51 protein-coding genes and 2 tRNA genes (2 of these 53 only partly in view) are annotated in these 57,298 nt (G+C 62.5%); 22 read left to right on the top strand and 31 right to left on the bottom strand.

Annotation, left to right across the window (positions count from 1 at the left end):
* On the bottom strand, positions 1–825 hold the 5' portion of the coding sequence (locus AC04PH_RS01365; protein WP_483063947.1) for an NAD(P)-dependent oxidoreductase. Its footprint begins 510 nt before the window's first position; 825 of the gene's 1,335 nt are visible here — the first part of the coding sequence; it begins with the start codon at positions 823–825; the stop codon falls past the left edge of the window.
* Between the two features lie 158 nt (positions 826–983).
* Positions 984–1,895, bottom strand: coding sequence for a Gfo/Idh/MocA family protein (locus AC04PH_RS01360; protein WP_483063946.1), 912 nt, complete (start codon positions 1,893–1,895; stop codon positions 984–986).
* Positions 1,896–2,062: 167 nt separating this feature from the next.
* Between AC04PH_RS01360 and AC04PH_RS01355 the strand changes: the two genes are divergently transcribed.
* Genes AC04PH_RS01355 through AC04PH_RS01340 form a run of 4 tightly spaced genes read left to right on the top strand, consistent with a single transcriptional unit; the run spans position 2,063 to position 7,223 of the window.
* Positions 2,063–3,640, top strand: a complete 1,578-nt coding sequence (locus AC04PH_RS01355) for an ABC transporter substrate-binding protein (protein WP_483063945.1) — start codon at positions 2,063–2,065, stop codon at positions 3,638–3,640.
* 24 nt (positions 3,641–3,664) lie between these two features.
* Positions 3,665–4,639, top strand: a complete 975-nt coding sequence (locus AC04PH_RS01350; protein ID WP_483063944.1) for an ABC transporter permease — start codon at positions 3,665–3,667, stop codon at positions 4,637–4,639.
* Positions 4,639–5,544, top strand: a complete 906-nt coding sequence (locus AC04PH_RS01345; protein WP_483063943.1) for an ABC transporter permease — start codon at positions 4,639–4,641, stop codon at positions 5,542–5,544. The genes AC04PH_RS01350 and AC04PH_RS01345 overlap by 1 nt, the downstream gene beginning before the upstream one ends.
* Positions 5,544–7,223, top strand: a complete 1,680-nt coding sequence (locus tag AC04PH_RS01340) for a dipeptide ABC transporter ATP-binding protein (protein WP_483063942.1) — start codon at positions 5,544–5,546, stop codon at positions 7,221–7,223. Before AC04PH_RS01345 ends, AC04PH_RS01340 begins: the two co-directional genes overlap by 1 nt.
* On the opposite strand, the gene AC04PH_RS01335 is transcribed toward AC04PH_RS01340, so the two are convergent.
* The 4 genes from AC04PH_RS01335 to AC04PH_RS01320 all read right to left on the bottom strand — a co-directional run bounded on the left by AC04PH_RS01335 (position 7,224) and on the right by AC04PH_RS01320 (position 11,222).
* Positions 7,224–8,720 carry a TRAP transporter large permease gene (locus AC04PH_RS01335; protein ID WP_483063941.1) on the bottom strand — a complete coding sequence of 499 codons (1,497 nt, stop codon included), beginning with the start codon at positions 8,718–8,720 and terminating at the stop codon, positions 7,224–7,226. It lies immediately after the preceding gene.
* Positions 8,717–9,298, bottom strand: a complete 582-nt coding sequence (locus AC04PH_RS01330; protein WP_483063940.1) for a TRAP transporter small permease — start codon at positions 9,296–9,298, stop codon at positions 8,717–8,719. The genes AC04PH_RS01335 and AC04PH_RS01330 overlap by 4 nt, the downstream gene beginning before the upstream one ends.
* A gap of 81 nt (positions 9,299–9,379) precedes the next feature.
* On the bottom strand, positions 9,380–10,417 hold the full coding sequence (locus tag AC04PH_RS01325; protein ID WP_483063939.1) for a TRAP transporter substrate-binding protein: 1,038 nt from the start codon (positions 10,415–10,417) through the stop codon (positions 9,380–9,382).
* A 109-nt stretch (positions 10,418–10,526) separates the two neighbouring features.
* Positions 10,527–11,222 (bottom strand): fumarylacetoacetate hydrolase family protein, encoded by a 696-nt coding sequence (locus AC04PH_RS01320; RefSeq protein ID WP_483063938.1) that lies wholly within the window; start codon positions 11,220–11,222, stop codon positions 10,527–10,529.
* A 165-nt stretch (positions 11,223–11,387) separates the two neighbouring features.
* Here AC04PH_RS01320 and AC04PH_RS01315 point away from each other — a divergent pair, with 165 nt between their 5' ends.
* From AC04PH_RS01315 to AC04PH_RS01300, 4 genes are all read left to right on the top strand, one after another.
* Entirely contained in the window at positions 11,388–12,131 is a 744-nt protein-coding gene (locus tag AC04PH_RS01315) for a class II aldolase and adducin N-terminal domain-containing protein (protein ID WP_483063937.1), read from the top strand.
* A gap of 9 nt (positions 12,132–12,140) precedes the next feature.
* Positions 12,141–13,301, top strand: coding sequence for an acyl-CoA dehydrogenase family protein (locus AC04PH_RS01310; protein WP_483063936.1), 1,161 nt, complete (start codon positions 12,141–12,143; stop codon positions 13,299–13,301).
* Between the two features lie 239 nt (positions 13,302–13,540).
* Positions 13,541–15,535 carry an acetate--CoA ligase family protein gene (locus tag AC04PH_RS01305; protein ID WP_483063935.1) on the top strand — a complete coding sequence of 665 codons (1,995 nt, stop codon included), beginning with the start codon at positions 13,541–13,543 and terminating at the stop codon, positions 15,533–15,535.
* On the top strand, positions 15,529–16,320 hold the full coding sequence (locus tag AC04PH_RS01300; RefSeq protein WP_483063934.1) for a carnitinyl-CoA dehydratase: 792 nt from the start codon (positions 15,529–15,531) through the stop codon (positions 16,318–16,320). The genes AC04PH_RS01305 and AC04PH_RS01300 overlap by 7 nt, the downstream gene beginning before the upstream one ends.
* Here AC04PH_RS01300 and AC04PH_RS01295 read toward each other — a convergent pair.
* Positions 16,317–16,940 (bottom strand): class I SAM-dependent DNA methyltransferase, encoded by a 624-nt coding sequence (locus tag AC04PH_RS01295; protein WP_483063933.1) that lies wholly within the window; start codon positions 16,938–16,940, stop codon positions 16,317–16,319. The two genes, AC04PH_RS01300 and AC04PH_RS01295, sit on opposite strands and share 4 nt — an antisense overlap.
* A gap of 55 nt (positions 16,941–16,995) precedes the next feature.
* Between AC04PH_RS01295 and AC04PH_RS01290 the strand changes: the two genes are divergently transcribed.
* Entirely contained in the window at positions 16,996–17,856 is an 861-nt protein-coding gene (locus tag AC04PH_RS01290; RefSeq protein WP_483063932.1) for an SDR family oxidoreductase, read from the top strand.
* On the opposite strand, the gene AC04PH_RS01285 is transcribed toward AC04PH_RS01290, so the two are convergent.
* Positions 17,822–18,472, bottom strand: coding sequence for an androgen-induced gene 1 family protein (locus AC04PH_RS01285; protein WP_483063931.1), 651 nt, complete (start codon positions 18,470–18,472; stop codon positions 17,822–17,824). The genes AC04PH_RS01290 and AC04PH_RS01285 overlap by 35 nt on opposite strands.
* Before the next feature lie 141 nt (positions 18,473–18,613).
* Here AC04PH_RS01285 and AC04PH_RS01280 point away from each other — a divergent pair, with 141 nt between their 5' ends.
* A complete protein-coding gene (locus tag AC04PH_RS01280) occupies positions 18,614–19,417 on the top strand; it encodes an ion transporter (RefSeq protein WP_483063930.1) in 804 nt (267 codons plus the stop codon).
* Here AC04PH_RS01280 and dxs read toward each other — a convergent pair.
* The 6 genes from dxs to AC04PH_RS01250 form a co-directional block, all read right to left on the bottom strand.
* On the bottom strand, positions 19,409–21,337 hold the full coding sequence (gene dxs, locus AC04PH_RS01275) for a 1-deoxy-D-xylulose-5-phosphate synthase (RefSeq protein WP_483063929.1): 1,929 nt from the start codon (positions 21,335–21,337) through the stop codon (positions 19,409–19,411). The genes AC04PH_RS01280 and dxs overlap by 9 nt on opposite strands.
* An 11-nt stretch (positions 21,338–21,348) precedes the next feature.
* Complete coding sequence (locus AC04PH_RS01270) at positions 21,349–22,221, bottom strand: polyprenyl synthetase family protein (protein WP_483063928.1); 873 nt, start codon at positions 22,219–22,221, stop codon at positions 21,349–21,351.
* Complete coding sequence (locus AC04PH_RS01265) at positions 22,214–22,447, bottom strand: exodeoxyribonuclease VII small subunit (RefSeq protein WP_483063927.1); 234 nt, start codon at positions 22,445–22,447, stop codon at positions 22,214–22,216. Before AC04PH_RS01265 ends, AC04PH_RS01270 begins: the two co-directional genes overlap by 8 nt.
* The gene (locus tag AC04PH_RS01260) at positions 22,444–23,367 is read right to left on the bottom strand and encodes a histone deacetylase family protein (protein ID WP_483063926.1); all 924 of its coding nucleotides are present in this window, start codon (positions 23,365–23,367) and stop codon (positions 22,444–22,446) included. The genes AC04PH_RS01265 and AC04PH_RS01260 overlap by 4 nt, the downstream gene beginning before the upstream one ends.
* 158 nt (positions 23,368–23,525) lie before the next feature.
* Positions 23,526–24,233: a response regulator gene (locus tag AC04PH_RS01255; RefSeq protein ID WP_483063925.1), complete on the bottom strand. Its 708-nt coding sequence runs from the start codon at positions 24,231–24,233 to the stop codon at positions 23,526–23,528.
* A complete protein-coding gene (locus AC04PH_RS01250; protein ID WP_483063924.1) occupies positions 24,230–24,736 on the bottom strand; it encodes a MarR family winged helix-turn-helix transcriptional regulator in 507 nt (168 codons plus the stop codon). Before AC04PH_RS01250 ends, AC04PH_RS01255 begins: the two co-directional genes overlap by 4 nt.
* A 144-nt stretch (positions 24,737–24,880) precedes the next feature.
* Between AC04PH_RS01250 and AC04PH_RS01245 the strand changes: the two genes are divergently transcribed.
* Together AC04PH_RS01245 and AC04PH_RS01240 are read left to right on the top strand one after the other, a co-directional pair.
* Positions 24,881–25,747, top strand: coding sequence for a branched-chain amino acid aminotransferase (locus AC04PH_RS01245; RefSeq protein WP_483063923.1), 867 nt, complete (start codon positions 24,881–24,883; stop codon positions 25,745–25,747).
* A gap of 80 nt (positions 25,748–25,827) precedes the next feature.
* Entirely contained in the window at positions 25,828–26,082 is a 255-nt protein-coding gene (locus AC04PH_RS01240; protein ID WP_483063922.1) for a DUF1902 domain-containing protein, read from the top strand.
* A gap of 201 nt (positions 26,083–26,283) precedes the next feature.
* Here AC04PH_RS01240 and AC04PH_RS01235 read toward each other — a convergent pair whose 3' ends face one another.
* Genes AC04PH_RS01235 through AC04PH_RS01225 form a run of 3 tightly spaced genes read right to left on the bottom strand, consistent with a single transcriptional unit; the run spans position 26,284 to position 29,350 of the window.
* Positions 26,284–27,204, bottom strand: coding sequence for a DMT family transporter (locus AC04PH_RS01235; RefSeq protein WP_483063921.1), 921 nt, complete (start codon positions 27,202–27,204; stop codon positions 26,284–26,286).
* Positions 27,205–27,215: 11 nt separating this feature from the next.
* On the bottom strand, positions 27,216–28,193 hold the full coding sequence (locus AC04PH_RS01230; RefSeq protein WP_483063920.1) for an App1 family protein: 978 nt from the start codon (positions 28,191–28,193) through the stop codon (positions 27,216–27,218).
* Positions 28,190–29,350 (bottom strand): PQQ-dependent sugar dehydrogenase, encoded by a 1,161-nt coding sequence (locus AC04PH_RS01225; RefSeq protein ID WP_483063919.1) that lies wholly within the window; start codon positions 29,348–29,350, stop codon positions 28,190–28,192. The genes AC04PH_RS01230 and AC04PH_RS01225 overlap by 4 nt, the downstream gene beginning before the upstream one ends.
* A gap of 198 nt (positions 29,351–29,548) precedes the next feature.
* On the opposite strand from AC04PH_RS01225, the gene AC04PH_RS01220 reads away from it, so the two are divergent.
* Entirely contained in the window at positions 29,549–31,090 is a 1,542-nt protein-coding gene (locus tag AC04PH_RS01220; RefSeq protein WP_483063918.1) for a hypothetical protein, read from the top strand.
* Here the strand turns inward: AC04PH_RS01220 and queG are convergent.
* From queG to AC04PH_RS01185, 7 genes are all read right to left on the bottom strand, one after another.
* The gene (gene queG, locus AC04PH_RS01215; protein ID WP_483063917.1) at positions 31,080–32,105 is read right to left on the bottom strand and encodes a tRNA epoxyqueuosine(34) reductase QueG; all 1,026 of its coding nucleotides are present in this window, start codon (positions 32,103–32,105) and stop codon (positions 31,080–31,082) included. The two genes, AC04PH_RS01220 and queG, sit on opposite strands and share 11 nt — an antisense overlap.
* A 126-nt stretch (positions 32,106–32,231) precedes the next feature.
* Positions 32,232–32,897 carry an FtsZ-binding protein FzlA gene (fzlA, locus tag AC04PH_RS01210; RefSeq protein WP_483066125.1) on the bottom strand — a complete coding sequence of 222 codons (666 nt, stop codon included), beginning with the start codon at positions 32,895–32,897 and terminating at the stop codon, positions 32,232–32,234.
* Positions 32,898–32,965: 68 nt separating this feature from the next.
* Entirely contained in the window at positions 32,966–33,700 is a 735-nt protein-coding gene (gene mtgA, locus AC04PH_RS01205) for a monofunctional biosynthetic peptidoglycan transglycosylase (protein ID WP_483063916.1), read from the bottom strand.
* 134 nt (positions 33,701–33,834) lie between these two features.
* A complete protein-coding gene (gene gltB / locus AC04PH_RS01200) occupies positions 33,835–38,367 on the bottom strand; it encodes a glutamate synthase large subunit (RefSeq protein ID WP_483063915.1) in 4,533 nt (1,510 codons plus the stop codon).
* Positions 38,368–38,409: 42 nt separating this feature from the next.
* Complete coding sequence (locus AC04PH_RS01195; protein ID WP_483063914.1) at positions 38,410–38,958, bottom strand: hypothetical protein; 549 nt, start codon at positions 38,956–38,958, stop codon at positions 38,410–38,412.
* Positions 38,955–39,656 (bottom strand): hypothetical protein, encoded by a 702-nt coding sequence (locus AC04PH_RS01190; RefSeq protein WP_483063913.1) that lies wholly within the window; start codon positions 39,654–39,656, stop codon positions 38,955–38,957. The genes AC04PH_RS01195 and AC04PH_RS01190 overlap by 4 nt, the downstream gene beginning before the upstream one ends.
* A gap of 78 nt (positions 39,657–39,734) precedes the next feature.
* Positions 39,735–41,168, bottom strand: a complete 1,434-nt coding sequence (locus tag AC04PH_RS01185; protein ID WP_483063912.1) for an NAD(P)-dependent oxidoreductase — start codon at positions 41,166–41,168, stop codon at positions 39,735–39,737.
* Positions 41,169–41,384: 216 nt separating this feature from the next.
* Here AC04PH_RS01185 and AC04PH_RS01180 point away from each other — a divergent pair, with 216 nt between their 5' ends.
* The gene (locus AC04PH_RS01180) at positions 41,385–42,182 is read left to right on the top strand and encodes an undecaprenyl-diphosphate phosphatase (protein ID WP_483063911.1); all 798 of its coding nucleotides are present in this window, start codon (positions 41,385–41,387) and stop codon (positions 42,180–42,182) included.
* Here AC04PH_RS01180 and AC04PH_RS01175 read toward each other — a convergent pair.
* Positions 42,179–43,156, bottom strand: a complete 978-nt coding sequence (locus AC04PH_RS01175; protein ID WP_483063910.1) for a complex I NDUFA9 subunit family protein — start codon at positions 43,154–43,156, stop codon at positions 42,179–42,181. The two genes, AC04PH_RS01180 and AC04PH_RS01175, sit on opposite strands and share 4 nt — an antisense overlap.
* 206 nt (positions 43,157–43,362) lie before the next feature.
* Between AC04PH_RS01175 and AC04PH_RS01170 the strand changes: the two genes are divergently transcribed.
* Positions 43,363–43,449 (top strand) — tRNA-Leu (locus AC04PH_RS01170).
* Positions 43,450–43,538: 89 nt separating this feature from the next.
* On the opposite strand, the gene AC04PH_RS01165 is transcribed toward AC04PH_RS01170, so the two are convergent.
* The 3 genes from AC04PH_RS01165 to AC04PH_RS01155 are packed head-to-tail and all read right to left on the bottom strand — an operon-like array spanning position 43,539 to position 48,170.
* A complete protein-coding gene (locus AC04PH_RS01165) occupies positions 43,539–44,210 on the bottom strand; it encodes a TetR/AcrR family transcriptional regulator (protein ID WP_483063909.1) in 672 nt (223 codons plus the stop codon).
* 3 nt (positions 44,211–44,213) lie between these two features.
* On the bottom strand, positions 44,214–45,761 hold the full coding sequence (locus AC04PH_RS01160) for a trimethylamine methyltransferase family protein (RefSeq protein WP_483063908.1): 1,548 nt from the start codon (positions 45,759–45,761) through the stop codon (positions 44,214–44,216).
* A gap of 3 nt (positions 45,762–45,764) precedes the next feature.
* Positions 45,765–48,170: a GcvT family protein gene (locus AC04PH_RS01155; RefSeq protein WP_483063907.1), complete on the bottom strand. Its 2,406-nt coding sequence runs from the start codon at positions 48,168–48,170 to the stop codon at positions 45,765–45,767.
* A gap of 185 nt (positions 48,171–48,355) precedes the next feature.
* Here AC04PH_RS01155 and AC04PH_RS01150 point away from each other — a divergent pair, with 185 nt between their 5' ends.
* Positions 48,356–49,219, top strand: coding sequence for an MBL fold metallo-hydrolase (locus tag AC04PH_RS01150; protein WP_483063906.1), 864 nt, complete (start codon positions 48,356–48,358; stop codon positions 49,217–49,219).
* Between the two features lie 16 nt (positions 49,220–49,235).
* Here AC04PH_RS01150 and AC04PH_RS01145 read toward each other — a convergent pair whose 3' ends face one another.
* Positions 49,236–50,111, bottom strand: a complete 876-nt coding sequence (locus AC04PH_RS01145; protein WP_483063905.1) for a LysR family transcriptional regulator — start codon at positions 50,109–50,111, stop codon at positions 49,236–49,238.
* Between the two features lie 84 nt (positions 50,112–50,195).
* Here AC04PH_RS01145 and AC04PH_RS01140 point away from each other — a divergent pair, with 84 nt between their 5' ends.
* Genes AC04PH_RS01140 through AC04PH_RS01115 form a run of 6 tightly spaced genes read left to right on the top strand, consistent with a single transcriptional unit; the run spans position 50,196 to position 56,085 of the window.
* The gene (locus AC04PH_RS01140) at positions 50,196–51,647 is read left to right on the top strand and encodes an aldehyde dehydrogenase (RefSeq protein WP_483066124.1); all 1,452 of its coding nucleotides are present in this window, start codon (positions 50,196–50,198) and stop codon (positions 51,645–51,647) included.
* Between the two features lie 4 nt (positions 51,648–51,651).
* On the top strand, positions 51,652–52,683 hold the full coding sequence (locus tag AC04PH_RS01135; protein ID WP_483063904.1) for an LLM class flavin-dependent oxidoreductase: 1,032 nt from the start codon (positions 51,652–51,654) through the stop codon (positions 52,681–52,683).
* A complete protein-coding gene (locus AC04PH_RS01130; RefSeq protein WP_483063903.1) occupies positions 52,683–53,279 on the top strand; it encodes an amino acid synthesis family protein in 597 nt (198 codons plus the stop codon). The genes AC04PH_RS01135 and AC04PH_RS01130 overlap by 1 nt, the downstream gene beginning before the upstream one ends.
* On the top strand, positions 53,272–54,063 hold the full coding sequence (locus AC04PH_RS01125; protein ID WP_483063902.1) for an alpha/beta fold hydrolase: 792 nt from the start codon (positions 53,272–53,274) through the stop codon (positions 54,061–54,063). The genes AC04PH_RS01130 and AC04PH_RS01125 overlap by 8 nt, the downstream gene beginning before the upstream one ends.
* Positions 54,063–55,748 (top strand): thiamine pyrophosphate-binding protein, encoded by a 1,686-nt coding sequence (locus AC04PH_RS01120; RefSeq protein WP_483063901.1) that lies wholly within the window; start codon positions 54,063–54,065, stop codon positions 55,746–55,748. The genes AC04PH_RS01125 and AC04PH_RS01120 overlap by 1 nt, the downstream gene beginning before the upstream one ends.
* Before the next feature lies 1 nt (position 55,749).
* On the top strand, positions 55,750–56,085 hold the full coding sequence (locus AC04PH_RS01115) for a hypothetical protein (RefSeq protein ID WP_483063900.1): 336 nt from the start codon (positions 55,750–55,752) through the stop codon (positions 56,083–56,085).
* A gap of 87 nt (positions 56,086–56,172) precedes the next feature.
* On the opposite strand, the gene AC04PH_RS01110 is transcribed toward AC04PH_RS01115, so the two are convergent.
* A tRNA-Thr gene (locus tag AC04PH_RS01110) sits at positions 56,173–56,248 on the bottom strand.
* 43 nt (positions 56,249–56,291) lie between these two features.
* Positions 56,292–57,298, bottom strand: the 3' portion of a protein-coding gene (locus tag AC04PH_RS01105; protein ID WP_483063899.1) for a heme biosynthesis HemY N-terminal domain-containing protein. It continues 463 nt past the right edge of the window; only the last 1,007 of its 1,470 coding nucleotides appear in the window; its start codon lies beyond the right edge, outside the window; it ends in the stop codon at positions 56,292–56,294.

Here is a 57,298-nt window from a genome sequence, read left to right as displayed (position 1 = left end):
CCCGACGGGGAGAAGCGTCAGGTCGCTGGTTTGGCGCAACTCGGCAATGAACGCGACGGCGTCATCGACGCCCGCCTTATCCTCGCCCGCGCTGCGCAGGGCGTTGACGCCACCAAGACCAACACCCAGGAACACCGCATCGAAATCTGAGGCGAGCAGATCAAGCTCCAGCCCGTCGCCCAGCATCTGCCCGGTTTGCAGGGTGATCCCGCCGATCTGCATCAGCCAGTCCACCTCACGCGCCGCGAAATCATCGGTCGACTTGTAGGCCGCGATGCCGAACTCGTTCAGTCCGCCGGGTTTCGCCTTGCCCTCGAACAGCGTCACATAGTGCCCCAGCATCGCGAGCCGGTGCGCACAGGCAAGCCCGGCAGGTCCCGCACCGACGACAGCAACCGTCTTGCCCGTGCTTTCGGCGCGACTGTAGGGATGGCTCTGTTTCTCCATCAGCGTATCTGTGGCAAAGCGTTGCAGGCGGCCGATCTCGACAGGCTTGCCTTCGGCGACTTCGCGCACGCAGACCTCTTCGCACAAATCCTCCGTCGGGCAGACCCGCGCGCACATGCCGCCTAGAATATTCTGATCAAAGATGGTCCTCGCCGCTGCCTCCGGCGTTCCGGTGGCGATCTGGCGAATGAACAATGGAATGTCGATAGACGTGGGACAGGCCGTCACGCAGGGCGCATCGTGGCAAAAGTAGCAACGGTCGGCGGCGACGGCAGCCTCGTGTCGGTCCAGCGGCGCATGCAGGTCGTCGAAGTTCTCTGCGATCTCCTCGGCTGACAGGCGTCCTGCGGTGATCCCTGATGTCAAAGGCGTAGCCATGCGCGTGCGTTCTCCCCTAGCGTCGGGATCAGCTTGGCACAAAATTATTTTTTATCAAATGGTAAATTTTAGGCAGCAGGCAAATTGCAAATGCAAGTTCCGTTGCAAGCGGCGATGCCTCCGGCGGGCGTATTTTTGGCAAGGTAATACATAGGTGTTCAGAAAAAGAAGGCGTCGGTAGCAACACGTTTGCCCAGCGTCATCGCATCGGCGACATGCACCATCGGGCGCAGGTCGACATCGCTTTTTCCCACGACGACGAGTTCAATCATCCGGTTGTAGAGTGCGGGATACTCGCCCAGATCACCAGTGTCCTGCTCTGCGCCGTCGATCATCAGCCGTGTGCCGCCTTCGGTAATGTCCAGTATACCCGCATCGGTTTCCACGCGGATGTCCCAGCTTTGCGGGCCGGTCTGACGCCAGTCGAAATCGCCCGTCACATTGCCTGTCCACTGCATTTGCGCTGCAATCGGTGTGTCGCGGTTTTCAGGAAACTCCAGCGTGGCATGCTGTAGATGCATCTCGAACGGCAGGATTTCCGTGATGATCGACAGCGCGTTGATGCCCGGATCAAACACGCCCATGCCACCCGGCTCGAACACCCACTCCTGCCCCGGGTGCCATTTGCGCACGTCTTCCTTCCAGTTGATATGCGCCGCCGTCACACCCTTGTCCGCCAGCCACGCCCTGGCGGGCTTCACAGCCTTGGCCGCCCGGCTGTGCCATGTGGCGAAGAGCGTGACGCCAGCATCATCCGCCATCCGCTGCAGCGCGTACACTTCCGCCAGCGTCGCACCCGGCGGCTTTTCCAGCATCACATGGCGACCAGCCGCAATCGCCTTGGCGGCATATGCGAACCGCGGCACCGGCGGCAGGCACAGCGACACGACCGGAATATCCGCACGTTCCGCCAGCATCGCGTCGAAATTGGTGAAGGCCGGCACACCGTCGACCGTGCCCGACCGGCTGACCGTCGCTGCCAGTGTCCAGTCAGCCGATCCGTCGATCGCTGGCACATGCTGGTCCACGGCGATCTTGCCGATCCCGACGAGGGCGATGTTGGTGGCCATTCTGCGTTCCTTCCGCCTGAGGTTATCGCAGGGGATAGAAGATACGCGGCGCGACCTCAACTCCGGCGCAACACTGGCGCACAGCAGTTGTGATCGGCCATTGCTTGACGCGCCGCCTGATGACCGCCACCATCGGGGTTCAATTTACCACTTCGGGGAATAACATCATGTCGATTGCCTATCTGCGCACCACGGCATTGGCCGGGGCTGCCGTTCTTGCTGCCAGCACCGCCTTTGCCGAGACGTTCCGCTTCGCCACCACCACCGATCCGCAAACGATGGACCCGCACGCCGTCAACGCGGCCCCGGTGCTGTCCTTCCTCAACAACGTCTACGAAGGTCTGGTCCGTCGCGGGCGCGATATGTCGATCGAACCATCGCTGGCAACGTCCTGGGAACCGCTGGAAGACGAAAACGGCTGGCGCTTTCACCTGCGCGAGGGCGTGACCTTTCACGATGGATCGACCTTCGACTCAGAAGACGTGATGTTCAGCTATGACCGCGCATCTTCGGAAGCCTCCGATGTCCGCTCTTGGTTCGCGCCGGTGACCGCCGTGCGGCTGGTCGATGACTACACGATCGAATTCGTCACGGACGCGCCCAACCCGCTGTTTCCCGACAGCATCGCCAACTTCATGATCATGGACAGCGGCTGGGCCGAGACAAACGATGCGCTTCTGCCCGCCCGCGATGCAGAGAACTTTGCCACCCGCAACGTCAACGGCACAGGCCCATACGTTATTTCCGCCCGCGATCCCGGTGTCGAAACGCGCCTGACGCCGCACGAAGGCTGGTGGGGCGACGACCGCGGCAACGTGACGGAAGCCGTTCTGACACCCATCGGCAACGCCGCCACCGGACTGGCCGCACTGCTGTCCGGCGAGATCGACTTTATCGAGCCTGTGCCCCTGCAGGACGTCGCACAAGTCGAGGGCCGCGACGGTTTCAAGGTGCTGGAGGGTGAGGAAACCCGGATCATCATGTTCGGCTTCGGGCATGAACACGATACCCTGCTCTATTCCTCCGACGTGACCGACGCCAACCCGTTCAGCGACCCGCGCGTCCGCTTGGCCGCCGCTCATGCAATCAATATCGACGCCATCGACCGCGTCGTGATGCGCGGCAAGATCGAGGGCGCGTCGCAACTGGTGCCTGCCGGTATCTCCGGCTATTCGGAAGCCAACAGCGACCGGCCGGAATTCAACCCAGACCGCGCCAAGGAACTGCTGGCCGAGGCAGGCTACCCTGACGGGTTTTCCTTCGGACTGAAGTGCACCAACGACCGATACATCAACGACGAATCGCTGTGCCGGGCCGCGGCATCAATGTTTGCGGCCGTCGGTCTGAACGCGGAACTGACCACCATGCCGGTGCGCAACTACTGGGAACAACTGCGCGCCGATGACTTCGATATGTATCTGCTGGGCTGGTCGCCGGGCACATTCGACGCCGAACACCCCATCCGCTTTCTGCTACACACGCAGGACGATGAGGCAAAGCTGGGGTCGTGGAACTTCGGCAACTACTCCAACGCCCGCGTGGATGAACTGCTGCCTATGGTCCAGCAAGAACTCGACCCCGCCAAGCGGCAGGCACTGATCGACGAGATCGTCGCCATTACGCAGGAAGAAGTGGCCTACGTGCCGCTTTATACCCAGCCACTGATCTGGGCGATGAAAGACAATATCGACGTGACGCAACGCGCCGATAACTTCTTCATGCTGCGCTGGGTGACGGTGAACTAGGCACCCATAAAGAACCGCAGGGCGATGGGCTATTTCATAATCAAACGGCTGATACAGTCGGTGTTTGTGATGCTGGCCGTCGCCCTGCTCGCGTTTTCACTGTTCCGTTTCGTGGGCGATCCCGTTAGCCAGATGACGGGCGTGGAGACGACCATTGCCGATCAGGACCGCCTGCGCGACGAACTGGGACTGAACGATCCGTTCCCGCTGCAATTCTACCGCTTCGCCAGCGATATGCTGCAGGGCGATTTCGGCTATTCCTACCGCACCCGACAACCTGTGTCCGAGATGATCGTGAAGGCGATGCCGGCGACCCTTGAACTGGGTGTCGTGGCACTGGTGATATCGCTGATCGTGGGCATACCGGCCGGCGTCTATACCGCCCTCAGGCCGCGTGGTGCGATCACGCAATCCCTGCTGTTGACGACGCTGGTCGGGGTGTCGATCCCCACTTTCGTCATCGGGATCATGCTGATCTTTTTCTTCGGTGTTCAGCTTGGCTGGCTCCCCACATTCGGGCGTGGTGAAACCGTCAGGGTCGGCTGGTGGACGACATCGTTCCTGACGATCGACGGCTGGCGGTCGCTGATCCTGCCTGCGATCACGCTGGGTGTGTATCAACTGACGCTGACCATGCGCCTTGTCCGCGCCGAGATGATGGAGGTCATGCGCTCCGACTATATCCGTTTCGCCACGGCGCGCGGCATCCCCTATCGCCAGCTCCATTTCCGTCACGCCTTGGCGAACACGATGATCCCCGTCATCACTATCATCGGCCTGCAATTCGGCGGCGTCATCGCCTTTTCCATCGTCACGGAAAGCGTATTTCAGTGGCCGGGCATGGGCTTGCTGTTTTTGGAATCCATCCGCTTTGTCGATATTCCTGTAATGTCGGTTTATCTCGTCGTGATCGCATTCTTCTTCGTGCTGGTGAACATGGCGGTGGACCTGCTCTATCTCGCCATCGACCCGCGCCTGCGCGTGAAGGAGGCGGCGTGATGTTGGCCCGCATCTGGGACAATGACGGCGTCTATGCCTTTCGCCACAGCCCGGCGGCGATCATCGCGGCAATCGTCGCAATCTTGATCATCGGCGGTGCGCTGCTGGCCCCGTGGATCGCCCGCACGAACCCCTACGATCTGTCCAGCTTCGTGCTGTGGGACGGTCTTTTGCCCCCGATCTGGATAGACGGCAGCGACCCCCGCTTCCTGCTCGGCACAGACGATCAGGGCCGCGACATGGTCTCATCCATCCTCTACGGCGCGCGGCTGTCGCTGATGATCGGGCTGTCCGCCATGGCCATCGCGACCGTGCTGGGTGTCTCGCTCGGCCTTGCCGCCGGATACTACGGCGGCAAGTTCGACGCCGTCGTCATGCGCATCGCCGACGTGCAGCTTGCTTTGCCCGCGATCCTGACGGCACTTCTGATTGACGGGATCGCGCGGGGCATCCTGCCGCCCGACCAACAGGAAAACCTGCGCGTCGTCGTGCTGACCATCGCAATCGCGCTGTCGCTCTGGGTCAACTTCGCCCGCACGGCCCGCGCGTCCACTTTCGTCGAGCGGAACAAGGAATATGTGCAGGCCGCCATGATCATGGGGCAGCATCCGCTGCGCGTCATGTTCCGCCATATCCTGCCCAATATCCTTGGTCCGCTGCTCGTCATCATGACCGTCGATCTGGCCAGCGCGATCCTGCTGGAGGCGACGCTGTCGTTCCTCGGCATCGGTTTGCCCGCCGACTCGCCATCGCTCGGCACCCTGATCCGTATCGGAATGCAGTTCCTGTTCTCCGGTGAATGGTGGATTTTGTGGGTGCCGACGCTGTTCCTGATCGCGCTCGTGGTGTCGATCAACATTCTCGGCGACTTCCTGCGCGACGTCTTCAACCCGAGGCTCCGCTGATGTTGGACGTGCGCGGCCTCACCGTCAAATTTCCCTCCCGCCACGGCGATTTCACCGCGGTCGAGGGTGTCGACATCGCTGTGCGGAAAGGCGAGATTCACGGCCTTGTCGGTGAGAGCGGGGCAGGTAAATCGACCATCGGCGCCGCCATCATCGGCCTGCTGCAACCACCCGGATACGTGGCCGACGGCACCATGACGCTGGGCGATACCGATCTGCGCACCCTCACGCGCGATCAGGCGCATGACATCCGCGGCGACCGCATTTCGATGATCTTTCAGGACCCGCAGACATCACTCAATCCGCTGATGACCATCGAGGATCAGCTGATCGAAACGATCCAGGCGCATTCCGATGTCAGCACTTCCGCTGCCCGGAAACGCGCCGTGGATCTGCTGGAGGAGATCGGCATCAGGAATGCCAGCACACGCATCACCGCCTACCCGCACCAGTTTTCCGGCGGGATGCGACAACGCGTCGTGATCGCGCTTGCGCTCTGCACCGACCCCGAACTCATCATCGCGGACGAGCCGACGACCGCGCTCGATGTCGCGGTGCAATCCCAGGTCCTCGCCCTGATCCGCCGCCTCGCCGATACGCGCGGCATCGGGTTTATCCTGATCACCCACGATATAGGCGTCATCGCGCAGGTCACCGACAAAGTCACCGTACTGCGCGGCGGCAAGGTGATGGAAAGCGGTCTGACAGACAAGGTGCTGGGCGACCCGGACCACCCCTACACCAAGGAACTCATGGCCGCCGTTCCCCGTCTGGACAAAAAGCTCGATCGCTTCCGTGTGCCGGAGGAAGACTTCGACGCCGCCCCCGCCATCACCCAAGGGATCGACGCTGAAGACTGGCTGATGCGCGGCATGGAACACGACCCCATCGGGCTGGAGGTGCGCGACCTGACGGTGAAATTCGCGGGCCAGCGCACTAGTCTGTTCCAGAAGCCCGATCCATACGTCGCGCTCGACAACGTGTCGATGCACGTGCGCCCCGGCACCGTCATGGGCCTCGTCGGCGAAAGCGGTTCGGGCAAATCGACGCTCGCCAAGGCGATTACAGGTTTGGTGCAGCCATCGGCGGGCGACGTGATCCTTGGCGACCGCACCCTGCCCCCCGCCAAGCAACGTCGCCGTGATGATCCCGCCCGCCGCATCATCCAGATGGTGTTTCAGGATCCCTATTCGTCGCTCAACTCCCGCCACCGCATCGGTGATATTCTGGCCGAACCGCTGTCGCTCTATGGCTTGGAAGGTGACAAACGCAAGCGTCGCGCGCTGGCCGCCGCCATGCTGGAACTGGTCGAGATGGAACCGACCGCTATCGACCGCTACCCGCACCAGTTTTCAGGCGGACAACGCCAGCGTATCGCCGTGGCCCGCGGCCTGCTGGCCCGCCCGCGTTTCCTGATCTGCGACGAACCGACAAGCGCATTGGATGTGTCCATTCAGGCGCAGGTGCTGAACCTGCTGAAGGACCTCCAGGCAAAATTCAACCTGACGATCCTGTTCATCAGCCACAACCTCGCGGTGGTGCGGCAGATGTCGGACGATGTGACCGTGCTGCGCGCCGGCAAGATCGAGGAGGCTGGCGAGTCCGAACCGTTCTTCAACGCGCCTCAAGCACATTACTCGCAGGAGCTTTTGTCGCTCACACCCGGATTGCCATACTGATCACCACGGGATCAGGAACAACGTGACCGCGGGAAACGCCACTAAAAGCGCCACGCGCAGCAGGTCCGACGCCACGTAGAACAGCACCGCGCGGTACGTGTCACCCATTGGCGTCTCCCGATCCATCGCGTTGATGATAAACAGATTCATCCCCACAGGCGGGGTGATCAGCCCAACTTCCACCACGATCAATACCAGTATCCCGAACCAAATCGCGACCTGTTCGGCGTTGATCCGGTTCAGCGCGCCCTGCGACACGCCACGCAATTCCAGCGTACGGATTTGATCACGCGTCAGTTCCATCCCGGCAGCCAATGCACCCTGTATCTCGGCCAACATCGCCGGGGCCAGTTTCACCCCGTCGGCAATGGCCGCCAAGGCCCGATCCGCATGCAACTCTGCCAGTGTCACGAACCCGAAATCCAACGCCTGCATCACCGGCCAGAAGATCGGGATCGTCAGCAGGATCATCGAAAGACTGTCCATCAGACAGCCCAGCAACAGGTAGAAGATCAGGATAAAGGCCAGCACCAGCCACGGGCTGAAACCTTGTCCCCCGACCCACATCGCCAGTTCCTGCGGCACCTGCGTCAGTGCCAGAAACCCGTTGTAGAACGCGGCCCCCAGCACGATGAAAAAGATCATCGCGGTCGACCGGGCCGTGACAAGAAAACTCTCGCCCAGCGTCGCCCGCGTCAGCCCGCCATTGGCCCAAGCGATCAAACCGGTCCCGAATGCGCCGACCGCCGCGCCCTCCGTCGGCGTGAACCAGCCGCGATATATGCCCCCCACGACCAGCCCGAAGACCAGCAGCACCGGCCAGACTGCCGCGAGCGCGCGCATACGCGGCCCCCAGCCAACGCGCGCTTTCGTGCCCGCCGCAGCGGGGTAAAGTCGCACATAGATAGAGATCACGATGACATAGCCAAGCGCGGCCAGCAGCCCCGGCACGAAAGCTGCCAAAAACAGCTTTGCGATATTCTGCTCGGTCAAAATGGCGTAGATCACCAAGACAACCGACGGCGGGATCAGGATGCCCAATGTTCCGCCAGCCGCCAACGTCGCCGTCGAAAACCCACCCGCGTAGCCGTAACGCCGCAACTCCGGCAGAGCGACCCGGCTCATCGTGGCCGCCGTCGCCAGCGACGATCCGCAGATCGCGCCGAACCCTGCGCAGGCCCCGACCGACGCCATCGCGACACCGCCCTTCCGATGCCCCAGAAACCCCTCCGCCGCCTTGAACAGTGCCTGCGACATGCCGCCCAGCGTCGCGAAATGACCCATCAGCAGAAACATCGGCACGATGGTCAGCGAATAGCTGGAGAACGTCGTATAAGTCTCGGATTTCAACCGCCCGAACGGCACCGTCGTATCGCCCGTCACCAGCACCAGCCCGATCAGTCCGGCCACGAACATGGCCAGCCCGATCGGCACACGCAGAAAAATCAGGCCAAGAAGCGCCGGGAACGACAGCAGACCGATGGTGAAATCGCTCAATGCTCCGGCCCCATGTCCGGCAGCAGCACCCGGCCAGTCGCCGCCTCACGCAACCGTTGCAACGCAACGAAAACCGATACTACAGCGGCGACGACAGCCCCCGTCAGCGACAGCGCGTAGGCCCACCAGATCGGAAATTCGAGAAGGAACGTCGTCTGCCCCGACCGGATCTTGCTTTGCATACCTCCAAAAAGCTGCACAGCGATCAGGATCAATACAGCGGCAAACACCACATCCGTCACGAGGCGAAGGATGCGATTTGTCCGCGCGGACAGCCGCCGCGCGAAAATATCGACACGCGCGTGACCATCGGTCATGTGGCAATAGGGCAGGAAAGCGAAGATCGCAAAAGCGACACCCGCCTCGATCAATTCAAAATCACCCTTGATCGGCCCGATCCCAAGGTCCAGCGTCCATTGCGCCAGACCCGCAAATCTGTCCTGCGCGATCAGATCGAACATCCAGGCATTCAACTGTCGCCCGACAATCGACGCACAGACCATCACGACCAGAAGGGCGAGCATCGCGCCGCCCAGCCACGCCATGACGCGCGATACGGTCAGAAAAAACGGATACATCGCGACGGCCCCACGCGGTTCAACAAAAAAGGGCCACGCCAACCAACTTCGGTCAGCGTGGCCCCTGTCACCTACACCGGTCTAGTTCCCGGCGTCAAAGGCCTCCATCAGTGCCGTGGCCTCGTCGATCAGCGCCTGTCCGTCGATGCCCTGACTTTCCATGTCGGCCAGCCAGGCCTCGCGCACAGGTGCGGCGGCCTCGGCCCAAACGGCGGATTGCGCCTCGTCCAGCGTAATGATGTTGTTCCCGAAGTCGACGGCGATCTCGCGGGCGGGCGCATCCACCTCGGCCATCGTCTGACCGGCGAAGACGCTGAATTCCAGCCCGGAGTTGTCGTCGATCACCTGCTGCAGGTCGGCAGGCAGACCGTCATAGACGTCTTGGTTCATCGCCAGCACAAAGGTGACAGTATAAAGCATGTTGCCGGTGAATTCGGTGTGGTTCTCCACCAGTTCCGCGATCTTCAGCGCGCCGGTCACTTCCCACGGGATCGTGGTCGCGTCGATCACGCCTTTCGACAAGGCCTCCGGCACCGCCGGCACCGGCATCCCAACCGGTGTCGCGCCGAATTCTTCCAGCAGCGCGTTGATCTGGCGCGATGCACCTCGCGCCTTGACCCCCTGCATATCCGCAGGCGTCTCGATCGGATCGGCGGAGTGGATCACGCCGGGGCCGTGCACCCAGGTACCGAGGATCTTGATCCCCGCGAAATCCGCTTCGGCCATATGGCTTTCATACATCTGCCAGTAGGCGGATGAAGCAGCCCCGGCGTCGCTCACCAAAAACGGCAGTTCGAACACCTCCGTGCGTGGGAAACGTCCCGGGGTATAACCCACGACGGTCCAGACCACATCGGCCACGCCATCCTGCACCTGGTCGATCAGCTCTGGCGGCGCGCCACCCAGTTGCATCGCGGCATAGCGTTCGACCGCGATCCGCCCGCCCGATGCCTCTTCGACATTGTCGGCCCAGACATCGAGGATCAGCTTGGGTACATTGGCCTGTGCGGGCAGGAACTGGTGCAGCTTCAGCGTCACCTCCTGCGCAAAAGCGCCGGTCGCGGTCAGACCAAGTGCGGCTGCACCGATCAATGCCATCGTGGCTCTGCGTGTCGTCATGATATTCTCCCATGTGATTGCAACGAAGGTGCGGAATCGCGGATCAGTCTGCCTTGTCGCAAACGACAAGGCCACCGGTTTATACGCACCGAAAGTCAGAGGTCTCGCGTCACTCCGGCGGCCCGAGTGTCAATGATACCGGTGCAAGCCCGTCGATCCCGCCGGTCATCACATCGCCTGCCACAACAGGCCCGACCCCGGCTGGCGTGCCTGTCAGAATGACGTCACCGGCCCGCAGATGGTAATATTGCGACAGATGGCTGATGATCTCGGGCACCGACCAGACCATATCGTCCAGCGTCGCGTCCTGCTTCACGGCACCGTTCACCGCCAGATGAATGCGCCGCCCGGTCAACGCATCCACGTTCCGCACCGGCGTGATGGTCGCGATCACGGCGCCGTTCTCGATGTCCTTGCCCAGATCCCACGGCCGCCGATGATCCTTGCCATCCTGCTGCCGGTCCCTGCGGGTCATGTCCAGCCCGCAGGCATAACCAAAAATAGTCGCGTTGGCCTGATCCACATCGACCTGAAACGCATCGGCACCAAGGGCGACCGCAAGTTCCATTTCATAATGAAAATTCGATGTCCCCGGCGGATAGGGCACGGTGCTGCCCGACGCGCAAAGGGCGGTAGCGGACTTGGTGAAATACCACGGTGCTTCGCGGTCGACCTCGCTGCCCATCTCGGCGGCGTGGGCCGCGTAGTTGCGCCCGACACAAAAGATGCGATGCACCGGATAAACAGCCGTTTCACATTCAATCGGAAGTGTCTTCGGCGGTACCGGCGGAAATATGTGGTCCATCGCATGCGTCCTTGGTCTGCAGCAGGGTCACATGACGTTACCACAGCCCCCTGCACGCGCCAGATGTTCCTGATCCGTCCGCGACACCAAAAAATACGCAAACCGGCTTGCCGCGGGGTTTGGGGCCTGCCAGCCTGCGCCAAAGCGACAGGGACGGAGACAGGGATGGCCGCCGCAAACATGACGCATTGGGACGCGCGGGTGGATCTGGCCGCCGCATTCCGCTGGGCCGCGCGGCTGAACCTGCACGAAGGTGTCGCCAACCATTTCTCTCTTGCAGTGAATGACGACGGAACGCGGTTTCTCATGAATCCGAACCAGATGCATTTTGCCCGCATCCGCGCCAGCGACATGATTCTGGTGGATGCCAACGACCCCGATACCCTGCGCGGTCCGAACGCGCCCGACCCGACAGCCTGGGGCCTGCACGGCGGGCTGCACCGGCTGGTGCCCCATGCCCGTTGCGCGATGCATGTGCATTCCGTTTTTGCCACGGTGCTTGCATCGCTGCAGGACAGTCGTTTGCCACCGATCGACCAGAACTGCTGCACGTTCTTCAACCGCTATGTCATCGACGACGGATACGGCGGCCTCGCCTTCGAGGATGAGGGCGCGCGCTGTGCCGCCCTGTTTTCCGATCCCCGCCAGAAGGTCATGATCATGGGTAACCACGGCGTGCTTATCATCGGCGACACCGTCGCAGACACCTTCAACAGGCTCTACTATTTCGAACGCGCTGCGGAAACCTACATCCGCGCCCTGCAGACAGGACAGCCGCTGCGCGTCCTGCCCGACGACATTGCCGAAAAGACCGCGCGCGAGCTCGAGGACTACCCCGAACAGGCTGACCGCCATCTGGCGGAGCTCAGACACCTGCTCGACGCTGAAAAGAGCGACTATGCACAGTAGGACCACAACATGATCTACGGGCTGACCGACGAACACCAGATGATCGCCGATACGGTGCGCCGCTTCGTCGAAAAGGAAATCTATCCCAACGAAGACATGGTGGAGCGCACCGGCACCGTGCCCGCCGCGCTTGCGCAGGAGATCCGGCAGAAAACCATCGACCTCGGATTCTATGCCTGCAACTTCCCCGAAAGTGTCGGCGGTGCCGGGCTCAATCACCTCGAATTTGCACTGGTCGAGCGCGAACTGGGACGCGGGTCGATGGCACTCACCCATTTTTTCGGGCGGCCGCAGAACATCCTGATGGCCTGTGAAGGCGACCAGATCGACCGCTACCTGACGCCCGCCGTGCGCGGCGACAAGATGGACGCACTGGCCATGACGGAACCCGGTGCCGGGTCCGACGTGCGCGGCATGAAATGCGCCGCTGTCCGCGATGGCGGCGATTGGGTCGTCAACGGCACCAAGCACTTCATCTCCGGGGCGGAGCATGCCGATTTCGTCATCGTCTTCATCGCCACCGGCGAGGATCAGACCCCACGCGGCCCCAAGAAACGGATCACGACATTTCTGGTGGACCGCGGCACGCCTGGCTTCACGATCCGCGACGGTTACAAATCCGTCAGCCACCGCGGTTACAAGAACATGATCCTGGAATTTGATGACTGCCGCCTGTCCGACGCGCAGGTGCTGGGAGAGGTCGACGGCGGGTTCGCGGTCATGAACACCTGGCTCTACGCGACCCGCATCACCGTCGCGGCCATGTCCGTCGGCCGCGCGCGGCGCGTCTTCGACTACGCACTGGATTACGCCGCCGAACGCGAGCAGTTCGGCCAGAAAATCGGCAAATTCCAAGGTGTCAGCTTCCAGCTTGCCGATATGATCACCGAGATCGACGCCGCCGATCTGCTGACGCTGGCCAGCGCCGACCGGCTGGACAAGGGGCTGCCCGCCAACCGCGAAATCGCCTCGGCCAAGCTTTATGCTTCCGAAATGCTGTCGCGCGTGACCGATGCCGCGATCCAGATTCACGGTGGCATGGGCCTGATGGACGACTATCCGCTGGAACGGTTCTGGCGCGATGCGCGGGTCGAACGCATCTGGGACGGCACATCGGAAATCCAGCGCCACATCATCAGCCGCGATCTGCTGCGTGCGCTGGGAGCCTGAGCCGATGGTATTGCCCGTAGCGATTTCCGCCGACGCCTTTCAGGCGCCGACAGAAGCGAGAGGCCAGCCTCTCGCGCTCTCCGAGGTATTTTCGACCAGAAGAAGGGCAGGCGGTGCAGGTCAGCCCCCGTGCGGCAGAACGCCGGACGAGGGCCTTCTTCCGGTGCGGTCATCGGCGCCTCCGCCTGTACCGCGTACCGGGTCTAGCGCATTAACCTTAATAGATCGTAAGGCGCGACATGGGTGATCTGTCGCGCCTCTTGCGGCCCACCACCGTCGCTGTCGTCGGCGGTGGCGCCTGGTGCCACGCGGTCATTGCGCAACTGACAAAGGCGGGATTTAGCGGACCGGTCTGGCACGTGCATCCCAAGGGTGATTTCAGCAGCGTCGCCGATCTGCCCGGCGTGCCGGACGCCGCTTTTGTCGGGGTCAACCGCGATGCGACCATCGCTATCGTCACGGCCCTGCGCGAAAAAGGAGCGGGTGGTGCAGTCTGTTTTGCCTCGGGCTTTGCGGAGGTTTCCGACGGCCACGACCGGAATGCCGCGCTACTGACTGCGGCCGGCGACATGCCGGTGCTGGGGCCGAACTGTTATGGCTATATCAACGCCTGCGACGGTGCCTTGCTCTGGCCGGATCAGCACGGCTGCGCGCCCTGCGACAGCGGCGTGGCGATCCTGACGCAATCCTCGAACATCGCGATCAACCTGACCATGCAGATGCGCAGCCTGCCGGTGGCCTATGTGGTGACATGCGGCAACCAGGCGCAGACGTCGCAGGCCGATATCGCCCTCGCGCTCTTGGATGACCCGCGCGTCACGGCCATTGGCCTGCACATCGAAGGCTTCGGCGACTTGGCCGCCTGGCAACGGTTCGCCCGCGCGGCACTTGACCGGAACGTGCCGGTCGTCGTGCTCAAGGTCGGCCAATCGGCAGAAGCGCAGGGTGCCACGGTGTCACATACAGCCTCGCTTGCGGGCAGCGCCGCCGGGGCCGCGGCGCTGATCCGCCGTCTGGGGTTCATGCCCGTCCCCGATCCGGCGGTCTTGATCGAGGCTCTGAAAATCCTGCATCTGGGCGGGCCTGTCGTATCGGGGCGCATCGCTTCTGTCAGTTGTTCAGGGGGCGAGGCATCGCTCACCGCCGATCTCGCGCAACCGCTGGGTCTCACGTTTCCTGCCCTGACCTCAGAACAGAGTGACGCGCTTGGTGCGGTTCTTGGGCCGCGGGTCGCCCTGGCCAATCCTCTGGACTATCACACCTACATCTGGCGCGATGTTGCCGCCATGGCGTCTGTCTTCGCCGCGATGATGGACCGGTCGTTGGCGATGACGCTGCTGATCGTAGATTTCCCCCGCGCAGATCGCTGCGATCCCGCTGACTGGGAATGCGCCGTGCAGGCCGCCCTGACCGCACAGGCACAGGCGACAGGGCGGATTGCGATGGTGGCTACCCTGCCGGAACTGATGCCGGAAGATGTGGCGGCGCGACTGATGGCGGGCGGCGTGGTTCCGCTGTCGGGCCTGTCGGACGGCCTGCGCGCCCTCGCGGCGGTTCGTCGGGTCGCAGCGCCGGATCTGGCGCGGGATGTCCTGGCGGGACCGAGGGCGACAGACGGCGTGACACTTGGCGAACGTGCCGCAAAGCAGCAGCTGGCCGAACATGGTGTTCCGATCCCCCGCCAATATCCACTGCCTGATCCGACGTTTCCCGATACCCCATCGTTCACCGGTCCTTTCGTGCTGAAAGGGGACGGAATCGCACACAAGTCCGATGTCGGTGCGGTCGCGCTGCACCTGCACACAGCGGCCGATGTGACGGCTGCCGCGACAGCGATGGACAGTACAGAGTTTCTGCTGGAGGAGATGATCACCGGCGCGGCGGCCGAACTGCTGGTCGGCGTGGTCCACGATCCGGTGCATGGCTTCGTCATGACACTGGGCTGGGGCGGCGTGATGACGGAGGTTCTGCAGGACACGCAATCCCTGATCCTGCCAGTCGGCAGGGACACGGTCACAGACGCGCTGACCCGCCTGAAAATCCACACGATCCTGTCCGGATATCGCGGCAAGCCAAGTGCCGATCTGAACGCAGTCGTCGATAGCATCATGGCGATTTCCACCTACGTCGCCGCCCACGCCGATACTCTGCTCGAGGTCGAAATCAATCCGCTGATCTGCACCCCGACCGCCGCAATCGCAGCCGATGCGCTCATAAGGAAAACGCCATGTTAGACACTGAAAACCCCGTCAAGGCCCGCCGCAACGGCGCGGTGTTGGAAGTCACGCTCGACCGGCCCAAGGCCAACGCGATCGATCTTGCCACCAGCCGCGTGATGGGCGAAGTTTTTGCGACATTCCGCGACGATCCCAACCTGCGCGTCGCGATCCTGACCGGTGCCGGCGAAAAATTCTTCTGCCCGGGCTGGGATCTGAAAGCGGCAAGCGAAGGCGACGCGGTCGATGGCGACTACGGCGTAGGCGGCTTCGGCGGCCTGCAGGAGTTGCGCGGGATGGGCAAACCGGTGATCGCCGCCGTAAACGGCATCTGCTGCGGCGGGGGGCTTGAGCTGGCACTCTCCGCCGACATCATCCTCGCTGCCGATCACGCCACCTTTGCCCTGCCCGAAATCAGGTCGGGCACCGTCGCGGACGCGGCGAGCGTGAAGCTGCCAAAGCGCATCCCGTATCACATCGCGATGGAACTTCTGCTGACCGGTCGCTGGTTCGACGCCATCGAAGCACATGGCTGGGGCATCGTGAACCACGTCCATCCGGCAGCCGATCTGATGACCGAGGCCCGGGCGATGGCCGATCTCATCGCATCCGGTCCGCCGCTGGTCTATGCCGCGATCAAGGAAATCGTGCGCGATGCCGAGGACGCCAAGTTTCAGGACGCGATGAACCGGATCACCAAGCGGCAACTTGCTTCTGTCGACACGCTCTACAGCAGCGAGGACCAGATGGAAGGCGCGCGCGCCTTCGCGGAAAAGCGCGATCCGGTCTGGAAAGGGCGCTAACGCGCGCGAAAGACGATCAGTCGCGCCTTGTCGTCGCGATGTGCCGCATCCGCTCTGTCGTCATAGATACGCACGTCCTTGAGCGTCAGCGCATCGATCCGTGGCGCGATCTCGTCAAGCAATGCGGCAAAACCGGCGCTTTCGAAATGCGCCAGGTTGACGGAAATCACCATGACCGCGTCGGGGCGCGCCGCGTCCAGCAGGGCGCGCAGGCCCTCGGGACCGACATGGCCAAGCGTGAAAGTGCCCGCGCTGACGATCCCGGCATAGCGCGGCGCTCCCGGCAGGGGCCGGGTCACATCCGCTTCGATCAGCTTGTCGTAATGGCCCTTCACGCCAGCCACGGCCAGCATTTCGGCAGACAGGTCGAGCGCATGGATCGGCCCGATCTCCATTGATCGGAGGTGCTCTGCGACAAGCCCGGTGCCGGCACCGACGTCGAGCACGGGGCCGCTTCCGCCCGCCGAAACGAAAGCCAGTGCGACCTCGCGTGCAAGCTGGTATCCCTGCCGCTCGGCAAAGCCGACATCGTAACTTGGTGCCCAGACGTCATAGAGTTTCCGCGCCGCATCCGGGGATTCGATCGCATAGGCTTTGTCGAGGTCGGGGTCCGTTTTCATGCATTGACGCTAACACCGTCTTGCGTCCGTGTCTTGTGCCGCGCACAGATGGCATATGGAAAACACGTTGCTTTCATTCGGTCACGGTTACAGCGCGCGCGCACTGGCCCGTCTGCTCGCGCCCGACGCATGGCGTGTGATCGGCACGACACGGTCAGAGGACAAGGCCGTCGCCCTCATGCAGGCAGGGACAGAGCCGCGGATATGGCCGGGCGCAGACATGGGACCGGCACTCGATGCAGCCACACATCTGTTGATTTCAGCAGCGCCCGATGCAAACGGCGACCCGGTTCTGGCTGCGTTAGAGACTGAAATCGCAAAGCGTGCCGGGCAATTCACCTGGGTCGGCTATCTGTCGACCACGGGCGTTTACGGCGACCATGGCGGCGACTGGGTAGATGAAAACACGCCCCTTACCCCCGCCACGCAACGCGGTATCGCACGGGTGAAGGCCGAGGCCGCGTGGGCCGCGATCCCCGATCTTCCGCTGCATATCTTCCGCCTTGCGGGAATCTACGGGCCGGGGCGTGGTCCGTTCGCCAAGGTGCGCGCGGGCACGGCACGGCGGATCGTCAAACCCGGGCAGGTTTTCAGCCGTATCCACGTCGCCGATATCGCCCGTGTGCTGCATGCGTCGATCCGGCGCCCCGATCCCGGTGCCATCTACAACCTCTGCGACGACGATCCCGCCCCGCCCCAGGATGTCATCGCCTATGCGGCAGAGCTTCTGGGCGTGCCCGTTCCCCCGGCAGAGGATTTCGCGACCGCGGACATGACACCGATGGCCCGCAGCTTTTACGCCGAAAGCAAAATGGTCCGGAACGACCGCATCAAGACGGAACTTGGTGTGGACCTGCTTTATCCGGACTACCGCAGCGGGCTCAAGGCGCTGCTGGCGCAGGACGTGTCGTCCTGACGATCCACGCGAGGCTCGCGAAAACCAGAAGCAGTATGACCGCTACGACAAAATTCGTGCCGTAAAAGACTGCCCGACCGTCAAACGCCAGATCGTTCAGGAAAGGGTAGGGCAGGCCTGACGTGATCTCGCCAGCCGGGCTGTCGTTGAACCGCTGCACCAGCGTTTCGCACCACAGGATGTAGGCCGCGATGATCCCGAACAGCCACGCAAGCGGGCGTGTCAGTCGTCGGTAGCTGCGATGCACGAAAATCGTGTCGACAATCTGCAGCGCCGGTCCAAGGCCGTGCAAATACATCTCAAGATAGAACTGCCCCAACGCGCCGTCCCGGGTCACCGATGTCGGGTCGGCAAAATACAGCCGCCAGTACAGAAACACGACCATGGCGTTGATCACCGCGGTGGCGCAGACAAAGCCGTCCCAGCGGTTCTGACTGCGCCCTTCCTCAAGCGCCATCATCCGGCTGGCAGCGAAGAACGACATGAAAAGCGCCCAGATCGTCAGATACCGGAACGGCCCGCCGAATTCCGTAAAGTCGCCAAGGATCAGCGTTCGCAGGCAATAGAACGCGGCCAGCAGGAAGACGATCCAGCGATAAAGACGTGTCAGGGTCATGGGGCATGTTCCAATGGTCGGCGTCACTCTGCACGTCCTGCCGCCACCGCGCCACCCTGACCCGGCGTCGCAGAAGGAACTTGCGTGCACCCCGCTTCCATCCCATATGACGGGCAACCCAACCCAAGGCCGTTATCCCCCGTGTCCCTCCGACAGCGCACCGCCGACTTCCTTGCACGTCCTTTCGTGGGCCGTTTCGTGATCGGCGTGATTCTCTTCAATGCCGTGATCCTCGGGTTGGAAACCTCCGACTCGGTGATGGCGCGTTGGGGCGATCTCATTTTGCTGCTCGACACCATCTGTCTCGCGATCTTCTCCGCCGAAATCGCGCTCAAGCTCTTTGCGCATGGTGCCCGGTTCTTCCGCAATGGCTGGAACATCTTCGACTTCGTGATCGTCGGCGTCGCCCTGCTGCCCTTCACCCAAGGCATATCGGTGCTGCGGGCGCTGCGCATCCTGCGCGTTTTGCGCGTCATTTCCGTCGCTCCGTCGCTGCGTCGCGTGGTGGAAGGCTTCATCACCGCCCTGCCCGGCATGGGATCGGTGTTCGTGCTGATGGGGATCATCTTCTACATCGGTGCCGTCATCACCACGAAACTCTTTGGCGATGCCTTCCCCGACTGGTTCGGCACGCTGGCCCGCTCGGGCTATTCGCTGTTCCAGATCATGACGCTGGAAAGCTGGTCGATGGGCATCGTCCGACCCGTGATGGAGGCATATCCCTACGCCTGGGCCTTCTTCATCCCGTTCATCATGGTGACGACCTTCGCCGTGGTGAACCTGCTGGTCGGTCTCATCGTGAACTCCATGCAGGACGCCCACCACGAGGAAAACAACGCCGCCACCGATGAATACCGCGACGAGGTTCTGGCGAAACTGGAGGCGATCGAAAAACGGCTGGACGCGCGCGACCGCGAACAAGCCAAAGCGGACGAATTAAGCTGATTTAGAGCCTATTTTCGCCACACCCATCACCGCCAGGACCTTCGCCTCGATATCCGCGGCGTTCAGGCCCGCGACGGCATACATATCCTTCGGATTGGCTTGATCGATAAAGACGTCGGGCAACACCATCGACCGGAATTTCAGTCCGTGATCGAACACACCCTCGTCCGCCAGCAACTGCGCGACATGGCTGCCGAACCCGCCGACAGCACCCTCCTCGATGGTGATCAGCGCGTCATGCTCCGCCGCGAGACGCAGGATCAGTTCGCGATCCAGCGGCTTGGCAAAGCGCGCGTCGGCGACCGTCGGCGTGATCCCCTTTGCGCCCAGCGCCTCGCAGGCGGCTTCGACCTCCTGCAACCGTGTACCGAACGATAGGATCGCCACCTGCTTGCCCTCACGAACGATCCGGCCCTTGCCGATCTCCAGCGGTTCCGGGTCGACCGGCATCTCCACGCCAACACCTTCCCCGCGCGGAAACCGGAACGCAATCGGTCCTTCGTCATGCGCCGCCGCCGTCGCGACCATGCGTACCAGTTCAGCCTCGTCCGCTGCGGCCATGACGACGAAACCGGGAAGATTGCTCAGGTAGGCCACGTCGAACGCACCCGCATGTGTCGCCCCGTCGGCACCGACCAGCCCCGCCCGGTCAATGGCGAACCGAACCGGCAACCGCTGGATCGCAACGTCATGCACCACCTGATCGTACCCCCGCTGAAGGAATGTCGAATAAAGCGCGCAGAACGGCCGCATCCCGCCCGCCGCCAACCCGGCGGAAAACGTCACCGCGTGCTGCTCCGCGATCCCCACGTCGAAACACCGCGAAGCATAGCGATCCATGAATTTGCTAAGCCCGGTGCCATCGGGCATCGCCGCAGTCACAGCGCAGATTTTAGGGTCTGTCGCAGCCTGTTTCAGCAATTGTTCGGCAAAAACGGCGGTATAGGAAGGCGCATTCGACACCGCCTTTTTCTGCTCCCCCGTCAGCACGTCGAATTTGCCCGTGGCGTGCCCCCTGTCGCGGGCCTTTTCAGCAGGTGCAAAGCCCTTGCCCTTCTTCGTGATCGCATGAATCAGGATCGGACCCGTCGCGCGGGTCTTGACCGTACGCAGGACGGACAGAAGCTGTTCCATGTCATGCCCGTCAATCGGCCCGAGATAGGAAAAACCCAACTCCTCGAACAGTGTTCCGCCGACCGTCATGTGCTTGACCATGTCCTTGGCCCGGCGCGCACCCTCGCGGAACGGTTCGGGCAGCAGCGAAACCGCGCCCTTGGCAGCGGCCTTGAGTTCCTGAAACGGCTCCCCGGCATAGAGCCGTGACAGGTAAGACGACATCGCGCCGACCGGAGGTGCGATCGACATCTCGTTGTCGTTCAGCACCACGATCAACCGCTTGCCCAGCGCGCCCGCGTTGTTCATCGCCTCATAGGCCATACCCGCCGACATCGCCCCGTCACCGATCACCGCAATCGCGTCACCCAGTCCCTCGGGCGGCGCACCGCCCAGATCGCGCGCCACGGCAAAACCGAGCGCCGCCGAAATCGACGTGCTGGAATGAGCCGCGCCGAACGGATCGTAGGGGCTTTCCGACCGTTTGGTGAACCCCGACAAACCATCCTTCATCCGCAGCGTGCGGATCCGATCCCTGCGTCCCGTCAGGATCTTATGCGGGTAGCACTGGTGCGACACATCCCAGATGATCTTGTCCTTGGGGGTGTCGAAAACCGCATGCAGTGCCACGGTCAGTTCCACCACACCCAGCCCCGCCCCCAGATGCCCTCCGGTTTCCGAAACCGCCGAAATCGTCTCTGCCCGCACCTCATCCGCCAGTTGCCGCAGCCTGGTGTCCGGCATCCCCTTGAGGTCTGACGGGCTTTGCACGGTATCCAGGATCGGTGTGATCGGACGGTCGGCCATGGTCACGGCTCCTATTTGTCGCGGGTGATGACGAAATGCGCCGCTTCGCGCAGCGTGTCCGCATCCGCCCCGTATATCTCTAACGCATCGCAGGCCTCTTGCACGAGGTCGCATGCGCGTCTTTTCGCCGCGTCCAGCCCCAGAAGCGACACGAACGTGGCCTTTCCGGCGCCACTGTCCTTGCCGACAGCCTTGCCGACCGTCGCGGCGTCGCCTTCGACATCCAGCACATCGTCAGCGATCTGGAACGCCAGGCCCAGCGCATCGCCATAGCGTTTCAGCGGTACCACGTCCGCACCTGCCAGCCGCGGTCCCGCCATTGCCGACCATGTGATGAGCGCACCGGTCTTCCCCGCCTGAAGCGCCATGATACCCTCCAGATCAAGAGGAGTGGCCGCAGTCTCGGCGGCAATATCCGCCGCCTGCCCGCCGACCATACCTTGCCCACCGGCGGCCATCGCCAGTGACCACATCAGGTCCACGGTGCGGGCAGGGTCCCCCGGCGTCTCCAACACCAGCCGGAACGCCTCGGTCAGCAACGCATCACCGGCCAGTACAGCCGTCGCCTGGTCCCACTTCACATGGACCGTCGGTTGCCCGCGCCGCAGTCGGTCGTCGTCCATACAAGGCAGATCATCGTGAACCAGCGAATAGGCATGCAGGCACTCGATCGCCTCGGCACAGGGCTGCGCGCGGCCCGCGCTGACACTATGCAAGCGAGACGTTTCCATCACCAGAAATCCGCGCAGACCTTTGCCACCCGTCACCGCATAGCGCATCGCATCGGTCAGCGTCGCACTGTGCGGGCTATATAGCTTTGTCTTCAGGCTCGCCTGTACCAGCCCTGATGCCTTCTTCAGCGCCTTTTCAAACCCTTCAGTCATCCAGCGGCGCGGTTCCCGTCGGTTTGCCGTCACTAAGGGTGATCTTGGCGACCTTCTCCTCGGCCTCTTTCAGCTTGGTCTCGCAACGCGCCTTCAATGCCGCCCCGCGTTCGTAAAGCGCAATGCTTTCATCAAGCGCCACATCACCACGCTCCAGCTTGCCGACGACGCTCTCCAGCTCTTTCATCGCATCTTCGAAACTCATCTGATCGACCGCGTTACTCATACGCCTCTCTCCTTCAAAACACCGACATGGGCCGCCGCCGACGCCCCCAGCGCCGCAAGGTCATAGCCCCCTTCGAGGCTCGATACCACGCGCCCCTGACAATGGGTATCCGCCAGATCGCACAGCTTTTCTGTGACCCATGCAAAATCATCCGTCTCCAGCATCATCCCCGCCAATGGATCGGCCCGATGTGCATCGAAGCCTGCGGAAATGATCAGAAGTTGTGGAGAGAACGTATCGACGCGCGGCAGAACGTGCCGTTCGTACACATCCCGAAACGCTTTCGATCCGGTCCCGTCAGGCAGCGGCACGTTCAGCACATTGTCCACGCCGACCTCATGCGCCATCCCGGTGCCGGGAAACAGCGGTGACTGATGGGTCGAACAGAACAGGATACGCGGGTCGTCCTCCACCAGATCCTGCGTGCCGTTCCCATGATGCACGTCGAAATCCACGATCGCCACACGCTCCAGCCCGTGATGCTCCAGCGCATGCAAGGCACCGATCACAACGTTCCCGAAAAAGCAGAACCCCATCGCCGTCTCGCGCTCGGCATGGTGACCCGGCGGGCGCACGGCGGCAAAGGCGTTCGTGGCCTCTCCTCCCAACACAAGATCAACCGCCCGCACCACGCCACCTGCGGCGCGATACGCAGCCTCCAGCGTGCCGGGCGACATATGTGTATCCGCATCCAGCGACCGGAACCCCTGCGTCGGCGCGGCGCGGCGCATCGCGTCCAAGTGCGTTTGCGGATGCGCGCGCAACAGATCGTCCTCTGCCGCCATCGGTGCGGTTACGCGCAGCAGGTCCATCCCCTCCAACGCATCCAGCACCGCGCCCAGCCGCGCCACCTGCTCGGGGTGCCCCGGCGGCGTCACATGCGCCGCACAGGCCTCATGGCTTACCAAAGCTGTTACCATGGCGCGTCTCCCGCATCATTTTGCCAAAAATACTCCCGCCGAAGGCAAGAGCAGCGTTTCAACCATCACTATCAGAAATTCGGACCCGAACCGCCAGCCAAAGGCAGACAAAAAACGTCGTGCGCCCCGCAGGGGAGCTCCTTTGGATCAAACCACGCTCAGCCGTGGTCGGGGGCCAGCATGTATCCGGCGCCGCGCACGGTCTGCAGATAGCGTGGCTGCTTGGGGTCGGCCTCGATCTTGCGGCGCAACCGTGTGATCTGCACGTCCACTGCACGTTCTTGCGTCTGCCCGCCGGACCGGCTCAATTCCTCGACCAGTCGCGTGCGGGTTACCGGCTCGCCCGGCAGACCCGAGAATATGCGCATCAACTGACTTTCCGTCGCCGTCAGCCGCACCAACTCCTCGCCGCGCCACATCTCGCCGCGCTCGATGTCATAGCGAACCGGACCAAGGTTCAGCACCTTCGGCGTCACGACAAGGGGTTCGGCCTGCGGCACCCGTCGCAGGATCGCATTGATCCGGAGCAGCAGTTCTTTCGGCTCGAACGGTTTGGCCAGATAGTCGTCCGCCCCCGCCTCAAGGCCGGTGATCCGGTCCCCGGTCTCGCCCTTGGCGGTCAACAGCAGGATCGGTGTGGTGATCGCGCGGCGCAGATCGCGGCACAGCGCCATGCCATCCTCCCCCGGCATCATCACGTCCAGAACGATCAGGTCGAACTCCAGCCCCGACAGGATACGCCGGGCATGGGCGGCATCCCTGGCGGTGGTCACCAGAAATCCGCTGCGCATCAGGAATTTCTGCAAAAGCCCCCGAATGCGTTCGTCGTCGTCCACGATCAGCAGGTGCGGGTCATCGGCATTCATGGTGTCTTGTCCTTCAGCGCGTCGTAGTGGCGACGCATGTCTTCATCCATCATCGCTTCCAGCACACGCCGGAAACCGGCCACCGCCTCGGGCCCCGCGGCGCGATATGCGCTGCGCATCCGGTCACGCTGGGCATCCGACAACGCGCGTTCCAGCGCGGCACCGGCCTCCGTCAGGTACAGATGGCGCTCGCGCCGGTCCTGCGTACCGACCATATTTGCCACCAAACCGTCATCGACCAAGGTACGCAACACACGATTCAGCGATTGTTTGGTCACGCCGAGAATGTTCAGCAGGTTGTTGACGGTCGTACCGGGGCTGCGGTGGATGAAGTGGATGGCGCGGTGATGGGCACGGCCATAGGCCTTGTCCGCCAGAATCCGGTCGGGATCGGCGGTGAACCCGCGGTAGGCAAAGAACATCGCCTCGATTCCCTTGCGCAGCTGCTCGTCGGTCAGAAACAGCAGCGCCTGTCCTGTCGATGGCGATGGTCCCTCTGCCACGTCACCTGTCCTCTCGGCCTGTGATAATACGTCAGCTTTATTGACTTTGTAGCCCGCCACCGATAGCAAAATCGCAAACAACGCACAGATTTATGGCCGATGCGGACCTTTGTGCGACATTTATGCAAATGACGGGGTGGACCAATGGCTGGCTACGATGATCGCGACGGCAAAATCTGGATGGACGGACAGCTGATCGACTGGCGTGACGCGAACGTTCACATCCTGACCCACGCGATGCACTACGCGTCCTCCGTGTTCGAGGGCGAGCGATGCTACTCCGGCAAGATCTTCAAATCGACGGAACACTCCGAGCGGCTGAAATTCTCCGCCAACTGCCTCGATTTCGAAATCCCCTACACCGTCGAGGAAATCGACGCCGCCAAGATGGAAACACTGGAGGCCAACGGCCTGACCGACGCCTACGTGCGCCCCGTCGCCTGGCGCGGTGCCGGCGAGGATATGGGCGTCGCGGCAGAGCGTAATCCCGTGCGCATGGCCATCGCGGTCTGGTCCTGGGGCAACTACTATGGCGACGCCAAAACCAAAGGCGCGAAGCTCGACATCGCCAAGTGGAAACGACCCGACCCCGCGACGATCCCGCACGAGGCCAAGGCGGCCGGTCTCTATATGATCTGCACCATGTCCAAACACGCCGCCGAGGCGAAGGGCTGCTCGGACGCCATGATGTTCGATTACCGCGGCTACGTGGCCGAGGCGACGGGCGCCAACATCTTCTTTGTCAAGGACGGCGAGGTGCACACACCCAAGGCCGATTGCTTCCTCAACGGCATCACCCGCCGCACCGTGATCGGAATGCTGCAAGAGAAGGGCATCACCGTCCACGAGCGCCGGATCGAGGCGGCCGAATTGGAAGGTTTCGAGCAATGCTGGCTCACCGGCACCGCCGCCGAGGTCACCCCCGTCGGCCAGATCGGCGACTACAACTTCGAGGTCGGTCAGATGACGGTGGACATCGCGAGCGACTACGAAAAGCTGGTGCGGGCCTGAACAAGCGCGCGCTTGATGCAGGGATTCAAACGTGCGATTCTAGGATTGTCGGCGAGCCGCTGACGTCAGCGAGGTGCGCCATGTCCAATCTCAAGTTTGAAATTGCCGCTGTCTGGGACGACGATGCACAAGTCTGGATTTCGGAGAGCAACATCATCGGCCTGCACATCGAAGCGGACACACTCGAAGAATTTGAACGAGAAGTTCAAGAACATGCCGCCGACATGATTATCGAAAACCACATCGACAAGACAGATCTTGCGAACCGCCCGCTCCGCGATCTGATCCCAACGATTTTCTGGCGCGAAGGCAAACCCGGGCAATCCGCCGCCTGATCCGTGCCCGACTTGTATCGCAAAGTCACGGGCCTGCTTCGGCTGCATAATTTCGAATTGGTGAAAGGTGGCAAGGGTTCGCATGAAAAATGGCGCAATGCGCAACTCGGCCGTGTTTTGACCGTTCCGCGGAATCTCAAGAGCCGCCACACAGCCAACGCGATCCTCAGAAGCGCTAGCATCAATGAAAAGCTGTGACCCTTACTTCCCCGCCACGTTCCCCATTGCGCGCCGTTGCTTCGCCCGTTCCAGCCCCAGTTGCCGCTCGCGCCAGATGATCAGGACCCCGGCGAGGATCACCACTGCCGACCCCAGCAGCATCGGTGCCGTCGGGACCTCGGCGAACACGAAATATCCAATCAGAACCGCGAGTATCATCGACGTGTAGTCGAACGGGGCCAGCAGCGACGCATCGGCGAACCGGTAACTGGAGGTCAGGAAAATCTGCCCTATCCCGCCGATCAATCCGGCCAGCACCAGCAAACCGAACGTGCCCCACCCCGGCACGACCCAGCCAAACGGGATCGTCAGAAGCGACAGCGAGGTCGAGGTGACTGCGAACCAGAACACGATGGCCGACGTCGTCTCGGTGGCCACCAGCTTGCGGATGAACACATGCGCAAGTGCGGCACAGGCAGCACCCATCAGCACGACGACCGCGCCCAATGTCTGGCGCGTGTCCATCGCGCCGACCGACAGGCGCGGCGACAACACGATCAACACGCCGATCAGGCCAAGCGCGACAGCCGACAGGCGAAACGCGCGCACCCGTTCGTTCAGGAACATCGCCGCGAACACGACGACCAGCAGCGGTGCGGCATAGCCGATGGCCGTGACTTCGGGCAGCGGCAGCAGGCCAAGCCCTGCAAATCCGAACCCCATCCCCATCGTGCCCACGATACCGCGCCAGAAATGCCCCATCGGGCTGGCCGTTTTCATGCCGTCATGCAGGTGCCCGGTCACCGCCAGCCAGACAACGATAACCGGCAAGGCGAAGACACTCCGGAAAAACACCGCCTGCCCCGGGGGCACGTCCGCAGCCGTCGCCTTGATCAGGCTGGCCATGCAGACGAAGGTGCAGACGGATAGTACCTTGAACAGAATGCCACGCAGCGGATTCATAGGCGGGGACCTCAGGACAGGGCGGCGATGGCCTCACCGTAGTCCGCCCCGACGACAACCGGAACACCCAGTGCGTCAATTTTATCCGCCCATGCGGTGTCTTCGGCGTCGATCTTGCCCGCAGCACGCAGGATCACCTGCCGGATACGCCCGGGATGGCGGACAATGGCGTCGTGATAGACGTGTCCGTCATGCTGCCCAGTGTCCCCGATAAGGATGAACGACAGATCGGGGTTCGCGGCCAGCACGCGGTCGATCGCACTGCCCTTGTGGTCACCGTGGGTGCCGGTGATGAACTGCGTCTCGCTGATCCCGTAATCGCGCAGGAACATCGGCCCCTTCGGCAGGCCGTTGCGCGCAAAAATCCGCCCCAGAAACCCGTGAAGGTTCCATGGGCTGGAACTGACGTAGTAGACCGGATTGCGACCGCTGTCGTGCAACAGCGTCATCAGCCGGATGGCGTCTGGAAACACGTGTCGCGTGAGCGCGTTTCCTGTCAACGACGTCCAGATATTGCGCCACAGACTGTAGGCTCCGGTTTCCATCTGCGTGTCGTCGATGTCGGAGATCACGCCGAACGCCGCCCGTTCGCTGGCGATCATCACGGGGCAATCCGCCGTGCCGGTTCCGGCCGTGACAGCGATGCTCTGCCAGCCTGTCTGTCCCTCGCGTGGCAGCAGGATGGTGAAATAGCCCTCCTCGTCCGACTGCGCGCTGTAGTCACCCGCGCTGACCGTCACATCGGCCACCTCGTCGGTCATGAACAAACGCAACATCTGCCGCAGGTTGGTCCAGCGGCTTTGCCCATCCTTGACGGTATCCTCCCGCAGCTTCGACAATACGCGACCCCGCACGATCAGGTGCTCCGGCGTGGCGTATCCCACGTAGGGTTCCACGACTGACGCCTCTTGCGGCGTCCGCCAGATCAGCCGGTCGACCCGGCGTTCGATCCGGGCCGCCACGCGGGCCAGCTTCAGCTTCAGGCTCATTGCTGCGGCGTGATCCGCAACACTGCCCCGTCGGAACTGTCGACCAGCACCAGCAGGCTGCCGTCGCTATCTTGCTGCACGTCGCGCACCCGCCCGATGTCCGTGGCCAGCCGCTCCTCACCTGTGACTTGCCCGCCCTCGATCTGCAGGCGCACGACCGCCCCGGGATTCAGCGACCCGATGAACAGGTCACCCTGCCATGCCGCATGACTGCCATCATAAAACGTCATCCCGCCGGGCGCGATCACCGGGTCCCAGTAATAGACCGGCTGTTCCATGCCGTCGCGCGCAGCCTCGCCGCTGCCGACATCGCTGCCACCGTAGTTGATGCCATAGGATATCACCGGCCAGCCATAGTTCTCACCGGCCTCGGGTCTGTTCAATTCATCCCCACCGCGCGGGCCATGCTCGATCGTCCAAAACGCACCGTCTGGCCCGATCGCCGCCCCCTGCACGTTGCGATGGCCGTAAGACCAGATCGCGTCGTCACCATCCTGCCCGACAAACGGGTTGTCGCCGGGGATGGATCCGTCACGATTGACCCGGATGATCTTGCCATAGGTCACCTCCAGGTCCTGCGCAAAGACACGCTCCTGCGGTGTCGACCGTTCGCCGGTCGTGATCCAGACCGTACCGTCCGCCATCGGGATGATCCGGCTACCGTAGTGTTTGTCCGATTGCGAAGGCCGGTTCTGCAACCAGATGTCGGTCACGTTTTCAAGCGCCCCCTGCGCCGTCAGTCGCGCGGATGCCACCGCCGTGATGCTGCCGCCGTCCACAGGCTTGGCATAGGTAAAGAAAATCACACCGTCAGAAGCATAGTTCGGCGAAACCGCCACATCCAGCAGACCGCCCTGCCCCTGCGCAAAAATCTCCGGCAGTCCGCTGACCGGGCCGGATACGCTGCCGTCGGCGTTGATGACCCGCAGCCGCCCGGGCCGTTCCGTCACCAGCCATTGCCCGTTGGGCAGGGGTGCGATCCCCCAGGGATTTTCCAAACCGCTGGCGAACACCTCTATCGTCACGTCGCTGGGCTGCAGCGCATCCGCGCGGGTCTGGTTTTCGAATGCTGGGGAAAAATCGGTGTTGGGCGCACCCTGTGGCACCTGCGCAAAAGCGAGGCCGGGCAGCACGGCAAGAACGGCGGCAAATTTCATCTGAAAGGTCTCCATTGAAGGGATGTCAAAGACCGAACCCCGAACGCGCGGTCGCGGTTCCCTCACGCTGTCTTGCGATTGCCACCCCCTTGAAGGGGGGATTGCGCGGAAAACAGGGTCGGGAAACCGTGACTTTCAACCTGTCGGGGCGCAAGCCATGCTCTGGACGACCTGCAAAACCGCATGAAAGGCCCGGCCATGACTCTGCTGTCCCGCTTCCTGATCGCCCTGCTGATACTCACCACCCAAGCCGTCGCCGCCCCCGGCGACCCGTGGGAAGGCGAATGGCGCAACAACAACCATCAGGCAACGTGGCTCTTTCAGGACGGCAATCGTGTCTGGGGCGAGACCACACGCCCGCACCGGTTTGAAGGACGGGTCTCACCCGACGGGCGTACGGTGCGCGGGACATGGTACCGCAAAAGCCATTCACAGGGCCTGTTCGAATTCACGCTTGCCGCCGATGGTCAAAGCTACCGCGGGAGCGGCGCCGACAGCGGCAACGGTTTCCCGCAATCCAGCGCGGAAAGCTGGAATGCCGTACGCGAAGCGACCGATGCCGAGCGTCCGGGATTTCACGACGGCAACAACATCTTTGGCGCGCGTCTTAACATGAACGATCCGGCGCATGTCGCCTGGATCAATTTTCAAAGCCCTTATGAGCAACCCGATGCCCCCACAGCCCCGCCTGTCGGCATCGACGACCTGCCCATACCCGCACCCGGCAACGGCGGTCTGTGGCAGGTGCTGGACACCTACAACCGCCACGTCGGCACCGTCGCGATGGATCGCGCACCCGATGGCAGCTTCACCGCCAGCGGCCAAATCCGTCTGCCCGACTTTCAGGCCGGAACGCCACTGCTTGCAACCTTCATTGAAAGCGGAAGCGGCCAGGTTCTGGACGAAGCCAGTTTTCAGATCGTGCTGAGCGGCGATACGCAGTTCGAATCCGTCAACATCCGTCCGGACGGCGCAAGCAGCCATGACATCTCGTTCGATGGCGACTTCATGGGTAATGACGATTACACCATGAGACTGGTCCAGATCGCGGGCTCCGTGCCGGAACTGGACATCTCCACTCTCGACACCCCGGAACCCGGCAACCTCGGCCTGATGCGCGTCACAGCACGCGATCACGGAAAGATCGGCACCGTCGACTGGAACCAACTCCCGGCTTCGGTCACCATGACAGGCCAGATCATCATCCCCGAAGCCTTCGACGGTGACCCGATCGACATCAGCATCCTCGACAGCACCAACGACGCGGCCGACAACATTTCACTGCAGGTACCGTCGCGCAATGTCGCCTGGCTCGTCGCTGCAACTGTCCGCGAACGCGAGGGCGATCAGTATATCGTGACGATCCCGGCGGGCACCTTCGATCCCGATCCGGGTCCCTACGACCTCTATATCAACCATATCCCCGGCTCGCGCCCCGCAGCGCAACCTGCCGAAACCGACACGGAAAACCACCTGACGACTTTCCGCATCGACACGAGCCGCGTGCCACCGGGCCTGGCCGTGGCCGTCTACGCCGAACCCGATCCGACCTCCTCGGTCACCGGCATGCTCCAGCGCGACGCCACGAACCTCAGCCTGCGGGTCTGCGTGCCTGCCCTGTCCGTCCCCGACAGCAAACTGACGGGCGAGGATCTCTATGATGTAATGGCCGACCGCTTCTGCAAAATGCGCACGCCCTACCTCTTCGGCTGGGTCGCGGGCGAGTACATCACGCGCTAAGCCGCCCCACGGCCCAGCGCGCGGCGTCCGCGACCACCGGGTCCGCATCATCGACCAGTCCCTGCGCGACCTCGCGCAGGGCCGCATCGCCGGAATTCCCGATGGCGTAAAGCACGTTGCGCACGAACCTGTCCCGTCCGATCCGCTTGATCGGCGATCCCGAAAGTTTCGCGCGAAACCCGGTGTCGTCCAGCACAGCAAGTTCAGCCAGCGGTGGCGCGAGCAGATCATCGCGGGCCGCATACCGCCCATCGCGTCCCTCCTGCGCAAACTTGTTCCACGGACAAACCGCCAGACAATCGTCGCAGCCATAGATCCGGTTGCCCATCAGCGCGCGCAGGTCTTCATCCACCGGCCCCTTGTGCTCGATCGTCAGATAGGAAATGCAACGCCGCGCATCCAACTGGAATGGCGCGGGAAAGGCATCGGTCGGACACACATCCAGACAGGCCGTGCAACTGCCGCAATGCTCGGCTTCCGGCACGTCCGGTTGCAGATCGACCGTGGTGAAGATCGCCCCGAGAAAAAACCACGACCCCAGATCGCGCCCCAGCAGGTTGGTGTGCTTGCCCTGCCAGCCCAGCCCCGCCGCCCGCGCCAGCGGCTTTTCCATCACCGGGGCAGTATCGACAAACACCTTGATCTCGGCACCAGGCACCTGCTCGATCAGCCAGCGCCCAACCTTCTTGAGCCGTTTCTTGACGACATCATGGTAATCACGCCCCTGCGCATAGACCGAAATCGCCGCCCGGTCGCGCTGCTCCAGCACCGCCAGCGGATCGTGCTCCGGCGTGTAGGGCTCCGCCAGCATCACGACCGACTTCGCATCGGGCCAGAGCGCCGCCGGATCGCCGCGCCAGCCCATGCGCTCGCCCATCCATCCCATCTGGCCGTGGTATCCGGCATCGACGAATGCCGCCAACCGCGCCGCGATCTCCGGCACCGCATCGGGTCGGCATACGCCCACCTTCGCGAACCCCGCCTCACGCGCGCATGCGACCAATCGCTCCTTCACGCGCCCGCCTTCTTCCGGTTGAAAATACCTTGGGGTCCGGGGCAAAGCCCCGAAAAGGGGGTCGCCATTTTCGCGCCATTGGTCCGAGAGACAATGGCGACGGGCGGGCCCACCCACCCGGAACCATCAAAAATCAAGATCGGCATAATGGCGCGGCTGTGGAAAGCCGGGCAGTTGATCGGCCAGCAGCGACCGGAAAGAAGGCCGCGACTTGATCTTCGCATACCAATCCTTCACCACCTCCGACCGGTTCCAGTCCACGTCCGAGATATAGTCCAGACACGACAACTGCGCCGCGGCGGCAAAATCCGCCAGCGACATCTCGTTGCCCGCCAGCCAGCGCCGCTGATCCAGCAGCCCAGCCATGTAATCGAGATGGTATTTGATCGCCCGCGCGCCCGCCTTCACATTGGCGCTGTCAGGGTATCCCGTGCCCATCACCTTGCGGAACACGCGCTCGCCCACCAGCTTGGCGGTCACTTCCTTGTGGAACTTGTCGTCGAACCAGCCCACCAGCCGCCGCACTTCGTAGCGCCCCTCGGCGGTCTTCGGCAGCAACGCCGGCGTCGGGTGATTGTCTTCCAAATACTCGCAAATCGCCGTGCTGTCGGCCATCGTGCGATTGCCCAGCCGCAGCACCGGCACCTTGCCCGCCGGATTGCGCTGCAGGAAATCGCTGTCCTGCTCCCAGTACCGCTCCTCGACCAGCTCCACCTCTATCTTCTTTTCCGCCAGCGAAAGCCGGACCTTACGGGAAAAAGGCGACAGGGGATAGTGGTAAAGGCGGTTCATCGCGGGCTGCTCTGCTAGGACGTGTGTCGTCATAGATGCAGCATGTCCCTTGCGGGATCAATGCCCGATCAGTTCTCGAAACAGGCTGCGCGCCCGTCCGCCGCGATGGTCGCGGCCCCGTCCATGATCGCCGCAGCACGCCTGCGGACAAAGTTCGAAGGTTGCGACGCCGACCGTGTCTTGGGGCTAGGCAGGATCGCCGCCAGCCGTGCCGCCTGCACCGCCGTCAGATCGCGGGCATCCACGCCAAAGTAATGCCGCGCCGCCGCCTGCACACCGAACACGCCCTCGTCGAACTCCGCGATATTCAGATAGACCTCCAGAATCCGCCGCTTCGACCAGACCGCCTCTGTCAATGGCGTCCAGAGCGCCTCCATCGCCTTGCGCGCCCAGGATCGTCCGTGCCACAGAAACACGTTTTTCACGGTCTGCTGGCTGATGGTCGATGCGCCACCACTGCCGCCCCGGTCGATGGTGGCGCGGATCGCGTTCACGTCCAGCCCCCAGTGCAAGCAGAAATTCGCGTCCTCCGCCGCCACGGCGGACCGCGCCATGACCGGCGCGATCTGGTCCATCGCGACCCACTCCTGCGTCACACCGCCCAGCCTGCGGCCTTCGGAAAACATATAGGGTGTGGTCGGTGGGTTCAGCAGGCCCACGGCAAAGGTCGCGACAAGTATCAGGCTCAAAACCGCCAGTCCTCCAAAAACGATAAACCGCCTGATGCGCGCGAACAGACCCCGCCGCGGCGGGGCTTTCTTGCGGGTGGCTGGCTTTTTCTTTTTGGTGCTCGATTTCGCCATGGGTCTATGTTCATGGCCGCGCATTGGCGGTCAAGCGGGCGAAGTGGAAACAATGCGTATTGTGGCATTTGCCACGATAGCCGCACAGGAAAAAGCCCGGCGTATTTCAATGCGCCGGGCCCTGGTCTTTTCTGTCATTCCGCCGGGATCGCGGCGTCCTCCACACTCAGCGGATGCGGCAGATGAACCAGCATCTCCTTCGGGCAGACCTGCAGGAAGTTGTTCTTTTCCTGCTCCCAATGCTGCAGAATATCCGCGGCTTTGCGGCTGCCGGTCTCCTTTGCATGGGCGCTGATCAAGCCGTGCAGCTGGTCTTCCCAGTGATCGACCGTCACCGCGCAGGTCACCAGCGTTTCCATGTTGATCAGCGGCGCGGATTCACCATCGGGATCATACAGATACGCCATCCCGCCGGTCATCCCCGCGCCAAAGTTCGCACCGACCGACCCAAGGATCACGGCGACACCGCCGGTCATGTATTCACACCCGTTGGTGCCGCAGCCCTCGATCACGACCGACGCGCCGGAGTTGCGCACCGCAAACCGCTCGCCCGCACGCCCGGCGGCAAACAACCGACCAGCAGTCGCACCATAGAGCACCGTATTCCCGATGATGGTGTTCTCCGAAGCGACAAGCGGCGAGGCCATCTGCGGCCGGATCACGATGGTGCCTCCCGACAGGCCCTTGCCGACATAGTCGTTGGCGTCGCCGCTGACTTCCAGCTTCAACCCCGGTGCCGCAAAGGCCCCCAGCGATTGCCCGGCAGACCCGCGCAGCTTTACCGTGAGGTGATCCGGTTGCAGGTCGTTACGCATCCCGAAACGCTCGACGATATGGCTCGACGTGCGTGTCCCGATAGTGCGCAGCGTATTCTGCACCGCATATTCCAGCTGCATCTTCTCGCCGTCTTTCAGGAACCGTTCCGCGTCCTGCACGATCTGCGCATCCAGCGTATCGGGCACCGCATTGCGGGGCTTGTTACGGTCGTAACGAATCTGCGCGGCTCCATCGACGGTGATCAGCAGCGGGTTCAGGTCGAGATCGTCCAGATGTGCCGACCCGCGCGACACCTGCGCCAGCAGGTCGGCACGCCCGATCACGTCGTCCAGCGACCGCGCGCCGATCTCCGCAAGAATCTCGCGCACTTCGCTGGCGTAGAAGGTGATCAGGTTCACCACCTTGTCCGCATTGCCTGTGAACTTGCGGCGCAGGTCGTCGTCCTGCGTGCAGACCCCCACCGGGCAGGTGTTCGATTGGCACTGCCGCACCATGATGCAGCCCATCGCGATCAGGGCGGCGGTGCCGATGCCGTATTCCTCGGCCCCCATCATCGCGGCCATCACGATGTCGCGCCCGGTGCGCAGGCCACCATCCGTGCGCAGCGTCACGCGCTCGCGCAGGTTGTTCATCGCCAGCACCTGATGCGCTTCGGTCAGGCCCATCTCCCATGGCAGGCCGGCATATTTGATCGACGTGCCGGGTGATGCACCGGTGCCGCCATTGTGACCCGAAATCAGGATGATATCCGCCTTGGCCTTGGCGACACCGGCGGCAATTGTGCCCACGCCTGAGGACGCCACCAGTTTCACCGTGACCTTGCAGCGCGGGTTGATCTGCTTGAGGTCGTAGATCAGCTGCGCCAGATCCTCGATGGAGTAGATATCGTGGTGCGGAGGTGGCGAGATCAGCGTCACACCCTTGGTCGAATGGCGCAGCTTGGCGATCAGGTCGGTGACTTTCATGCCGGGCAACTGACCGCCCTCGCCGGGCTTGGCCCCTTGCGCGACCTTGATCTCCAACTCCTCGCAGGCCAGCAGGTATTCCGCCGTGACGCCAAAGCGCCCGGATGCCACCTGCTTGATCTTCGCACTCGCGTTGTCACCATTGGGCTCCGGCGTGAAATCGTCCGGGCTTTCGCCGCCCTCGCCGCTGTCCGACTTGGCGCCAATCCGGTTCATCGCGATGGACAGCGTGCGATGCGCCTCGGGCGATAGTGCGCCCAGCGACATGCCCGGCGTCACGAACCGCTTGCGGATCGACGTGATGCTTTCGACCTCCTCTATGGGAACCGGCTTGCCCATTGGCTTGATCGCCAGCAGATCGCGCAGGTGGATCGGCGGGTTGGATTGCATCGCCTTGGAATACTGCTGCCACAGGGCATAGGACGACCGCGTGCAGGCGGCCTGCAACATGTGCATGGTCTGCGCTTCCCAGGCGTGTTTCTCGCCCGACCGACGCGCCTTGTAGAACCCGCCGATAGGCAGAATGTCCTGCCCCCGCTTCCAGCCCATCGCATGGATTTCCTCCAGCTTGCTTTGCAAGCCGATCATCCCGATCCCGGAAATCCGCGACTGCATGCCGGGGAAATACTCCGCGCACATCGCCCGGCCCAGGCCCACAGCCTCGAAGTTCAGACCGCCACGATAGGACGACAGCACCGAGATCCCCATCTTCGACATGATCTTCAGCAGGCCCGCGTCGATGGCCGCGCGATAGCGGCGCATGGCATCCGTCAGGCTGCCGTCGATCAGGCCACGGTTCAGCCGGTCGGCAATGCTGTCCTGCGCCAGATAGGCGTTCACCGTCGTGGCACCACAGCCGATCAGCACGGCGAAATAATGCGGGTCGATACATTCGGCCGACCGCACGTTCAGCGAACAGAAGGTCCGCAGCCCCTTGCGCGTCAGCCCGCTATGGACCGCACTGGTCGCCAGGATCATCGGCATCGGGATCTTATCCGCATCCTGATGCTGGTCCGTCAGTACAAGGTGCCCGGCACCCGACCGCACCGCATCTTCCGCTTCCGACCTGATCCGCTCCAGCGCTGCGCGCAGCGCATCCGGTCCGGTCACAAAGGTGCAGTCGATGAACGCCACGCTTTCACCGAAATGCGCGACCATGCGGTCAAACTCCGCGTTCCCTACGAACGGGCTTTCCAGCATCAGGATTTCGGTCTGGCTGCCGCTTTCGTCCAGCACGTTCTTGAGGTTCCCGAACCGCGTCTTGAGCGACATCACCCGGCTTTCACGCAGGCTGTCGATCGGCGGGTTCGTCACTTGCGAAAAGTTCTGCCGGAAATAGTGCGACAATGGCCGATAGGTCTTGGACAGGACCGCACTCGGCGTGTCGTCGCCCATCGACGCGATCATCTCCTTGCCGTCCTCGGCCATCGGGGCCAGCACGCTTTCCAGCTCCTCGATGGAATAGCCCGCCGCAACCTGCCGCTTGCGCAGATCGCCGCCGTCGAACAGCGCCGTTTCCGGCACGTCGCGCAGCATCTCGTTCAGGTTCACGACCTTCTCGATCCAGTCACCGAACGGCTGCGATGCGGCCAGCTTGTCCTTGATCTCGGTATCGCGGAACAGCGTGCCTTCGTTCATGTCCACGGCGATCATCTGGCCCGGACCCAGCGCGCCCTTTTCCACCACAGTCGCCTCGTCAACGGTCACCATGCCCACCTCGGACCCGGCGATCAGCATACCGTCGCCGGTCACGACATAGCGCATCGGGCGCAGCCCGTTCCGGTCCAGCCCGCCGCAGACCCAGCGGCCATCCGTCATCGCCAGCGCGGCCGGGCCGTCCCACGGCTCCATGACGGAGTTGCAGTAGCCGTACATATTCACCCAGGCCTCGGGCATCTCCACCGCCTGTTGCGACCATGCTTCAGGCACCATCATCGTCTTGGCCATCGGCGCGTTGCGGCCTGCGCGCACCAGCACCTCGAACACCGAATCCAGCGCGCCGGAATCCGACGATCCGGCCGGAATGATCGGTTTGATATCTTCCGCCATGTCCCCGAACGCGCCAGACGCCATGCGGATTTCGTGGCTGCGCATCCAGTTCATGTTACCCTTGAGCGTGTTGATCTCACCGTTATGCGCCAGCATACGGAACGGCTGCGCCAGCGCCCACTGCGGGAAGGTGTTGGTGGAGTATCGCTGGTGATAGATCGCGAACGCGCTCTCGAACCGTTCGTCCATCAGGTCGGGATAGAACTCCGCCACCTGCTCGGCCAGCATCATGCCCTTGTAGATGATCGACCGGCACGACAGCGAACAGAAATAGAAGCTGGCGATCCCCGCAGCCGTCACCGCTTTTTCGATCCGGCGGCGGATGATGTAGAGTTCGCGCTCGAAATCCTCCTCCCCCAGACCCTTTTCGTTGCGGATCAGGATCTGCTCGATCTCGGGCCGGGTCGCGTTGGCCTTTTCACCCAGACACGTGATGTCGACCGGCACATGCCGCCAACCGTAAATGTAATGCCCCATCCGCAGCACTTCGGCCTCGACGATGGTGCGGCAGCGTTCCTGCGCGCCGAAATCCGTGCGTGGCAAGAATACCTGCCCCACGGCAATCATCTTGTCGGGTGCAGGCTCGTGCCCCGTGCGCCGGACCTGATCGTAAAAGAAATTCACCGGAATCTGCACGTGGATACCGGCACCGTCACCGGTCTTGCCATCCGCATCGACAGCCCCCCGGTGCCAGATCGCCTTCAGCGCGGCAATCCCCTTGTCCACGACCTCGCGCGACTTGGTTCCGTCGATGGCGACCACCAGCCCCACACCGCAGGACGCATGTTCATCCTCGACCTTGTAAAGCGCGTTATCGTTCATCCATTGACGCTTGGCCTCTTCGGCGGCGACCCAGTTTTCGTCATAGGTTGTCATTGGCAAATCCTTTGGTGCACCGGCCAGCGATGGGCGGCGGCTTCAGTATTCGGAATAGGGAAAGACGGGTAGCGTGACCGTGCTGCGACCATTGATCAGCGCGGGCCGATCCTTGTCGTCGCCGGTCGTCGCTTCTCCCGCAAAGCTGTAGCTGACCGTGACGATCCCGTCCGTACAACTCAGCGACTGAACCTTGGCGACACCGTCAAAACCGGAATAGCTTTTGCCGTCGCCGAACGTCCCCCCGTCCACATCGTAGTAGATGTCGGGCTGAATAGCGGCCCAACCGCCATTGCCGCGCCGTTCAAACGTGATCAGAACCTGCAGCACATAGTCGTCGTCATGGCCGACATAATGGTCGATCTCGTATTCGCGGGCGGCGTCGCAATCGACGACGGGCGACCCGGGCACCGCCTGATAGATTTCGGTCCCGTTCCAGGCGCCATCACCTCGGCCGCCGACAAACAGCTGATCGCCGCTGTCGTTGTGAAAGGCCGTGTCGCCACCCTTCACCCGCAACTGCGCCGACCAGTCCTGCGCGGCCGCCGCCGCGGGCAGCATCAGCACGGCAGCAAAGATCGCGCGAATCATGGCGTCACCTGAAAGCTGGACATCTCGACCCCGCAGCCATGCTTGGGGTTGGCCGAAAGGAAGCCCGGCTCCCCGGGAAAGATGAATTCGACTGGTGTGCCGTTCAGATCGAAACTGTCGGTCGGCGTCGTGACGCGCGTGGTGCCCGACAGGAACATCCGCCACTCGCGGCTGATGAACTCGTTGCCCTCCGACGACCACATGACCGTGCCGTCTCCGTCATAGGCGGTGATGTTGTATTGCGTCTCGTCCAGCGTCACACCGTCGATAGTCAGCTGCCGCCCGGTCAGGCTGTCCTGCCCGACATAGCGCGACGGACCGATCTCGTCGGACTCGGTGGTGAAATCATAGGTATCCACGCCGAACTCGATCAATTCGCTGATCGACGCTTCGTCCGGGTTGCCCTCGCGCAACCGCTCCGAATGGTTCGAGAAGACATGGAAGCTGTTCATCCAGCGCGCCTCGTCATCGACCGTGCCCAGATAGGTCATGCCGTTCTGGTCGAGGCTTGCGCGGCTCTTGTGACCTGTCGGATCGCCCTCGCAGGTGAAGTGGTGATCGACCGAACAGTCGGCGCTCTGGATTGTCAGGTAAGCCTCGCAACCTGCGGGCAGGCTGAAGGTTTCGGGCGTCGACTGCGCTGTCGCGGGACCTGCGGCGATCACGCCGCCCGTCAAAAAGGTCAGCGTCGCTGCCATGACGTGTGTTTTTGCGGTGCACGTCCGGTGCACGCGCGGTGCACGCATTGTGTCAGTCTTTATTTCGGTCATATCCACTCACTCCGCTGCAACTGTTTGGGCCTGCGACAGATAGCCCAGAATGGCCTGCGCAGCCTCGCGTCCATCCTTGATCGCCCAGACGACCAGCGACGCGCCGCGCACGATGTCGCCCGCCGCATAAACGCCCGGCAGGTTGGTTTCGCCGGTGTTGAACTGCGCCTTGATCGTGCCCCAGCGGGTCACTTCCAACGCCGGTTCACCCCAGAGCGTCGGCAGGTCCTCCGGCTCGAATCCCAGCGCCTTGATCACCAGATCGGCCCCTTCGACGTAGTCGGACCCCTCGATCAGTTCCGGCATCTGGCGGCCCGTCGCGTCGGGCGCACCCAGCCGCATTTTCTGCACCTTCACACCGCTGACGGCCTCGCCCTCGAATCCGTGTGGTGCAGACAGCCAGACGAACTCCACGCCTTCTTCCTCGGCGTTCTGAACCTCGCGCTGCGATCCCGGCATGTTGGCACGGTCACGACGATAAAGGCACTTCACGCTTTCCGCACCCTGCCGGATCGCGGTGCGCACACAGTCCATTGCCGTGTCACCGCCGCCGATCACGACGACCCGCTTGCCTGCCGCGTTCAACTCACCGCTTTCGAATTCCTCGACCACGTCGCCAAAGCTCTTGCGGTTGCTCGCCGTCAGGTAATCAATCGCCCGCACGATCCCCTCTGCCTCGCCACCCGGCGCGACAAGGTCCCTTGTTTTATAGACGCCGGTGGCAATCAGCACAGCGTCGTGCTTGCCCCGGATCGCATCGAAGGAAAGGTCTTCGCCCACGTTGCAATTCAGCACGAACTCGACACCGCCATCTTCAAGCTGCGCCATGCGCTGCATGACGACATCCTTCTCCAGTTTGAAACCGGGGATACCATAGGTCAGCAGCCCGCCGCCGCGGTCGTAACGGTCATAGACCGTGACCTGCACGCCATCACGGCGCAGCATATCCGCCGCCGCCAAACCACCGGGGCCAGCGCCGATGATGCCGACGCTCTCGGCGCGTTCGGTGTGCGGACGGATCGGTTTCACCCAGCCTTCTTCGAACGCGGTATCGGTGATATATTTCTCCACCGACCCGATAGTCACCGTGCCGTGGCCGGACTGCTCGATCACGCAGTTACCCTCGCACAGGCGGTCCTGCGGGCAGATGCGGCCACAAATTTCGGGAAAGGTATTGGTCGCCTGACTGATCTCATAAGCCTCTTCAAGCCGCCCCTCGGCAGTCAGCCGCAACCAGTCGGGAATATTGTTGTGCAGCGGGCAATGCGTCTGGCAATAGGGGACGCCGCATTGACTGCACCGGCTGGCCTGCTCTGCCGCCTTGTCGCGTGCGTACTCGGCATAAATCTCGTGGAAATCCTGATTGCGTAAATTGGGCGCACGCTTCTCCGGCATGTCCCGCTCCACCTTCGTGAATTTCAGCATTTTCTGCCCGGCCATCCGCCCGCCCTCCATTAACCACTCAAGCCGCCTTTTATCGCCAGCCCAGGATAATGAAAAGTCAGTGATACTGACATAATATACAGATTTCTGCACGCACGATACTCAAGTGTGTGCAAATTTTGCAAATAATAGGTCCGATATTATACCTATCTATCCGCTTCCCCCTATGTTGAAGGGCTTTATGGTGCCGGAAGCGAATCAATCAGGCAGGCCATGACAACTTTCAATCTCCTTCTCATCGCATTGATTCAAGGCATCACCGAGTTTCTTCCGGTCAGTTCGTCAGGCCATCTGATCCTTTTGCCCTCCCTGACCGGGCTCGCCGATCAGGGGCAGGTCATCGACGTCGCCGCGCACATGGGAACGCTCTGTGCGGTAATCCTGTATTTCTGGGCCGATGTGCGGCTGGCGCTGGGCGGAACGCTGCGCCTGCTGCGCGGCAAGGTCGACACCAAGGGCGCGTTCCTCGCGTTTTGCCTGCTTGTCGCGACGATCCCGGTCATCCTGTTCGGCCTGATGCTGAAACTCACCGGGCTGGACGATGCCATGCGGGGGATCGCCGTCATCGGATGGACCATGCTGATCTTCGGGGTTGTCCTCTATTGGGCCGATCAAAAAGGCCCCGTCACACGCGACGCCGACGACTGGACGTTGAAGCACGCAACGATCATGGGCCTGTGGCAGTGTCTCGCGCTGATTCCCGGCACGTCGCGGTCGGGCATCACCATCACTGGCGCACGGTTTCTTGGCTACAACCGGGGAGATGCAGCGCGACTGTCGATGCTGATGTCGATCCCGACGATCATCGCCTCGGCCGCACTTCTGTCGCTCGACGTGATCGGCACGCCGGATGTTCTGGGCGATATCGCGATTGTCGCGGTAATGTCGTTCGTCGCCGCACTGCTGGCGCTGACCCTGATGATGCGCCTGCTGCAATCGGTCAGCTATACGCCCTACGTCATTTACCGTGTGGTGCTGGGCCTGTTTCTACTGACGATCGCCTATACCTAGGATTGCAGGTTCTTCGCCGATTCCTTGATCGCGGCGTATTGCCCCGAAGGGCGGAAACGCCACAGATAATCTGGTAGAACAGCCTCCATCGCCGTCGGCTTGATGCCCAGCGCATCGAAGCCCTTGGCCGTCTCCGAAACGACGTTGTCGACCTGCAGGTTCAGGATCTGGTCCTTGGTAACAGGCGCCTTGAACAGCCCGCCGGTCAGGAACTGGGCAAACCCCATCAGCGACGCCATGATCCGCGCTGCAAAATTCGGAATATTCACGATCAGTCGCCTGCGCCGAATGGTCTCCAGCATCTGTTGCATCAGCTCGCGAAAGCTGTGCACATCCGGGCCGCCCAGCTCGAACGTGCCACCGGTGCCCTTGGTCACGCCGATTTCCGCCGCCGCCGCGACATCGTCCACATAGACCGGCTGGAACCGGGTTTCCGCACCGATGACCGGCAGCACAGGCCCAAAACGCGACATCCCGGCGAAACGGTTAAAGAACTCGTCCTCCGGGCCGAAAATCACCGATGGGCGCAGGATCATCGCCTGCGGCATGTGCTCCAGCACGCCAGCCTCGCCCGCAGCCTTGGACTGCGCATATGCGCTCTCGGCCTCGGCATCCGCGCCGATGGCGGAAATCTGCACCATCCGGGTGATACCCTGCGCCGCGGCAAGGCGCGCGACGCGTTCCGCACCTTCGGCCTGCACCGCGTCAAAGGTGTTTTTGCCGACCTCCGCGAGCACGCCGACACAGTTCACCACCGCATCCGCCCCCTGCAAGACAGCTGCGACAGAGGCATCGTCGCGTATGTTGCAGAACACGGGTTCCACCTGTCCGACATTGCCGTAGGGGCGCACGAACATCGCCTCGTTGGGGTTACGCACGGCCACCCGGATACGCCAGCCCGCCTTGGCCAACCGCCGCGCGATATAACGCCCGACGAAACCGGACCCGCCGAAAATGGTGACAAGCTGGGACATGGCAACCCTCATCAGAAATCTGGCTCTTGGTGTATCCGCCTCCCCCGTTGCGAACAAGGCGAAATGCATTCGGCTGCTTTCGCCTTCGCCGCGTCGCGCCACTCTGAATTTCCGCATTCCGGGCCGGTTGCAGATTCATACCGTAACGCGCCGGAATCGCATTGACACGCCCCGCACGTCTCTCTAAATCGCCCGTTACGTGACCTGCCCAGGTGGCGGAATTGGTAGACGCGCCAGCTTCAGGTGCTGGTGTCTGTATGGACGTGGAGGTTCGAGTCCTCTCCTGGGCACCATTTCCCGAAAATGTCATATTTTGACCCGACGGTTCGCCTGTTGATTGGTAGCAGCGATCCCCCGTGCCTTGCGCGACGCCGGGCGCTGCCTAGTCGAGCCCCAGCGCCTTGATATCTTTTTCAAACGTTTCCAGCGCCGTCTGGTCGACAGGACGACCGGTGAAACCCTCGACGTAGGGACCCACGCGCGAAAGGCGCAGGTCTATCGGTTCGCGCACACGCAGCGCATAGTAGCCAAGCTGCATGAAATACAGGATGCGCGCACGCGCGTCCGCGCTTGCCGCGTCGTATCCGTGTGCGGCAAAAAACGCGGTCACCGCGGCGATCCTGTCGGCGTCGGCCGCATCGACGGCGGCACGAACAGCATCATCCCGGCGCGCCCATTCCCGCACCGCGAAATCAAGACCGCGATCAAAGCGTGCGGGATCGACGAAGCACCGGAAAAAGTTGCAGACCGCGTCTGTGATCCCGGTAGCGGGCAGCCTGCAGTGCCGGATGATCTGTACGGTATTGCGAGCCTCCCAAACGGAGAGCAATGCCGCAAGAAGGTCGGCGCGGTCGGTGAAATACCAGTAAAAGCTGGAGCGGGATACCTCCATCCGGGCCGCCAGGCTCATGATCTTGACCTCACCCACACCTTCGGTCACCAGCACATCGCGCGCAACGTTCAGCCAGTCCTGTCGGGTTACCTTGACGTGACCGGCCAACGGGTCCTTCCCGGGGTCGTCGCGATGCAGCACGGGCTTGTTATGGTGCGACATGGATCAGCTTTCGGGCGCGGCACCACCGGCGGCGGTGCGCCGTGCGATGAAGCGATCCAGCGCCTCGCGCCGGTCGCCGTCGACGACAGGGTCGTTCGGGGCTGCAAGGATATCTTTCCACACCGCCGTAGCACGGCGCGTCGCATCCTGCGCGCCGCGCTCGCGCCAGGTGCCGAAGTTGGCGTAGTCGTGGACGATCGGGGCATAGAATTCAGTGTCGTAGCGGGCCATCGTCTGTGGCGCGGCAAAGAAATGGCCGCTCGGGTCGACATGGGTCAGCGCCGTCTCGAACCCGATTTCGTCCGGCCCCGCCTGCGCACCGGCGCAAAGCTCCGCAATCATGTTGAGTACCTCGACGTCTGTCACGATCTTTTCGTAGGATACGCTCAACCCGCCTTCGAGCCAGCCTGCGGCGTGGATGATCACCGTCGCACCCGCCATCAGGCAGCCCCACAATCCCATCTGGTTTTCGTTGGCCGCCTGAACGTCGTTGAGGTTCGACGCCGATCCCGCTGCCGAGCGCCATGGCAGGCCGGTCAGTCGCGCCAGTTGCCCGGCAGCGAGCGAGGCCTGAAAATGCGCGGGGGTGCCAAAGGCAGGCGCGCCGGATTTCATATCCACGTTACTGGTGAACGTGCCATAGCAGACCGGCGCGCCGGGTCTGACAAGCTGGGTCAACGTGATCGCGGCCAATGCCTCTGCATGGCTGAGTGTGACCGCTCCGGCGACTGTAATCGGGGCCATCGCCCCCATCAGCGTAAACGGCGTGACGATGGACATCTGTCCGTTGCGGGCGAAATCGATCAGCCCCTGCGCCATCGGGATGTCGAGCGTGCGCGGGCTGTTGGTGTTGATGATCGTGTAGCAATAGGGGTTCGCAGCGAACTCTGCATCCGAAACGCCGCGAAAGTCGCGCAGCATCTCGAAACAATCCATCGCCTGCGGTGTGCCCCGCGCGAACACGAAAGGAAACTTGTCGCTCAGGGTCAGTTGCGTCTGCGTCGTGAAATAGTGGCGCAGATGCACCGGCACGTCCTGCGGTTCGACCGAGGGGGACAGCATCTGCAGCACGTCGAAATGCTGGTTCAGGCGGGTATAGTCCTCATAATCGCGTGCCGATCCAGGGCGGCGGCCCCGCTCCAGATCGGTGGCGTGCGGCGCGCCCGCACCGGGTTGGAACAGCAATCGCCCCTGTTCAAGAACGATGTCGCGGGCGCGGGCACCCGCCCTCCCGTCAATCTGCTTCGGCGCGGTGGCGAGTGCCGCTTCGACCAAGTCCGCCCCGATATGAACCATCTGATCCTTGACGTTGGCCCCCGCCTTGCGAAACACCTCCACCGCTTCCGGCAGCAAGACCCTGATGCCAAGCTCTTCCAGCGTGCGCAGCGCCGTCGCGTGCATGTCGGCGATCTGATCGGCCGAAAAGACCGCCATCGGCGGAAACGGATTACGAAGGTTGTGATAGTCGACCTGCCGCGTAACAGGGGCGGCGGTCGCCCGCGCGCGTCCGCGTCGTTTCCGAGGGCGCGCGGATGGGTCAGCGTTGTCCATGGATCATCCGCGCATCGCTTGACCGGCAGGATCATAAGGCGACGGGGCGATGACCGTCGCCGTCCGCGACATGCCGACAATGTGCACGTCGAGCCGCTGCCCTTCGGCACAGTGATCGGCGTTCACCATCGCCATGGCGAGTGATTTGCCCACCGTGTGTCCATAGCCGCCGGAGGTCACGAAGCCGACCAGTTTGCCATCCGACCAGACAGGCTCGAACCCTGTGGCGTCGGCATCCTCCGCGTCGATCTCGAGTGTCACGACCCGACGCGCCGGGCCGTTTCCATCACGTTCGGCCAGCGCAGCGGTCTTGCCGACAAAGTCTTTCGACCAGTCGATCCAACGATCCATGCCGGTTTCGCCCGGCGTATAGCCTTGGGTGAATTCGGCGGACCAGATACCGAAACTCTTTTCCAGTCGCAGGCTGAGCAGCGCATTGAAGCCGATTTCGCAGATGCCATGATCGGCACCGGCCGCCAGCAACGCCCGGCGCAACCCCGCGTGTTCGTTCGCACCGCAATGGATTTCGTAGCCCAGCTCACCGGCCACCGATAGCCGCCCCACCCTGGCGCGGATCAGGCCGATATCGAAGGTGCCGCAGCCCATGAAGGGCAAATCACCGATGGGTCCCTCCGTCAGCTTTTCGAGCACCCTCAGGCTGTTCGGCCCGGACAGCGAAAACCCGGTCGTCGCATCGGCGATGTCGCGCACGGTCACGCCGTCACGCATATAGTCGGCGAACCAGCGCATGTGCCATTCACGCAAGTAGTAGCTGCCCATGATCCACCAGGTGCCGTCACCCCAGTTGAAGACCGTCAGGTCCCCTTTCATCCGGCCCTCGGGCGACAACATGGGCGCGAGTTTCGCCCGCCCCGGCTTGGGCAGCTTGCTCGCCATGATCCAATCCAGCCAAGACTCTGCCCCCGGGCCTGTCACCTCGAACCGGGAAAACCCCGTGATGTCGAGCAGGCCCACGGCGTCGCGTGTGGCCTTGCATTCCTGTGCCACGATATCGAAGGCGTTGGAGCGTTTCAGCGTCGGTGTTTCCACGAAATCGGGCGTTGGCGCGAAGTAAAGCGGCGTCTCCAGCCCGTAACTGGCCCCCCAACGGCATCCGGCGGCGGTCATGTCGGCATGTGCCGCGGCCATCCTGACCGGCCTGCCTGCGGGCAGTTGTTCGTTGGGGTAGGTCATCACGAACCGGCGGGTGTAGAACTGCCCGGTTGTTTCCTTGATGAACCGCTTGTTCTGGGCATAGTCGCCGTAGCGGGCTACATCCATGCCGAAGACATCCGCCTCCGGCTCTCCGTGGATCATCCATTCGGCCAGCGATTTGCCGACACCGCCGCCCTGCAGGAATCCCGCCATCACCGCACAGGCGCACCAGTAGCCGGGCTTGCCGCGCACGGGGCCGACCAGCGGGTTGCCGTCGGGCGAAAACGTGAACGCACCGTTGACCCAGGTCTTCACGCCGACCTCTTGCAATGCCGGATAGCGCTCGAAGCCCAAGATCAGTTCCTTCTCGATCCGGTCCGGGTCTTCCTGCTGCAACTCGAACCCGTATTCCCAAGGCGCGCCGTCGACCATCCAATGCTGGTGGTCGACCTCGTAGATACCCAGTAGAATGCCCTTCTGGTCCTGCCGCATATAGGTGAACCCTTCGAGGTCGACCGTCATCGGCACCTCGAAATCAAGCTGCTCCAGTTCGGGAATGGTGTCGGAGATCAGATAATGGTGGTTCAGCGGGGCCACCGGCAGTTCGATCCCCGCCATACGGCCCACCTGCTTGGCCCAAAGACCGGCGGCGTTGACCACATGCTCTGTCCGGATCGTCCCCTTCTCGGTCACCACGTCCCAACCGCCGTCGACCTGATGAAGTTCCAGAACGCGGTTGTGTTCGATCACCTCCGCCCCGCGCTTTTTCGCGGCCCCTGCGTAGGCATGCACTGTTCCGGTCGTGTCGATGTATCCCTCGCGATCGGCCCACATGCCGCCCAGAATCCCGTCAGTCGACATGATCGGGCATAGCTCTTTTGCTTCCTGCGGCGTGATCAGACGGCAATCGTCGATCCCGATGGATTGGAACGTGCGGTAGGCCGATTGCAGCCATTCCCATCGGTCGGGCGTACCCGCCAGTGTCATGCCACCGGTCATGTGCAGCCCGATCGACTGTCCCGATTCCTTTTCGATCTCGGACAGCAGATCGATGGTATAGGCCTGCAGGGCCGCGATATTCGGGTCGGCGTTCAGTGCGTGGATGCCACCTGCCGCGTGCCAGCTTGATCCGGCGGTCAAGATGTTGCGTTCGATCAGGCACACATCGGTCCAGCCCAGCTTGGCCAAATGATACAACACGGATGCGCCTACCACGCCTCCACCGATCACGACGACACGATAATGCGATTTCATTTGCGGTCTCCTCGCCAGCTGGGCCGGTCCTTAATCTCAACTTTCTCAAATCCTGCTTGCTCTGGACAGGTCTGTCCAGGATTTTGTGCATCGCGGTCTGCTCTCGCGCCAAGGCCATCTGGCGCGCCATCGCTGCCTTGCATAATGTGAGAGTCCGAACGAACGGACACAAAGGCGATCCTGCGATGCAGAATTCCGTCACTCTCCTTGGCACCAAGGGTGGCCCCGCGATCCGGCCCGGGTCGTCGATGCCGACGTCGAACCTGCTGTGTCTCGGCGACCAGCAGATTGTGGTCGACTGCGGCCTGGGCGTGACGCGCGGCCTCGTCGATCAGGGGATGCAGTTGAAGGATATTTCGCTGATTTTCATCAGCCACCTGCACAGCGATCATTATCTTGAACTTGGTCCACTCATCCACACCGCCTGGACCGCGGGTTTGCAGGATCGGGTTACGATCTACGGGCCGGCCGGGCTGGGCAGATATTGGGACGCCTTCCTGCTTTCGATGAAAGACGACATCGACCTGCGTATCGCGGACGAAGGGCGACCGAACTTGCCCGATATGGTGACGCTCGCAGTGATCGAGGACGGCACGGTGTTGGAGCACGACGGCCTGACCGTCAGCGCCATGCGCACCGATCACCCGCCGCTGGTCGATTGTTTTGCCCTGTCGTTCCGCACGGCAGATGTGCATGTCGTCTTTTCCGGCGATACGGCACCTATCGACCGGATGGTGGATTTCGCCAAAGGTGCCGATCTTCTGATCCACGAAGCGATGCTGGGCGATGCCCTGCCTGCGCTGATGGCGCGTGTCGGGAACGGCACCGAAAAGCTGATGCAGCATCTTTTACGGTCGCACACCTACGCCCATGACGCCGCCAGGATCGCGACGCGCGCCGGTGTAAAGGCGCTCGCCCTGTCCCACCTGCTGCCCGCAGACGACCCTGCCTTCACGCAAACGGATTGGGAGGATGCGGTCGCCGACCACTGGCAGGGCCCGCTCTATGTCGGTCACGATGGCCTGTGCATCGCGTTGCCTGGAAGTTAGGGCCGCACCCCGGTCTCTACGCAGTTAGACATTGACCGACAATCCGGTCGAACCAGTGCCATTCGGCGCGCGCCGCTGTGTTGAACGTCAGATAGACCGCACGTTCGAAGACTGGTGCTTCTCTCAGTGGGTGGAGTTGCCCATTGTCGAGTGCCGCTTGCGCAAGGCGCTGCGGGAGGTAAGCGCTCCCGCCGAACCGCAGCAGATGGTCCAGCCCGATGGTTGCGTTGCCAAAGCTGATACGGGCCGTGTCGGCATCGGCATAGGCGGCGGCGTGATCGCGCCCAAATGCATCGCCCGCCTCCACGAAAACATAGGACGGATCGAACCTGACAGGTCCGTCGGGGACGGTCGACAGCAACACGATCTTGTCAGGCTTCAGACTGACTTGCCCCTGTCTTTGAGACATCGCCGACCGGTGGGTCAGGGCCAGATCGGACTTGCCCTGATCCAGCCAGTTCGCCACGTCAGACTGACTACCAAGCCAGACCGATATCGCGATTCGGGGGCACTGCTGCAGGATCGCGTGGAAGAGGCGGTCGCCCAGACCGGGCCAGAGATCGAATTCACAGGCCATGTTGCACATGCCCGATGTGCCGTCGGGCAGGGCCGTTTCCTGCCGCGCCTGCCGCCACAGGTCGCAGATCGTGTCCGCATAGCGATGCAAACGCTGCCCGGCGGCGGTCAGTGTCACACCTGCCTTGCTGCGGTGCAAAAGGGTCTGCCCGACCTGCGCTTCAAGCGACTGCAACCGCGCCGTCACCGTTGACTGCGTCACGTTAAGAACCGCGGACGCGCGGACAAGGCTGCCGGTCTCGACAATTGCAAGGAAGGTGCGGAGTTCGGAAAGGTTCATGTCGATAGCTTCGAATATCCCGAACTTAATGTCCAATAATATCCGTTTTTTCGATTGACCAAACGGCGATAACATTGCGTCAAACAAGGGAGCCGATTGGTGAGCGTTCAGAAATTTCACATGCTGATAGACGGTGCCTGGGTCGACGCGGACGATGGCGGCCGGTTTGACAGCATCAACCCCGCGACAGGTGCGGTCTGGGCCACCGTGCCCGAGGCGACCGCCGCAGATGTGGATCGCGCGGTGCGCGCGGCGGATGCGGCGCTGGACGGCCCCTGGGGCGCGATGACGCCAACGGCGCGGGGCAAATGCCTGCGCAAACTAGGCGACTTGCTGGCGGCCCGTTCAGAAGTGATTGGCCGGGTAGAGACCACCGACACCGGCAAGATGTTCAAGGAGACAGCTTGGCAGGCGACCTATATCGCCGAATACCTGCATTTCTATGCGGGGGCCGCCGACAAGATCAACGGCGAGACGCTGCCCATCGACAAGCCGGATATGTTCGTCTTTACCCAGCGGGAACCTGTCGGCGTCGTGGCAGCGGTAATCCCGTGGAACAGCCAGATATTCCTGAGCGCGGTCAAGATCGGACCTGCACTGGCTGCCGGAAATACCATCGTTCTGAAAGCATCCGAACATGCCTCAGCACCCCTGCTGGAATTTGGCAAGCTGGTGGCAGAGGCGGGGATCCCCGATGGGGTGGTCAATATCGTGACCGGCCACGCAAACCCTTGTGGTGCGGCGCTGACGTCACATCCTCTGGTCGCAAAGATCGCCTTTACCGGCGGACCGGAAGCCGCGCGCCATATCGTGCGCAATGCAGCCGAAAACTTTGCCGAGGTTTCACTGGAACTTGGCGGCAAATCACCCTTTATCGTCTTTGACGATGCAGATCTCGAAAGTGCGGTGAACGGGTCGGTTGCCGGCATTTTTGGCGCGACGGGCCAAAGCTGCGTCGCCGGATCGCGCCTTTATCTGCACGAAGATATCGCCGATGCGTTTCTGGAGAAAATGGTCGCCACCGCCAAGGCCATCCGCATCGGCGACCCACAGGCCGACGAGACCGAGATGGGGCCGCTGTGCACCCAGGGCCAGATGGATCACATCACGGCTCAGGTCACGCTGGCACGCGAAGAAGGCGGTGCGTTGCTCACGGGGGGCCGCCGTGCCGATATCCAGGGGCTCTATTACGAACCGACGATCATCGCCTGTCCGCGTCAGGACATGACCATCGTGGACACAGAGCTTTTTGGCCCCGTTCTTGCCGTGCAGCGATTCAGGACCGAGGACGAGGCAATCGCTTTGGCCAACGATACCCGGCACGGTTTAGCCGCGGGGATATTCACCCGCGACAGCGCGCGGTCGCTGCGGATGTCCAGGCGCGTGAAAGCGGGAATCGTTTGGGTAAATACCTATCGTGCGATCAGCCCAATCGCGGCTTTCGGCGGTATGAAATCCAGTGGCTACGGCCGCGAGGCGGGTCTGCAAGCGGTGTACGACTACACCCGGCCCAAGACGGTCTGGATGAACCTGTCCGACGATCCGATCGCCAACCCCTTCAAACCGAGGTGACCCGATGAAATTCCATCTCGCGATCAATCTTGAACGCATGAACGCCGACACCAGTCTTGTCGCGGTGCGTGATCATACGCTCGAAATGGTCAGGATGGCCGACCGCGCTGGTTTCGAAATCGCCTGGGCCGCCGAGCATCACGCGCTTGAAATGACCATCGCGCCGAACCCGTTCCAGATCATGACCTGGTGGGCCGATCACACCGAAAACATCCGTCTCGGCTGCGGTGTCGCGAACGCCGCCTACTGGCATCCGATCAATCTGGCCGGAGAGGCCGCAATGGTCGATCTGTTGTCGGGCGGTCGACTAGAGCTTGGGCTGGGGTCAGGGGCCTATCAGCGCGAATTCGACAGGATGCATCCAGGTCTGGATCAGAAGGACAGCCACCGCTTCATGCAGGAAATGCTGCCGCTCGTACGCGAACTCTGGAAAGGTGACGTCGCACATGACGGCGAAAACTGGCAATTTCCCAAAGCGACCGCCTGTCCGAAACCGTTGCAGGACGAGGTGCCGATGTGGGTGGCGGCCCGCTCTCCGGCCACATTCGACTATGCCGTGGCGAACGGGTGCAACGTGATGTGCTGGCCGCTCACGATGCCCATGTCAGAGGCGGAGAAATACAAGTCCCAGCTGGATGACAGCATCGCCAAGGCCGGCGGCTGGAACGGCACCTTTGCCCTGATGCGTCACACCGCCGTCTATGACACCGCAGAGGATCGCGACAGCGTCATGACCGCGATCCGCAACGTCCTTGGCAAATTCGGCAACCTGATGATGAAAAAGGGCGATGTCATCAACGGATTTCCCGAAAACGTGCCGCTGGCGGAGTTGGAGGGCAACGTGAGGGTCGACCCGCAGATGCTGGAAGACAACCTTGCCTTCGGATCGCCCGAGACCGTGATCGCCAAGCTGAAAGCCTACGAGGCGCTGGGCGTCGACGCCTTTATCTACTACGCTTCGATGGGGCTTGATATGGATGTGCAGAAGCGATCCATGAACCTGTTCATAAATGAAGTCATGCCGGAGTTTGCCTGATGGCTGCTGAAATACGCCGCACGATCCTGAACATCCAGGACACCCATATCGAAGGCTGGAAAAAGGTCGATGTTCCGACCCGCCTCGTCGCTGCGATGGCGATCATCCGGAACCCGTGGTTCGGGCGCGGCCATGTGGAAAACCTGCGCCCCGAGATCCGCGACGTCGGTCCGGAACTTGGCGCATTGCTGACCGGCATGATCCTCGACGTCACCGGCGACAGGCTGGAGGGCTATGGCAAAGCCTCTGTCGTCGGCATGGGCGGAGAAATCGAGCACGCCCAGGCGCTGACGCACACGCTGTGGTTCGGCAACAAATACCGCGAGGCGGTCAATGCGCAATCCTATCTGGTTTTCGCGAACACCCGCGGGGCAGCAGGCTGTTCGCTCATGATTCCGCTGATGCACAAGGATGACGGCGGTCTGCGGTCACATTACCAGACGATCCATCTGTCCGTGCAGGACGCCCCTGCCGAGGACGAAATTATCGTGGCACTTGGCGCGTCGATTGGCGGACACCCCAACCACCGGATCGGAAACCGCTACGAAGACCTCAAGGAAATGGGGCATAACGTGGACAACCCTGCCGGTGTCTGAAACCGCGCCGGACGGCACCGCCTACGATCTGATTGGCCCGCAGAACGCACCCTGCGTCGTTCTGATTCACGGATTGGGACTGTCACGCCAGATATGGGACGACCATCTTCCCGCCTTCGCCGACTGGCGGGTACTGCGGTACGACCTTTATGGCCATGGCGACAGTGCTCCTGTGCCGGAAGCGGCGTCGCTGGCGCTGTTCGCCCGGCAGTGCGTGGACCTGCTCGACCACGTCGGCGTTGCACGGGCGCATGTCGTCGGGTTTTCCATAGGTGGTATGATCAATCGGCGTATCGCGCTTGATTTTCCGCAGCGCGTTGCGTCGCTTGCGATCCTGAACGCGCCGCATGACCGCGGACTGGACGCGCAAGCACAGGTCGAAGCGCGGGCGATGGCGGTGCGCAATCAGGGGGCCTTCTCCACCTTCGACGCGGCACTGCAACGCTGGTTCACGCCCGGGTATCTGGCGCAGGGGGCGGGGATCGCACAGGTGCGAAAATGGCGAGGGCAGGTCGACGCGGAAAGCTATGCGCAGACCGCGTGGGTTCTGGCGAACGGCGTCGTCGAACTCACCGGCCGCGATGGCCAGATCGCGATGCCCACGCTGGTGATGACCTGTGCAAACGACAGCGGTTCTACCCCGGAGATGAGCCATGCGATCGCCGCCGAAATCCCGAGAGCCAGAACAATCATCCTGCCTGATCTGCAGCATCTGGGGCTGATGGAAGACCCAAGCGCATTCACCGCAGCGATCACGCAATTTTTGGAGGAGGTCGGCCGATGATGACACAGATGAGTGGCGGGCAGGCTGCGATTGCCGCGTTGCGCGCCGAAAAGACCAGCCATGTCTTTGGCCTGATCGGATCGGCCACGATGGAAATGTTCGATGCGCTGTATGACGCCGACGACATCACCTTTATCGGTGTGCACGACGAACGGACCGGCACGCATATGGCCGATGGGTTCGCCCGCGCGTCCGGCAGGGCCGGCGTCATTCTCGCCGGTCAGAACGGACCGGGTGCGACAAATCTCGTCACCGGTCTCAGTCAGGCGCGCGCCGCGTTTTCGCCGGTGGTATCCATCGCAGGGATGCTGGCGCAAGGGCATATCTATCGCGATGCGTTTCAGGAAGTGGATCAGCAATCGCTGTTCACGCCGGTCACGAAAAAGACCTGGACGGTGCCGTCGGCAGACCGTGTGCCCGAACTTTTCCGCGAGGCGTTTCGCACCGCCCTGTCGCCGCGCATGGGGCCGGTCCAGTTGAACCTGCCGCGCGATGTCCTGTCCGCGCAGGCCACGTTCCCCGCCATGCAGGACCCGGCGGGCTATCGCAATATGTCGGTCCCCGCAGGCCATCCCAACGATATTGCCCGGGCGGCGAAACTCCTGGCGGGCGCGGTGCAGCCTGTGATCATCGCCGGCGGCGGGATCAAGAATACGCGCGGGCATGATGCGGCGATCGGTCTGGCCGAGACACTGAATTGCCCCATCGTGACGTCACCGGGGCATGGCGATGCGATCCCCTTCGGGCATCCTCTGAACGCCGGGCAAATGGGGCCGCGTGGCAACGCTGTAGCGTCGCGGCTGGTGAAAGAGGCGGACGTCATACTCGCGCTCGGCACACGTCTGGGATTCAACGCGACATTCTACTCCTACGACAATATCAATCCCGAGGCGCAGATCATTCAGGTCGAACTGGAACCGACCGCGATCGGCCGCTTCTTTCCCGTGGCGCAAGGCATTTGGTCCGATGCCCCCACGACAGCCCGGCAAATCACCGACGCGCTGCAAGGACTTGCCGATCGGGCGCTGGCCGAAAGCTGGACCGCGGATTTCATGGCAGAGCGTGCGGCATTTCTGTTGCGACGTGACGCCGACACGATTGAAACCGACCCGACCCAACCTTCGGGTCTTTTCAAGGCGCTGCGCAGCGTCCTGCCGCAGGACGCAGCCGTCACGATGGATGCGGGCACCCTGTGTCTGCAGGCCACCGATGCGCTGAACTACTGGACGCCCGGCAGTCTTTTCACGCCGCTCGACTTTGGCCTTGTCGGATTCTCCTTTGCCTGCGGGCTGGGTGCGAAATGCGCACAACCCGACCGCCCGGTGGTCAGCCTGATGGGGGACGGCGGTTTCGGTATGACGGTCAGCGAACTGAGCACGGCAGTGGACCACGGTATCAACACCGTGACCGTCGTGATGAACAACCAGTGTTGGGGTGCCGAGAAAGCCTATCAGCGCGACTTCTTCAACGGGCGCTACATCGGGGCCGATGTCAGCAGCCCGCGCTTTGACGCCTTGGCAGAGCTTTACGGTGCAAAGGGGTATCGCGCCGATACGCTGTGCGATGTCGCCCCTGCGATCGAGGCGGCGCTGGCCTGTGGCAGACCTGCCGTTGTCGACGTCGCGGTCGACCCGGATGCGCTCTATTCATTCCGGCGCGACAGTTTCAAACACCGGGGCGGTTAAGATGATCACGCGCTACGCAATTTTCAGCGGCACGGTCAAAAAAGGGCAGGACGCGGCCATGCGCGCGTGGGTCACGCAACATCTGACGCCGCTCTGGCGCAAATTCGCCCGCGCAGAAGAGGTGCGTGTCTTCTACGGGGTCGCGCAAGACGAGGACGGCCCGACGATCCCGCTGATCCTCGCGATCACCTATGCCGACACCGAAGCGATGGAAGCGGGTGCGAACAGCCCCGCACGTCACGCCGCAAAAGCACTGTTGCCAGAGCTTTACGACCGGTTTTTCGACGAGGTCACGCTGTGGCACTACGTGATGGAGCGTGAACAGTTCTTCGACTAGTAAACCCACACCCGGACGGGCAGCCAGCGCCGCCACCGGTTCAAACGGATCGCAGTGGTGCGAAACAACAAGTGCTATTGGGGGAAATGGTGCCGCTGATAGGACTCGAACCTACGACCCCATCATTACGAATGACGTGCTCTACCATCTGAGCTACAGCGGCGTACCGGTGGTCTGTTAGCACCGGGTTCCGACTTGGAAAAGACCTATTTTTCCGCGACCGTTTCGGGTTCGGCATCCGACGCTTCACCCTCGACGATGTCCGCATCCGGCTCTTGGTCTTCCACGGGCTTGCTTTCGATCTGTCCGACGATCAGCGGCAGCATCTCTGTTCCGGCCGGCATCGCGACATCTGTATCGACAGGGCGCGTCCAAGCCAGCGTGTCGAACGACGCGCAGTTCGAACAGACAGGACCCCAGGTGCCGTGAATGTGCTGGCAGTTGCTGCACACCCACTGCGGACCGCGCGGTGCCGTCAGCGCGCGCGTCAGCCAACCGCGAACCACCGCATCGTCCGCGCCTTCGCCGCGTTCGACGGCAGCCATGATCGTGAGGCTGCGCGCGGTCGGATCCGTCGCCACCAGTTCGGTGATATCGCGACGGGCCTGCGGGAAATCCTCGGCTGCGATGTGCAGTTCGGCCAGCAGCATCTTTGTTTCGGGGTGATCGGGGTTGAGTTTGGTCAGTGCACGGAACCGTTTCAGGCGCGCATCGGGCGTCTCGTCAGGCTCGATCTCGGCAAAGACCGCGGCCAGATCGGGGTGCGGCTGCGCGCTCCACGCCTTGGTCAGGACACGCGCCGCATAGCGGCTGTTGCCCGCGTCGACATAGCCGCGCGCCGCCGTCGTCGCTGCCGGGATCAGGTCGGGTGACAGGCGGTTCGCTTCGATCGCGGCCTCGCGCGCCTCGATCGAGTTTCCTGCCTCGGCGACGGCACGGGCCTCTGACAGGGCCAGCACCGCGTCGCGCCGCTTGTGAACATCGCGGGGCAAGGCGCCCGATTTCAGCTTGGCGTTCAGTGTCGTCCGGGCGCCGGCCCAGTCCTGTTTTTCAGCCTGCAGGCGAAGCAGCACATCCTGCGTATCTTCGTGTTTCGGCCGCAAGGCGAACGCCTTTTCAGCCAGTTTCAGGGCGGTCTCGGTGTCACCCTCGTCCAGTTTCTGCTTCATGATCCCGCGGACACCGACAAACCGTGTCTTGTCGTCCTGCAGCA

The organism is Yoonia sp. KMU-150, from assembly GCF_056858355.1.
The sequence above is the reverse complement of the archived record's forward strand: the minus strand, read 5'-3'. Positions and strand labels throughout refer to the sequence as shown.

Excerpts from the sequence above, each read along its gene's own strand:
- AC04PH_RS01360 (WP_483063946.1), bottom strand. The coding sequence starts at position 1,895 with ATGGCCACCAACATCGCCCTCGTCGGGATCGGCAAGATCGCCGTGGAC.
- AC04PH_RS01355 (WP_483063945.1), top strand. The coding sequence starts at position 2,063 with ATGTCGATTGCCTATCTGCGCACCACGGCATTGGCCGGGGCTGCCGTT.
- AC04PH_RS01350 (WP_483063944.1), top strand. The coding sequence starts at position 3,665 with ATGGGCTATTTCATAATCAAACGGCTGATACAGTCGGTGTTTGTGATG.
- AC04PH_RS01345 (WP_483063943.1), top strand. The coding sequence starts at position 4,639 with ATGTTGGCCCGCATCTGGGACAATGACGGCGTCTATGCCTTTCGCCAC.
- AC04PH_RS01340 (WP_483063942.1), top strand. The coding sequence starts at position 5,544 with ATGTTGGACGTGCGCGGCCTCACCGTCAAATTTCCCTCCCGCCACGGC.
- AC04PH_RS01330 (WP_483063940.1), bottom strand. The coding sequence starts at position 9,298 with ATGTATCCGTTTTTTCTGACCGTATCGCGCGTCATGGCGTGGCTGGGC.
- AC04PH_RS01325 (WP_483063939.1), bottom strand. The coding sequence starts at position 10,417 with ATGACGACACGCAGAGCCACGATGGCATTGATCGGTGCAGCCGCACTT.
- AC04PH_RS01320 (WP_483063938.1), bottom strand. The coding sequence starts at position 11,222 with ATGGACCACATATTTCCGCCGGTACCGCCGAAGACACTTCCGATTGAA.
- AC04PH_RS01315 (WP_483063937.1), top strand. The coding sequence starts at position 11,388 with ATGGCCGCCGCAAACATGACGCATTGGGACGCGCGGGTGGATCTGGCC.
- AC04PH_RS01310 (WP_483063936.1), top strand. The coding sequence starts at position 12,141 with ATGATCTACGGGCTGACCGACGAACACCAGATGATCGCCGATACGGTG.
- AC04PH_RS01305 (WP_483063935.1), top strand. The coding sequence starts at position 13,541 with ATGGGTGATCTGTCGCGCCTCTTGCGGCCCACCACCGTCGCTGTCGTC.
- AC04PH_RS01300 (WP_483063934.1), top strand. The coding sequence starts at position 15,529 with ATGTTAGACACTGAAAACCCCGTCAAGGCCCGCCGCAACGGCGCGGTG.
- AC04PH_RS01295 (WP_483063933.1), bottom strand. The coding sequence starts at position 16,940 with ATGAAAACGGACCCCGACCTCGACAAAGCCTATGCGATCGAATCCCCG.
- AC04PH_RS01290 (WP_483063932.1), top strand. The coding sequence starts at position 16,996 with ATGGAAAACACGTTGCTTTCATTCGGTCACGGTTACAGCGCGCGCGCA.
- AC04PH_RS01285 (WP_483063931.1), bottom strand. The coding sequence starts at position 18,472 with ATGACCCTGACACGTCTTTATCGCTGGATCGTCTTCCTGCTGGCCGCG.
- dxs (WP_483063929.1), bottom strand. The coding sequence starts at position 21,337 with ATGGCCGACCGTCCGATCACACCGATCCTGGATACCGTGCAAAGCCCG.
- AC04PH_RS01270 (WP_483063928.1), bottom strand. The coding sequence starts at position 22,221 with ATGACTGAAGGGTTTGAAAAGGCGCTGAAGAAGGCATCAGGGCTGGTA.
- AC04PH_RS01265 (WP_483063927.1), bottom strand. The coding sequence starts at position 22,447 with ATGAGTAACGCGGTCGATCAGATGAGTTTCGAAGATGCGATGAAAGAG.
- AC04PH_RS01260 (WP_483063926.1), bottom strand. The coding sequence starts at position 23,367 with ATGGTAACAGCTTTGGTAAGCCATGAGGCCTGTGCGGCGCATGTGACG.
- AC04PH_RS01255 (WP_483063925.1), bottom strand. The coding sequence starts at position 24,233 with ATGAATGCCGATGACCCGCACCTGCTGATCGTGGACGACGACGAACGC.
- AC04PH_RS01245 (WP_483063923.1), top strand. The coding sequence starts at position 24,881 with ATGGCTGGCTACGATGATCGCGACGGCAAAATCTGGATGGACGGACAG.
- AC04PH_RS01240 (WP_483063922.1), top strand. The coding sequence starts at position 25,828 with ATGTCCAATCTCAAGTTTGAAATTGCCGCTGTCTGGGACGACGATGCA.
- AC04PH_RS01235 (WP_483063921.1), bottom strand. The coding sequence starts at position 27,204 with ATGAATCCGCTGCGTGGCATTCTGTTCAAGGTACTATCCGTCTGCACC.
- AC04PH_RS01230 (WP_483063920.1), bottom strand. The coding sequence starts at position 28,193 with ATGAGCCTGAAGCTGAAGCTGGCCCGCGTGGCGGCCCGGATCGAACGC.
- AC04PH_RS01225 (WP_483063919.1), bottom strand. The coding sequence starts at position 29,350 with ATGAAATTTGCCGCCGTTCTTGCCGTGCTGCCCGGCCTCGCTTTTGCG.
- AC04PH_RS01220 (WP_483063918.1), top strand. The coding sequence starts at position 29,549 with ATGACTCTGCTGTCCCGCTTCCTGATCGCCCTGCTGATACTCACCACC.
- fzlA (WP_483066125.1), bottom strand. The coding sequence starts at position 32,897 with ATGAACCGCCTTTACCACTATCCCCTGTCGCCTTTTTCCCGTAAGGTC.
- mtgA (WP_483063916.1), bottom strand. The coding sequence starts at position 33,700 with ATGGCGAAATCGAGCACCAAAAAGAAAAAGCCAGCCACCCGCAAGAAA.
- gltB (WP_483063915.1), bottom strand. The coding sequence starts at position 38,367 with ATGACAACCTATGACGAAAACTGGGTCGCCGCCGAAGAGGCCAAGCGT.
- AC04PH_RS01195 (WP_483063914.1), bottom strand. The coding sequence starts at position 38,958 with ATGATTCGCGCGATCTTTGCTGCCGTGCTGATGCTGCCCGCGGCGGCG.
- AC04PH_RS01190 (WP_483063913.1), bottom strand. The coding sequence starts at position 39,656 with ATGGCAGCGACGCTGACCTTTTTGACGGGCGGCGTGATCGCCGCAGGT.
- AC04PH_RS01185 (WP_483063912.1), bottom strand. The coding sequence starts at position 41,168 with ATGGCCGGGCAGAAAATGCTGAAATTCACGAAGGTGGAGCGGGACATG.
- AC04PH_RS01180 (WP_483063911.1), top strand. The coding sequence starts at position 41,385 with ATGACAACTTTCAATCTCCTTCTCATCGCATTGATTCAAGGCATCACC.
- AC04PH_RS01175 (WP_483063910.1), bottom strand. The coding sequence starts at position 43,156 with ATGTCCCAGCTTGTCACCATTTTCGGCGGGTCCGGTTTCGTCGGGCGT.
- AC04PH_RS01165 (WP_483063909.1), bottom strand. The coding sequence starts at position 44,210 with ATGTCGCACCATAACAAGCCCGTGCTGCATCGCGACGACCCCGGGAAG.
- AC04PH_RS01160 (WP_483063908.1), bottom strand. The coding sequence starts at position 45,761 with ATGGACAACGCTGACCCATCCGCGCGCCCTCGGAAACGACGCGGACGC.
- AC04PH_RS01155 (WP_483063907.1), bottom strand. The coding sequence starts at position 48,170 with ATGAAATCGCATTATCGTGTCGTCGTGATCGGTGGAGGCGTGGTAGGC.
- AC04PH_RS01150 (WP_483063906.1), top strand. The coding sequence starts at position 48,356 with ATGCAGAATTCCGTCACTCTCCTTGGCACCAAGGGTGGCCCCGCGATC.
- AC04PH_RS01140 (WP_483066124.1), top strand. The coding sequence starts at position 50,196 with ATGCTGATAGACGGTGCCTGGGTCGACGCGGACGATGGCGGCCGGTTT.
- AC04PH_RS01135 (WP_483063904.1), top strand. The coding sequence starts at position 51,652 with ATGAAATTCCATCTCGCGATCAATCTTGAACGCATGAACGCCGACACC.
- AC04PH_RS01130 (WP_483063903.1), top strand. The coding sequence starts at position 52,683 with ATGGCTGCTGAAATACGCCGCACGATCCTGAACATCCAGGACACCCAT.
- AC04PH_RS01120 (WP_483063901.1), top strand. The coding sequence starts at position 54,063 with ATGACACAGATGAGTGGCGGGCAGGCTGCGATTGCCGCGTTGCGCGCC.
- AC04PH_RS01115 (WP_483063900.1), top strand. The coding sequence starts at position 55,750 with ATGATCACGCGCTACGCAATTTTCAGCGGCACGGTCAAAAAAGGGCAG.